Raw genomic sequence first — 57,671 nt, forward strand, 5'->3', positions numbered from 1 at the left:
GATTGGGATATACTGATGCATCGATTCTATTACTAAAGTTTAGAGTAGCAATCTCAGAATAAACAAAACTGCCATTTAAATCAATAGTTTTGATCCTGTAATAATTAATTCCGGTGTAAGGACTTTTATCGATATAACTGTATGATTGTTTGCTGGAATTGTTTGCTGTATTGACATTGCCAATTGGTCTATAAGAACCATTTTCAAGTTTTTCGATTTGAAACATACGAACTTCATCCTCATTTGTAGTAGTCCATTTAAGCAAGGAATTTTCTCCTGACTTTTCTGCAGTAAATGAAAGCAAAGTCAAAGGAAGAACTGTTTTTTGGCTCACACAGATTTCCAAAGACCACGAATTTAATGTGCCGCCATTCCCTGAATACCAATCATTTAATGAAAGCGTCCACTGACCATTGGCAGGCAAACCTTTGTGTATATTTAGGAATTCTTGAGGTTTAATACTTCCGCCTCCAGTAGGTGGACAAGGCACAGTAGATGAACTTGCTTCATCATCAAATCCAATATTCATGTCATCACTGCTGCTACATTTATCATATACAAGAATATTACTTGCGCCTAATGCAGAAGTAAGATTTATTTGAAGGTCGCCAATTGCAGTATGGGTAGCATTTATGTTTGTAATATTGACATCTGTTACAATTTCATTTGGTCCGAATCCTGAAGTAAAGATAGATGATGAATATATCCCTGGTAAGTTGGCAGGAATAGAAACAGGAGAATTATTGGTGTACGTAAAACACTTTTGATCTGGATTTCCAATGGTAAAAGGAACATTGTTTACATCATAGAATACATTATTTGAACATACTATTCTTATTCTAACTTGATTGGAATTTATACCTGATGGGATATTCCATGAGAAAGTACCATCATTTGGTGTATTATTCGCTATGGTAAAAAATGATAATCCATTGTCAAAAGAAACTTGTATATCTACATTCGGGCAACTGATAGGTGCTGATGTTGTTCCGTTTACATTCCATGTTATATCATGCATACTTGGACTGGCCCATGTCACTGCTGTATTAGGTGCAGTAACAGCGAAACCTGTATTGGCTACTACAGTGATGGATGTGGTTTGTCTGCAGATACCCCCGCCGGTAGCATGGTTATCTCTAGCTGTTACAATAAAACTTAATGTTCTTGCAACACTAGGCAATACTTCACCATAGGTAACTAAATTATTTAATACATCCTGAGTTCTTGGAAAGTATCTTCTGCCTGAAGTAGTAGGATTGAAAGTCCTGAAGATTGGTTTAGTCGTAGAGGCAGCATCAATATCCCCTGCTGCTCCAAGGTCATTTTCTTCCCAGCAATATGTGATGACATCACCATTAGGGTCAGTTGCAGTTGCATCCATGAAAAAAGGTGTGTTGGCAGGGATTGATTTACCTGAAGTATAAGAAGTGATCTGCGGAGTGGTATTGTTGGTTCCAGACACGTTAGTTCTGCAACTTGTGGTGGTATTGACGTGAGTCAGCATCTCAAGCAAGCTAATATTGGTAAAATATGCATCTGAATGAGGTTGTATATCCTGTGGGCTGCAAATACCCGCATATGCCTGAATAGTAGATCCACTTCCAGGCTCATAAGCTGTAGATCCATTTCTATTGCCGCCGCTGCAACTTCCTGTACTGCCATTAAAAGTGTGGTTACCTCCAAATTGATGGCCCATCTCATGTGCTACATAATCTATATCGAATACATCGCCAATGGGAGTTCCTGAACCTGTCACACCCTGTGCTTTATTTGTTGTACATACGCATGAAAGAGAAGCTACACCTCCTCCTCCTGTGCTTACTACATGTCCGATATCATAATTGGCCGTTAGTATTACTGCATTTAGATTTGTTTTATTTTGGCTCAACATAGCGGAGCCATTCCCATTTGTATAGGGGTCATTGCTGGAAGTATAACCATTACCAGCCGTATAAAGAATAAGAGAATTGTTTCCGATTAAAATAAGTCTAACGCCAAGGTCTTTTTCATAAACCCCGGAAACTCTGTTGACAGTAGTTACAATAGCCGACAATGCCAAAGCCACAGTTCCACCATGAAATGCTCCATATTCAAAAGTACACGCTACTGCTGTTCTATAAGACACTAGATTCATGCTACTATTGCATGACAGAGGAGTTCTTTCTTCAAGAACTTCCTCATTTATTCCTAAACTTTGAGTTCCACAACTAAAATCACCCTTTTCCTTATTATCCCTTTTATAATAAGAGATCAAGGTTTTTTGATTATTCAATGAAGCAGGTTCTATAAAATAAGTATCTCCATCAGTAAAAATCATTGCATGAAATCCTTGCTCTGTAACATCAATTCTACCATGTTCGACTTTATTTTTTGAATTAACTGCTATGTAGGTTCTGATATTTGGAAAACTACTATAATCAGGTTCGTCCATAATTTTAGATTCATAGATGTCAAATTCTATCATCCTTCCGTCAGGAGAAGGGAGATTTAGCTTAGCCCCCGGCATGCCATCATTATATCTGGATTCTTGTGGAGCACCTCTTAGAAGATTTCTTAAAGCATCGATGTTATAGTTAACAAACTGTTGTTTCTCAGGTTTGATAAAGACTTTAGTGTCATCTATAAAAGCCGATCCTTCCTTGGAGGTAAACTGAAAATATGACTGAGCAGAGGAGAAAATGGGAAAAGCAAGAAGTATCCAAATACAAAATAAGCGAATGTCGATACCTTTCATGGTGAACAACTATTTTAATTAATGAACAAAGTGTAGGGGAATGAGGCGCAAATATAAATTAAAAACTTGTTTTTGGCTCTGATAAATAGGTTTTTTTGAAATAACTAGAATATTATTTGTTATACAGGACAACAAATATGTTAATTTACATGAAAAAGAAGGTATTTGGAATATAAAATTTAATCTAACCAGGCGGTCCAAGGAATTCTTGATAAGATGAATATAAGTCCGATCACATAAAAAGCAAGCATCGTTCTATATTTTTTGTCACTGTCAATCAATCGTTTCGCTTTTGAATAACCAATAGTTACCAGTACTACAGCAAGGATCATCATCAAAGGGTGTTCCATAAAATATAGCCTCGATATTCCATCTTTCATTCCGGCTTTTGAAATATTGCTCATGCCGAGAGGTGACACAAAGTACAAAATCAACCCTATAAATACTTGCAAGTGTGTGGCGATCAAGCCATAAAGGGACATTTTTTTATTCATTTCTGAATATTTTTTTCCCTGAACAAAGGAGAAGCCGTTATATGCAATCGCAATGACAAGGACAGCAAGCAAAACGTATGCCAGGTAGGAGTGGAGAGGTTGTAATACTGAATACATATCGATTTATTGTTTTGAGTTGGGAAGGTAAGAATAATATTTGATAGCTGGAAAAAACATAACACCTAATTGTAATATGTATTTTGAGAATTTAGTGATGTAAACATCTTCCTGTCTTCGTATTTCTAATTATAATTATTGTTTAGCAGGAGTATGGGGTGATTTATTCGATTGTAAACGTTTGTAAACGTTCTCAACGGTTCCTAGACGGTTAACTCATGTATAGCATTGATTTTCAAAAGATTGAGTATGATTGTCTAGTCTCAATTTTTTCAAATTACTTTATCCACTTGCAGTTGGTTCGCCTTCCATTGTTCAATTAACTTATTAATCTGCACCATCATATAGTGCGATTCTATGATAAATTCAAACCGCTCCTTATGTCCCTTTTTTTCGATCTCCATGAAACTTGTCGGAATATTTCCTTTGGCTATATTAATTAGATCAGTTGCTCCTTCTCCAATATCTACAACACTTTTAATAGTGATCTTGTCCAATTCAGAAATTGAAAAACTGACTATTTCATCGCCCTTCTCTTTAATAGTGAAATTACTTATGTCAGCCTCAATCGTTTTATCTAATGTCAAATTTTCAAAAATATACCTTTTTTTTCGAACGGCAATTAATGCAACTACTAATATCACACATGAAAAAATGAATAGAATTAAGGGCATTTGTGCCACATTTGTGAAAAAGGATAGTACCCCCAATGGTATGAGAGCCCAGAATATCTGTTTTCTTAGCTTTTGGTAAAGCGAAATATCTTCAATGATCTTAGCTTTAAACATCATGTTTATTTTTGAAGTTTAAAAAAAAATAAATCAAATTAAATTTTCAAATGCTCTGGAGTAAAACCTAAGCTGATTTCCTCCCTCAATTCACTCGTCGTCTTACTACTTCCATCATGACTCCATCCCGGAGGATAAAAAATGTATTTAAGTTTGTCAGACCATTTGTCAGACCTTTTCAGATCCTTCCAAATAGCTATCCATTCATGATTCCAAACGGTAATTGGAGTGATCTTTTCTACATTTTTTGTAAGACCATACTTTACTTTTTCCCATTCTACCTCATCCTGAAATGTGTTAAATATTCTATCCCAAATAATTAGAAACATGCCCATATTCCTATCTAAATACAAGATATTCGACGCATGATGTACTCGATGATGAGAAGGTGTCACGAATATCATCTCAACCCATGCAGGCATTCTTTTTATATATTTGGTATGTACTAAGACTCCCCAGGTTTGACAGATAGAATGCATAAATAATATATCGATTGCACTAAATCCCAGCATCGCAAGTGGAATAAAGTAAATAAATCTGTACAATGGCTGAAAGACCGAAGATCTGAAACCTGTAGTCAAATTAAATAACTCCGAATTGTGATGCGTGACATGAATAGCCCAAAAGAACCTACTCTGATGATCTACCACATGCAGCACGTAATAAGCAAAGTCAAGCAATATCAATAATGCAAACCAGTACCAAAAGCCTGTAAGATGATTATTAATACTATGAGCATAAAATAGATCCAAAACCCAGATTGTGATGCCTATCATTCCAAAGGCAAGTGCAGTATTGAGGATCATTAAATAGAAATTGTACAACGTATCCTTAACTGTATAAAACGACTTCCTTTCATAGATTGAAAAGCCCACCTCGAGCGCTACCAATACGCAGGTGATTACCAGAAGGCTATTAAGTACAAAGGCTGATGACATGGATAAGTTAGTCGTACTGGGATACTAATAATCCCTTTTTTTCTTTAATGAAATTTTCCCACTGATCCCAAAGTTTGTTTTTCATCACTCTGGGAAATTTTGTCTGGCCGGTGAGTTTGCCTTGTTTCTCCATGTAGTCGTAAAACCATTGAGTCGGAATAAGTTCGATCTTTGGCTCTATCAGTACATTTGCTTTTCGCTCTGTGGCATAATCATCATTGATCTCGCAGAGTGAGTGGTCAAGAATCTTTCCTACTTCGGTAGCAGATGCCTGTTGATCTACAGCTACGTACCATTTATGACAGAATGATTCGCCACATTTAACTGATGACACAGTAAATTCATGAATTGGTAAATCCATTGATTTTTGCACATCCAGGATTCCTTTGGTCATGTTGTCTACTGAAAGATGTTCGCCACAAACACTTAAGAAATGCTTCGTCCTGCCAACAATCTCCACTTCTTGTTTTGCCACGTCGGTAAATCGAACAAGGTCACCTATTAGATACCTCCAAGCACCACTGTTAGTAGATAGAAGCAGTGCATAATCAGTTCTATCATCCACTTCATCTATTAATAGAGCATTTGCATGCGGATAGATATTACCATCCTCGTCGAAATTTTCTTCATTAAAAGGGACGAATTCCATAAAAATCCCATTGTCTAGTACTAAACGCATGGCCGAGGTTCCTAATCTGGCTTGATAACCAAGAAAACCTTCAGAGGCCAAATAGCTGTCAAGCATAAGGACTTCTTTACCGAAGATCTCCTTAAGACTTGCTTCATAGGGTTTGTAACTAATCCCACCAGTGACGAATACGGAAAGATTAGGCCACATATCGTGGATCGTCTCGAGTTTGTAATGATCTACAATAGCTTTAAGGGTCATCTGTACCCATGAAGGAATTCCTGATACATATCCTACATCCCATTTTGGAGCATTTTCTACAATGATTCTGGTGCGCTCATTCCAGTCTTTTGTCTTAGCTATTTCTGTACCCGGCTTATAATAACCCTTGATCCAGAATGGAGGAGAAGCGCCATTGATGCCGCTGAGATCCCCCATTTTATAATCGTGTACTTCAGTCAGAGAAGCAGAACCGCCGATCATGAGCATGGCTTTGTTAAACATAGGTGCAGGAATGCCGAGATTGGGCAAAGACATAAACATTCTTAGGCCAACCTTCCGCATCGAGCGTTGCATATCTTTTGAGATTGGTATATATTTTGATGAAGCGCCAGATGTTCCGGAGCTAAGTGCAAAATTTTTAATTCTTCCCGGCCAACACACATCTCCCTTACATTCTAAAAGAAGATGCCACCATTCATTATAAATCTTATCATAGTCAAAGATTGGAACATTCTTCCTGAATTCAGCGACTGCGTCTGGCCTATAAATAATGGATGAGAAATTGTAATGTATTCCAAATGAGGTGTTCTGAGCTTTAAGCATCAGTTGTGTTAGTATCTGCGATTGAACTAGAGATGGATTTTTTAAGGGCCGTCGTAAAATATTGGCAACCCTGAAAGCTTTTTCTACAAAATGACCTAACACTGCGTACCTTTTATTCGATAGTTAAAATGTTGAAATTCAATAATTTTCGTAGATAATCCTAACTTAAAGCATGTTTTTACAATTAATATTTCAAAACCAACTCCAATACAAGAATTAACGAAAAGATAATACTATTTTTTAGTATAATATTAGATACGAATGTACATCAAATGGTTCAAATCGATACCATTTTTTAAATACTTTATCAATATTTTAAGATCTCAGGGCATCTAACTTGGCCAAAATAGTACATTAGACCGACACTGAATGTCATATATCCATCTTTTGAATCTTTATCGCCTCTCTGACGACCTTCAGTACCGATTTTAGCGTCATTATATCCCGGGATTATTATGGAAGGGTCAGCAAGATCCGCGGCTAGCTGGCCCCGGTCGTATATTAGCTGTAGATTATCAACATATTTATTGCTGGTATCGTCAAGATAATCTGTGAATGTCTGACGTGAGGATATTTCAATATTTAGACTCCACTCATAAGAAAAGTCCATTTTAAATCCTATACCATACAACCAAGAAAGTGCTGTAATGGAATATTCATTCCCGTTTTGCTGCCCCTCAGTGCCCAATGCCCGAAGGTTTTGCCATTTTCCATCATATTTTGCCCTGGGAGCATGTGCGAAAATAGATCCTCCGGTAAACATATAAGGAGTATACCAATCGTCCCGACTTCCATGGCGATAGGTAAGGAAGTTTACTTCAATTTGACCTGAAGCTTCTCCAAGGTGATTGTTGAAACTAATATTTCTCGCTTGTTGATATAAATTGTCGGATTTGCTGTCGAAACCTCTGAGCATAATATAATTAATACCCAGCTTGAAGCATATCCTTTCATCAAAATTAAATCTTGATGCTACGCCGATCGTTGCTCCCGGACTGTTAAGTTTCAACTCATTATTTATGTCACCGAAATACCATGCTGAGCCGATACTTCCTCCGACCTCATAACCTCTTTGAGCAGATAATTGAAGACAAATAATAATGAAAGTGAAAAAGAAAAATAATCTTACCACGCTATATTTTATAAATAAACGTCAAAGGTACTATAATTCTTATTGTTATGTGAAATATCCTGGATAGACTATTCAACTATGAAGGACTTTACATTCAGTAATATTGATAATAATAGTCATATGTAGGTGAATAGCAAATACTTATGAATTGTAAGAGATCAAAGAAGATCAATGCTAGTTTGTAACAGGAACTTTAAGTTTTATTTTGATCTGATCCTTTACTTTGCCTTCCTTTCCAATTTTAAAATCCATACGGTTTACAGTAAATCCTCCTTCAAATATGCCATTTCCAGCATTTGGGGTGAAAGTGAATGGAATCTTTATAATTTTAGATATTTCCCTGATGGTCAGTGTACCCTCTGTGAAATAACCAGAGGCAGTCTTAAATACTTTCGAGGATTTGAAGGTGATAGTTGGAAATTTTTCTGCATCGAACCACTCATCATTTTTTGCATGCCTATCTTGAAGCCAATTTCCTGTATTGATAGAGGCCACATCAATTACTACATCGAAATTGCTGCTTTTCAAATTCTTTGGATCAAATGAAATCTTGCCTGAGAATTTTTCAAAATCACCGCTTGCATCATCACTATCAAAACTAATACTGTATCCTGAATCGATCTTCCAATCTGACAATAAAGTAAAAGCAGAAATGGAAACCAGGCTGAATATGGCAAATCCAATGAATATTAATTTTTTCATTTTATAGAGATCTATTAATTTAAAAGAGGGAGAAGCCGTTATTATTAACAGCTTCTCACCAAGATTTATTATTTAATTACCCCTTTGAAAATTCTCCGGTGGCATATAGGCTAATTGTATCAGAAAGCACCGCCTCTGGCATTTCTGCAGCAATACCAAAATCACTCCTTTTAAAATCTCCTGTAATTGTCACACCAGCGATTTCTTTTTTATTCCTTTCGTTAACAGTCGTTCCATTTACTTTAATATTAAGCATGATCTTCTTAGTTATACCTTTCATAGTCATATCCCCTTCCGCACTGTACATCTTGTCACTTAATTTTTTGATTGAAGAACTTTTAAAAGTTATAGTCGGATATTTATCTGCATCAAAAAAGTCTGCACTTCTCAAATGATTATCTCGTGATTCATTATCTGTATTGATAGATCTTGTATCTATTTTTACTTCGATCATTCCACCTTCAAAACCAGATTTGCCTTCAATAATTTTTGCTTCATAAGATTTAAAGTTGCCCTGGAATTCAGAGATTGTCATTCGAGTCACTTTAAACCCTAATCTTGAATGGACTCCATCTACATTCCATGTCTGTGCAAATGTTACTATTGAAAATAACATCATCATTGCTAAAAAAGAAAATTTCTTCATAAAATATTGTTTTTTGTAAATTAATTCAAATTAAACTGGGCGATTTTTCAAAAAGAGGTAACATAACATCAATAATATTGTTTCAAAAATTATTCTTTCTTAATGTACATTAAGTTTATTGCTCAAGACGGTTTAGATTAAAGTTAAATGTTTACTTTTGAAAAATAGTAATAGCTAAATATAACGTTTTGTCCAAGAAAATTAAGTTGATAGAATGCCCAAGGGACGCCATGCAAGGTCTTCATGACTTCATTCCAACTGAAGACAAGATCGCATTTATTAATCAACTGTTGAAAGTCGGTTATGATACAATTGACTGTGGAAGTTTTGTTTCGCCCAAAGCAATTCCGCAGATGGCTGATACTGCTGAAGTCTTAGAAAAGATCGATATCGGTTCATCCATGACTGAATTATTAGTCATTATAGCTAACGTTCGAGGTGCACTGCAAGCATCAGAACAGGACAAAGTGACCTATTTGGGCTATCCTTTTAGCATATCAGAAACATTTCAAAGAAGGAATACGAATGCTACCATTATGGAATCTCTTATCCGAGTTGAAGACATCCATGAGATCTGTGAAAAAAGAGGTAAAAAACTAGTCTTGTACCTTAGTATGGGATTTGGCAACCCTTATGGTGATCCATGGAATCTGGAGATAGTTGAAAACTGGGTTGACAGACTATATAAAATGGGTATTAGTATAATGTCTCTATCTGATACCATTGGTGTATCGAATCCTGAGAGTATCGATTATTTGTTCTCAGGGCTGATCTCCAAATATCCAAGAGTAGAGTTTGGAGCACACCTTCATACAAGTCCTAATAAATGGTTTGAGAAGGTAGATGCTGCTTTCTCAAGTGGATGCTTACGAATGGACTCAGCTATAAAAGGCTTTGGTGGCTGTCCTATGGCCAAAGATGACCTTGTTGGAAATATGGCCACAGAGAATGTGATTGCTTATCTTTCTGAGAAAGATAGACTGGAAGGCATTGATCTGGAGGAGTTTGGCATTGCAATGCAGATGGCTGAAAGAATATTTCCTACATTATGATCAGCTTATATTCTTAACATAGTTCAAGATTTTCATGAATTCCATAGAATTAAGGAATTTAAATTGACGGAGATCTGATAATTTGTTTAGCTTTGTAATATATTTTAGGACTTTAGGAATATTATCATCTATCTTAACTTATATTTTTTGAGTCCGACATTCTTTCAATTTATTTTAGTTCACACACTTTTAGTATTTCATCTTTTTTGTCTGGTTTTAGGGCTAGTCAACTAGATTATATTTATTAAGTCTCTTTTCAATTGAATTAAGATTTATTCATTTTAAGAATGATTTATGAACACAATTGTATTATTCAAAATTTTCGTCTTGCTCTTTGTAGCATTCTGCATTTGCAATTTCGTTTTGGTAGATATCTACAATTCATTAAAGCTAATAGTATTCAGTAAGTTTACATTAATTACTTTTATTGCATTTACGTTATGTTCTATAACGGTTATTTCTTTTGCTTAAAAAAACTGTCAACTTGATTGGAAATATCAAATTAATATGATTCTTTTAATATTTAAGTAATATTAAAAGATTAAATTTTACTTATCTATCACGGATTATCCATCACTTATCACCCTATCACCTTATCACCTTATCACCTTATCACCTTATCACCTTATCACCTTATCACCTTATCACCTTATCACCTTATCACCCTATCACCCTATCACCCCATTACCCATTACCCATCACCCATCACCCGCCATCTTGTGCCAAATATCCATTTTTATACTTTTTTACACTTTTTTACATTTGAAGTATATTTTGCCATTCACCTCTGCGATAACTTTGCATTGAAATTAAGGAGATAATTAATTATCGATCTACATTCCACTTTAATACATCATTTTTTTGTCATCCTTTATGCTGCACTAGCTGGCAGATACTTGTGAATTATTTTTTATAACACTATTAAATTTATTATTTAATAACACTTTAATTTTTTTAAAATGAACACAGTAACTTACTTAAAAATTTTAAATTTCAAAGCAATTTTTCAAAGCAAATACTTACTTATTTGTTATTTAATTCTTTCTGTTTCAATAACAGAAAATTATGCCCAACAAAAGAATTCAAAATCTACAGTTTACTCTGCAGAACAAGCTTCTAAAATGATTGCAGAAGCAGATCAAATCACTATGAAGGAAGGAAATAATATGCCATCCAATGTAAGATTAAAAAAAGATATTAAAATCACAAAGGGTCAATTTATACCATGGCTTAAGAAAAGTTTAAAGACCAAGCCTGGTGTTGATTTTGCAATAACAAAATCACAGATTGATAAGCAAGGTATCGAACATGTAACCTTACAGCAAAGCATTGACGGTATTCCAGTCAAGAATGCCATCTATTTAGTCCACATAAAAAATAATAGAGTGACTTCTTTTAACGGTTTTGCAGTGGTTGCAGATAATGTACCAGCAAGGTCAGATATCATCACTGCAACCGAGGCATTAAAATTAGGACTTGAAACTCAAGATGTATCTAAATTGAAATCAGAAGTTCCATATTGGGAAAAGGAGATCAAAGAACATAAAAATGATCCTAAGGCCACTTACGCTCCTAAGGGTGAATTAATGTGGTGGATCAATAATGATGGAAAGCGTATAAAAATATACCAGTTTGATATTTATTCTGCGAGCCCGGATAGAGCATTCAGAATGTTGGTCAACGCGTCATCTGGAGTTGTTGAAAATGTCGTTCCTCTGGAATCAAATTGTACCCCAGCGACTACTAATACAATATTTAACGGAGTTAAAAATATCTCGACAGACAAATATACAGCCAATGATTACAGAATGCGCGATGATTGTGACGCTGCTGTCATCTATGTTAGGGATTGGGGTAGTGCTGATTGTACTAGTGCTCCTTTTGAAATCACAAACACTGATAATGTTTGGGATACTCAAAGCGAAATATTTGCCGGCTCAGTAATGTGGTATACAAAGCAAGCCTATAAGCTCTGGAAAAATGTCTACCTGCGTGATAGCTACGATGATGCTGACGGTGCTGTAAATGGATATATAAATGCTATTTTTGATGGAAATAGTTCGATGGCAGGGTGTCAGCCTTCTTCTAACAATGCCTCTATGTCATTCACCGGTGGAACTATGAAGGTAGGTTCTGGTGGAGGAGGTCCTCTTACTAATTCTTATGCCACGCTTGACATAATAGGGCATGAATATGCCCATGCAGTAACTGGTTCAACAGCTGAATTGGAATATCAAAATGAATCCGGTGCATTGAATGAATCCTTTAGTGATATCTTTGGCGAGGCACTGGAGCTATATTCAAATGGCACGAATGATTGGTTGATGGGAGCTGAAAGAGACGGTGGCTATATCAGAAACTTATCAAACCCCAAAGATAAGGGCCAACCCGATACATATTTGGGAACTAACTGGTACAATGGTGCAAACGATTTTGGAGGTGTTCACACCAACAGCGGAGTGCAGAATTTTTGGTTTTACTTAATGGCAGTAGGGGGAACAGGCACCAACGATAATGGAGATGATTACGATGTACCTGCTATAGGATTTAATCAAGCAGCTGTAATTGCATACAATTGTTTGTTAAGTTATTTAGGTCCGACAAGTGATTATGCTGATGCAAGAGATGCGTCCATTGCTGCAGTTACGGATATCTGGGGAGTTTGTTCTCCTGAGATGAAAGCTGTCATGAATGCATGGCATGCGGTGGGAGTTGGAGATGCCTTTCCAAAGGCGGGTATTAGTGTAGGTGATCCGACAGTTTGTGTTGGAAAGCCAATCAACTTATTTGCTACAGGCGGAACATCATACGCATGGACAGGACCAGCTGCCTTTGTTTCAACTGATCAGAATCCTGTACGAAATAATGCGCAGGCAGGTTATAGTGGTTATTATCAAGTGACAGTAACATTCTCTAATGGATGTGAAGAAACGGTTGGTATTGATGTTATTGTCAACCCTCTGCCGGTAGCACAAATATTTGCAAACCCTAATCCTATATGCACAGGCAGTGATCTTATCCTAAATGCGTTAGGAGGGATTAGCTATGAGTGGTCCGGTCCGGCAGGCTTTGCAAGTAATATCAAATCTCCAAGTGTTAATGACATTCAACTCAATCAAGCAGGTATTTATACAGTCACAGTGACTTCAGGAGATGGTTGTTTAAGTAACACTAATGTGAATGTAGTAGTAAACCAAACACCTGTGGCAACAGCATTGGCAAGTCCAAATCCAATTTGTTCAGGTAATGCACTTACTTTAAATTCTTCAGGTGGCGGAACATATGCATGGTCTGGCCCAGGAGGATTTGCGAGTAATCTTAAATCCCCTATTATTAATAATATTCAGGCTAGCCAGTCTGGTGTTTATACAGTCACAGTGACTTCAGCACAAGGATGTGCCGATAATGCTAACGTAAATGTGACAGTCAATCAAACACCTGTGCCAACAGCATTAGCTAATCCTAATCCTGTATGTGTAGGAAGTGTTCTAATTCTTTCATCCACAGGTGGAGCTACCTATCAATGGTCAGGACCTAATGGGTTCACATCAGGAAAACAAAATCCTGCATTCCTTGTGAATTCAGAGAATCAAGAAGGGTTATATACTGTTACAGTAACTAGTGCTGAAGGTTGTCCTGCAGCTACAAATGTGAATGTGACGGTCAATCCTTTGCCAGTGGGAGTAATTTCAGTCAGTACGTTGAAACCTTGTGTAGGTTCTGTAGTTCAATTCTTTGCTTCAGGGGGAGTATCTTATCAATGGAGCGGACCTATGGGCTTTAGTTCTACTCAACAAAATCCCAGTCTTTTGATCAATGCTTTTAATCAAGGTGGCAAATATTCTGTTATAATCACCAATCAATTTGGATGTTCTGTTACCAAAACGGTAGCAATACAAGTTTACTTTCCACCAGTTGCTACTGCTAGTCATGATTTGTCTACTGCTTGTATAGGTAATAACCTCTCTCTAACTTCCGGAGGAAATGGAAGTAAGGCATGGTCCGGGCCCAATGGATTTTTATCAAATCTAACTAATCCTGTGATTAATAATGTCACTGTATTGAATTCAGGAATATACACTGTCACTGTGACCAGTCCTAATGGCTGCACAGATGTTGCTTCTACCAACGTCAATATAGTTGCCCCTCCTGCTGTTACCGCCAATGCAAGCGATCTAACAGTTTGTGAAGGTAGTGCTGTTCAATTATTGTCCTCTGGCGGAAAAACCTATAAATGGACAGGTCCATATGGATACACAACCACATTGCAGAATCCATGGATAGAAAATATTCCTTCTTATATGTCTGGTATTTTCAATGTGACTGCTACCGGAGCCACGGGTTGTAAAGCTACGGCTGGTGTCAATATAGCAGTGTATAATCAGATACTTGGATCAGCAAATGCAAGTCCAAATCCAATTTCTACTGGTCAACAATTGCAACTATCCTCAACAGGCGGAAGTTCCTATCAATGGACTGGTCCTAATGGATTCTTTTCAACTGAACAAAACCCGGTTATTTACAATGCCGGGCCTAAAAATGTAGGCACATACGTTGTCCTAGTATACAATGAAGGAGGATGTGAATATGCTTATTTTGTAAATGTAAGTATTAAAAATTCTAGCATAGTGATTGATACTGATAGCAATATCAAGGCTACTTCTAAGAAGTCAAATCTCTATCCTAATCCTAGCAGGGAATTCATCATGTTGGATCATAAGTTGAATGCACAAGTTAGATACAGGATTATTGATGCTTCAGGACTCGTAGTTCAAAGTAGTACTATTGCTCCGGGCGAACAGATCAATGTTCAAGAATTGAGCAATGGATTTTTTACAATAATTTGGTCTGAGGATAAGGACCAAACGGAGCAATTTATAAATAAATTTATAAAAATAGATTAAAGAAATTTGTGGCCTGAACCACGAAAGAATTATTTTTTGCTCAAAATGAAAAGACGTTGCAGTTGCGGCGTCTTTTCTTTTTTAATTGAATTTTGCCCTATCTGGTGATTATCAATTTTCCGGAATTAAGTAATTTTTCTCAGGATGGAGATACTTTATACTGAAATAAGCCGATAGAAACAATTGTTTCCAAGTCTATTTTCTTCTCATCTTAAAATGTTTTTCTATATAATACCAGAATTCCTAATTGGTCAAAAATTTTAATCATACGACAATTAACTTTTTGGTCATGAAGGATGCTTAATTTTAACAAACCATCTCTGGAATTGAGGTAGACTCCTGTTTTTGTTTCCTATAGCGCAAATAATCAGCAACAATTTGGATATTATTTTTATTACCTTTGGGTATTAAAACATTGAGCTTATGTTAATCGAGCGAACAGATAGCAACCAAATAACAATTACAGTTTCTTCTAACATTGACAGCTTTGGGCTTCAAAGTATTATCGATTATGTAAAATATTTGGAAGCAACTTCAAAGAGCAAAGCAAAACAATCAGATGTAGACAAACTTGCTGACGAGGTTAATGATTCATGGTGGTCACAAAACCGGAATCGATTCATTAAGTGAAAGTAATTATAGATGCCAATATCGTCTTTAGTGGAATACTGAACTCCAATGGGAAAATTGGAGACCTTTTGATAAACTCATCAAAGCATTTTGAATTTATAGCTCCTAATTTTTTAAGAACTGAAATTCAAAATCATTTATCGAAGCTTTGCAAAATTTCTGGCATGGATTCTGACCAGGTTAGAGAAGCTGAATTTCACATTTGTAAGGGCGTAAAATTTATATCAGAGGAACAAATCAAAGAATCAACATGGATTGCTGCGGAAAAACTCGTCATAGATGTTGATCCTAAAGACACGCACTACATAGCTTATTCAAAACATTTCAAATGCAAAATTTGGAGTGGGGATAAACAACTTATTAAAGGACTTGCAAAAAAGGGCTTTAAGAACTTTTTGACAACAGACGAATTATTTAAGATACGTCTTGCAAAATTGGAAAAAAAATAAGTTTAGCATAGCAACTTAAAACATCTTCCTCACATCCAATCCACCAAAATTACCGCTAGTCATAATTAACAGGACAGTATCCTTCGTAGGAACATTCAATAAAAGCTGCTCTAATTCATCTTTTTCCTGAATTACTTTAATATCATCGCGCTCAAATGCATGAATCAAAAATTCCGGCTCTGCGATCTCCATTCTTTTGGACTTCGCTGTCTCGGGATTGTAAAAGATGTAAGCTTCATCAGCAGGATCAAGAGTGTGAGCGTATTGTGGAATAAAATTTTTATCAAGGCTGCTGAAAGTATGCAGTTCGAGGATGGCTATCAGCTTTTTTTCAGGATGTCTTTCCCTCACTGCTTTGACTGTGGCATTGACTTTAGATGGTGCGTGCGCAAAGTCGAAATATGTAGTGTGTGACTCCAAACTTCTGATCACCTCCAGTCTGCGTGCGGGCCCAGGCATTGTTTGCACTCCTGCTATAAACTCTTCATCGGACAAGCCTAATTCTTTCACTACATAATAGGCCGCCTTCACATTTTCAAAGTTGTGCTGACCAAAAAACTGAACAGGGTAGGAGTGCCCGCCGAAAATCAATTCACTACCTGATCCTGAGACTTTGTTGTCAAATGCTTCATATGCTTGCTTGATACCCTGATAATGATTGGCAAGGTGAGCAAGATCCTGATCGTGTTCGTAATAAATAAGTTTACCTCGTTCTAATGTATCCTGTATGAGGAGTTCGAATTGGTACATATATTTCTCATGGGTGTCAAATATATTGACGTGATCCCAGGCAATACCCGTGATGACTGAAATGTCAGGTTTGTAATGCATGAATTTTGGTTGAAGATCCAACGGTGAAGCTGTATATTCATCTCCTTCGAACACAGCTATTGGTGCATCGGACAGCTTGACCATATTTCCAAATCCCTCGAGTTGTGCCCCAACAAGGAAATCTACTTCTCTGCCGGCACTTTTCAGAAGGTGCAATACCATAGAAGTAGTAGTCGTTTTTCCGTGACTTCCGGCTATTACGACGCGTTTTTTATCTTTAGCATGATCGTACATAAATTCAGGAAAGGACATCAACTTAACACCAATCTCCTGTGCTTTTAACAGTTCAGGATTGTCTATCCTGGCGTGCATACCCAATATTACCAAGTCAAGTTCATTCGTGACACGTTCCGGATGCCAACCAAATTCTGTCGGCAAAATGCCCTTTTCGGCAAGTCTGGACAATGCCGGATCATATATGGCATCATCACTCCCTGTGACTATGTGTCCATTATCATGAAGTTCCATGGCCAGATTGTGCATGATGGCTCCGCCGATTGCTATGAGATGTATTTTCACTGTTAATTATAAATTGTAAATGATAAATTATAAATGAATACTCCGTATTGTAAATTGATAAGCTTATAGCTAATGGCTGATGGCCAATGGCTTTTATGAGCAAAAGAGATAATATTGATTTTTATAGGCAACAAATACTATCTGATTATGAACAAGATATCTCTTATTTGAGTTTTTACTGATTACTGATTACTGATTACTGATTACTAATACGATATCCAACTATGAAGCGTTAGATAACAAATAACAATTATCAATTAAATCCGTAGTTGATCCAACTCTTCCATTGAACCATTGAATACATTGAAGTCCAGATTTTTCTTAATCCCTTTCACACGCCCTTTGTCGTTATGTTGCCAGAAAGGCCACTTCGAACCTGATTCAAGTTCAAGTCCAGGAACATTGAAATGAGCTATCCACAGTGGATAATCAGAAAATTCTTCTCTTAGATATTTTTCATAAAATTTCTTAGAGGAATAGATCAATGGTTTTTTCCCGGTGGCTTTTTCAACTGCGTCGAGCCATTCGGCAAGGTTAAGGTTGAGTGTTTCCTGATCAGCGCCGCCTGTGATTTCGATATCGCATACAGCGGTGAGATCTCCGTCTTCGAGATTGGCAGTTTTAAAAACAATGCTGCTTGTTCTTTCCCACTTTTATTTGGTAGAAAGAAATGGTAAGCACCTCGGATGAATCCATATTTTTCGGCTTGTTCCCAATTATACTTAAAGAAGGGATCTACTCTGGTCCTACCTTCCGAAGCCTTTATAAAGGCGAAATCTATTTTTATATCATCAGAACTTACTTCTTTCAAAAGTTTCCAATTCATCTGGCCTTGATGTATTGAAACATCTATTCCATTGATTGGATAAAGCGTAGGCATATGGATGCCAAATTCTCTGCACTTTATGTATGACCGTGCTATTTTCTCAGCCTTAAGTTCATTGAGGCAGCCTGATAGATGGATCATAACCATAATTATCAAAACCAAAAAAGCTGTTCCAAAAATGATTTTTTTCTCGCTGATTGGGGTTTTCGTCTTTAACATTGACGGTTTGCGCGCTATTGGACTGCGCTTAACGGGAGGTTTTTTTGTAGGGATAATTTTTTTGCGCTCTGCCATGACTTAATATTGAGAGGCAAATGTATTAAGAAATTTTGTAATATGATAAATTATTGTAATATATTATATTTATAATCGTAACTAAAAGGAACATTTCTCGAAATACCAAACTTTGAAATAGTCATTTCTCCTACAAACTTCATTTTCAATTCATTGGAAAGTAAGCTTTGAAAAAGGTTAGCTCCAAATATTTTTTTAAAAACCTGTTCATTCAATTTAATATTATTATCCAGGGGAACCGAGAAGTGCGCGTTTGGGAGTACTTCAATCTTTTTATTATGAGTAATCTTGGTGACATTTTGGTCTTCAATGAAAACTTCGCAACTGACTTCTTCAATATTGAGCCCAAAAGAATTGGGATTATTAAATTCAAGTTCAGCTGCCAGGTCGAATGAAGGTGTGGGCAGCATTGTCACATTCCCGACTGATATCTTATCCACCGAAACGAACTCAGGGGCTAATTTAGGAGTCAATGCAAAGTAAGCTATTAGTGCTGCTGCAACCAGGATAATAACGATAGCTAAGATTCTGATGATTTTCATGTTTATTAATTTAAAATATGTGAAATTAGAATTGAGATTGAATAGAAAATTTAGACAGTTCGTTTTCAATTTACTTTTAAAGAACGTAAAACTAATATTAATTTTAAAGTGGGTATATTTTTTCACAATACTTCAACACTTAGCGTATATCAAGATTATTTCAATAGAATCGTGTCTATAACAAATTGCACAAAGGGAAAAAGAAATGACTTAGTAAATAATGATTCGTCGCTTCGATCGGAATGACGCTAAGTCGATGGGATACGGGTAAAAAATATTTTGTCATTCCGACTGAAGGGAGGAATCTGCCAAAATAATGAATAAGCCATCAAAGCTTTATCTTAATTAATTGTATAATTTATACGAAATGAAATTTTATAATTGGTCTTGATTAAATTTGCGTTTCGTGTTATATCCGAAGCATCATACGTGTAATTATCTACGATGCTGCTTACGCGGTTATGGTTAATTAATATTTTTCTCAATCAAACAAAACTTTTGTTGCTTATTGACAAACCTCAAACATCAAACCTCAAACTCCAAACAATATAATAAATCCTCGATCGAAGCAGAAATCTCAAATTTCAATTAGCATATATTATTAATCGAAGTTAAATAATTCAGCCTTTCACCCATTTCTTAATTAATTTCTGTCCATTTGTGAGGGTAAGTTCAAGGAAATAAATACCCGGACTTAATAGCGTAATATCAATAGAATTAAGTTGAGATGAATCGTATTTCCTCCCAATCACCTGTTTCCCCAGAATATCTCTGATTATCATCTGACCAGAATAGTTTTGTTGATTTGCTTCTATATTTAAAACAGAGCTTGCAGGATTGGGATAGATATTTAGATTGAAAGTAGGATTATATTCATTAATTGCAGAGACTTCCGAAAAAGTCGAAACTTCGACATCGTCGATAAAAAAACCGTCTCTTGCTTCAAGTTCATCAGACACAAATCTTACCCCGATTTTAATAGTTTGGCCGGCAAAATCTTTCAAGGACATTTGTTCTTTAAGCCATTGCGTATTGTTTCCATCATATACTGGCTGGCTATCATCTTGTAATGAATTTCCGGATTTGGTATATTTGCCGCACAGTGGTATTTTACCTTCTTCTGTGACAGCATACACTTGTGCAAAGTCATAGTTCGCTTCAATATCCCATCTTGTCCAAAAAGTTAGAAATGATTGACCGTCTGTTGGTATAAAATATTCTTTATTAAAGATCATTGATGAATTACTTTCATTCTCATAATCATTGCCTGGAGAATCTGAAAATGAGCTTGGCGCCGAATAATAAAACTCTGTATCTAATCCCCATTTTCCTTGTGGTTCAATTGTCGATAATTCATCACAGTAATCAACTTCTGAGATTTTACTTCCCTGAACAATATAGGTGACGGTATCAAATTCATTGATAAGACCCATTTCTTTTTTTAATTCAACTTTGATCTCTGACCCAATTTGCGCAGAAGCATCCGGATTTAGGGTAAATGAGTCTATTTTCTTCTGATTAGTATTGAGTGAATAATTAAAAATGCTTTTACTTATCTGTGCATTGCCACTCAGTACTTTCACTTTTAATGTTACTTGGCCAGGCTCTACCCCAATTCTGTTTATGAGTATATCAATTTGATTGTCAGTTGATTTGATAAGGTATAGCGGATCTAATATGGATAATTCAAAATATCGGTGCGCCATTTTTGACCACAATTGATTTCCCTTAAGTGTTGTTTTCGCCAGATCTCTTATTCTCGATTTTGCCGGCCAAAAACCATCCTCCTGCAGTCCCAATTCAGGCGTCATAGAATAGACTTTCTGTCCTGCATCATGTGCATATATCCAGTCATCCGAACCGCCATTTGTTTTATAACCAACAGTTTCCTGAGCGGTTCCAATTGCAAATTTATTTTGTTGTGCATAAGTTCTTCCAATATTTTTAAAAGACTCATCATCCGGACAAGGATCGTCTATATGGTTCCATGGATGGATCAGATAATTGCCATAAGTGTGGTAATTTAAAGCCAATGAAAATGGATATTGATCTATAAGAAAGGCAATAGCCTGTGTCTCTGGTTCTGAAAAAGCTGCTGTTCCTCTATAAACATCAGAATTTCCTGTTGGACTGGATCCGGTATCATCATAGCCCCATGTAAGCCCGTAATTTCTATTAAGATCTACACCCTGCGAGTCATTTGGGTTGTCAATGTGTCTGTTTTTTCTCCACATTCCACCACCATTTGGTTTTAAAGCATAATTATATTCGTATCCATCAGGGTTGATGCATGGAACAAAATATAATTCAGAATTATCTAATAACTCTTTTAGTTCTGGATCTTTCGAATAATTCTCCAACAGATCCCACATGAAATAGATCAGTTGTGTAAGGCCCATCGGTTCACGGGCGTGATGCAAGGCAGTGTATAGAATCTTCGGTTTGTTCTGAACAGTATTTGGTTGATTTGACATGCGAAGATATTGGATAGGACGGCCTTCAAATGTTTTAAAATTAGAAATATCAATTCGGGAAGAAATTAGATTTGGATAGAGCAAATGCATGGAGTCAAGGATAGAATTCATTTCTGCCAAAGTATAATAGCCACCCATCTTACCCAATCTAAAATTATTAGGATCCGGATGCTCTAGCTGCTCAGGTTTTGGGCAAACATCCTCTCTTGGCCTTACTGCAGCCAGTTCTTCAGGATCCGGGATGGTAAATTTTATATGCTTTGAAGACAAAAGATTCCGCTCATTTTCTCCCAGATAATTCATCCAATATCTGCCCTGAGCATGAATTCCATGATCGACTTCCAATCCTAGCGCGGCTAATTCTGACATATTTATATCTCTTAAATCGACTTTGATCAGTTTGTAATCGTTTTGTATCTCTTGCGCAGAGAGCGATATGATGGACAACATCAGGATAAATGCGATGCCGAACAGACTTTTATTGGAAAACATGGATATGGTTTTATAACATCAAAGATAGTGCGAAATATGATATGTAATAATATTTACATATATTAATGATTGAATTAGTGAAAGTAGATGATGATATTTGTCTGATACCAGTTCCAATTGGATTGTTTATCTTTGCGTCATGAATAAAAAGGAAAGTATCAGCTTGAACAAATTTATCAGTGATAATGGTATTTGTTCAAGAAGGCAGGCAGATAAATATATAGAGAAAGGAGGTGTTTTCGTTAATGGCAAATTAGCTATGAAAGCCGACAAGATCAATATAGGTGATAAAGTTAGAATTAATGGCATAGAACTGGATAACTTTCAAGGAGAAGAGCGCGTATATATTGCTTTGAATAAACCGATCGGAGTCACGAGTACTACTGAAAGTGGTGTGAAGGGCAACATTGTAGATTATGTAAATCATACTTCCAGAGTTTTTCCAATAGGTAGACTGGACAAAGATTCGCAAGGTCTGATCCTCCTCACCAATGATGGTAACATCGTCAATAAAATCCTTAGGGCTGAGCACAATCATGAAAAGGAATATCTAGTACATGTCGCTCATACGATAAAGCCAGAATTTATTACCGAAATGTCTCAGGGTGTGCCAATATTGGGGAAGGTCACAAAAAGATGTAAGGTCACCCAGGTTAGCCCAACTTCCTTTAGAATCGTTATGATTCAGGGTCTGAACAGGCAAATCCGAAGAATGTGTGAATATCTCGGCCATGAAGTAGTAAGACTTGAACGCACCAGGATCATGCATATCACGCTTCGAGGAATAGGTAATGGTGAATGGCGTGTACTCGATAATGATGAAGTAGATAAATTATTGGAGATCTGCGATAAAGCTGATATTAAAAAAGAAAACAGCCGTGTGAAGCCTATTAGAAAGGTAAAAGATAAGGACGCAAGACCTGATTTTAGTATGTTCGAAGACGGAGGAAAGGAAGTGAAGAAGGCAGGGCTCAAAAAAGATGGGTCAAAGAAGGAAAGTACTCGTAAAGAGCCATTAAAAAAGGCGCCTTTCAAAAAGAATGTTGCGCCGAAGAAGCCGGCTCCTTCTGCTGAAGTAAAGGAAAAGCCAAAAGGTAGAGCTCCGGTCACAGCCGCCATGATCAGAGGATTTAAGCCATCAGATCGTGCCGCCTATCTTGAAAAGATGGAAACTATGGGGCCCGTGGAGCCAAGAGAAAAAGTAAACTTCACCAAAGAAAATCCTAAACGTAGAGTTACACCCGATGCAAATTCCAATCCAAGAAAAGCTAAAGACAAAGACGGCAAAACCCTTCCTTCCAAATATTCAAAATATGCCGGTAAAAAAGATGAAAAAGACAGTAAAGATGTTACTGGTGCCAGGGTAGGGAAGTCAAGACCGAAGGCCCCGAAAAAGACCAACTTTAATAGGTTTAATAGGAAGAAGAGTTAGGGAAAGTATAATAGTATAGGATGATTGCAGGGACAAGGCTTGCCCTTGTCCGTTGAATAGGATGATTGTAGGGACAAGGCTTGCCCTTGTCCGTTGAATAGTATTATAGTAATTTACAAATGGAATCTGTAAGGACAGGTCGCGACCTGTCCTTGCAGATTCCTTTTGTAAATTTTACGATCCATTTCGCATTTAATTATAGAGAATAATTCATATTTCTACATCTCAATAATCGCCTTAAATATAAATCATGAAGTTCATTACCCGATCACCTATTATCAATTTGTCTGGACCATTGATTTGGATGATTATGGTGATTGTACTGATTTGTTTTATTTGTAATATTTTTCATTATTTCGCGAACAGCTGTTGTAATTCGCTGAGGGGAGGCGACCTTTCAGGCCTTTATGTTATTTTGTTATTGGATTTTTTCACCTGACTAAAGTCAAGGGCTATTGAACGCGAAGAATGAAAAGTCATTTTAATTTTAAGCTTTTCTGTAATAATTACTGATTATTTAAATGCTAATACGTTCCCTGGTTACTGATTACCTATTTTTTCTGAATCACGCTTGCCTGCCAAATAAGGCAGGGATTTTAGAGGGATTAAGCGGATTACACGGATTTTTTTAAATCACAAACGTTTCGTTTATACGCGAACAGCTTTCGCAATTCGCTGGAGGGAAACGACCTTTCAGGCCTTACGATGGCTGTAAGCTTTAGGCGGGATTTAATTTATTACATTTTTCTGAAGTCCAATAATCACCTTATATTTATATCATGAAGTTCTTCCAGCTCTAACATTCAACATTTAACATCCAATATCTCAATAATCGCCTGAAGTATAAATCAAGAAGTTCAGCTTGCTCTTATTACTCATTACTCATTACTCATCACCCATCACCCATTTAATCCTCCGACAATCTCACCATCACGTCCTCTACCTGATACACCAGATCGATAAACTTGGGGTCCCGTTTCAGGTCGCGGCTGCGGTGATCCGGTAAATTAATGATGATCTCCTCTTCGATTAGAGAAGGGGCTTTTTTCATCATGTAGATGACATCCGAAAGATAGACTGCTTCAGATATGTCGTGGGTAACGAAGATCACGTACATCTTGAATTTTTCCTGTAGACTTAAAAGTAAATCCTGCATTTGCAGTCTGGTGTTGATGTCAAGAGCTCCGAATGGCTCGTCCATCAAAAGAATATTGCTATTGGCAAGTAAACTCCTGGCGATGGCCACACGTTGGAGTTGGCCTCCGGATAGACCAGGGATTTGTGCATATTTGTTTTCATGACCGGATAAACCAACCAATTCAATCATCTCCATGGCGCGTTCATTGCGTTCTTTCTTTGACATACCTTTGTAAGTAAGCGCTAGAGCTACATTTTCGAGTACAGTATACCAAGGCATGGAACTGTATTCCTGAAAAACAACACTCACTCTATTATCCGCAGAAGGAGTGGCGCCATTAATGAGGACATTTCCAGCAGTTGGTATCTGAAGTCCGGCAATATATCTAAGTAAAGTGGACTTACCACTACCAGAAGCTCCCAACAGGCCAATAAACTTACCTTTATCAGTTTGTTCCTGAACTGCAAAATTCAGGTCTTTGATGATATAGCTCTGCCCATTATTGTAAGACTGAGCAATGCCTGTCAGATCAACGATCTTTTTCGGTTCTTTGTGCGTAGGATATATATATGTTGCCATGTAATTTTAGTCTTTTCCAAATAAATCATCTTCTATACCATCCCAAAACAGGATCTCGAGATCGACTGCACGTTCAGCACCTTCTCTGAATAATTCCTTGTTTTCTTCAGTATTCAGCCAAGGAATGATAGATGTGAGCATATCAGCATAATGGTGGTCATCCAAAGTGATGTGAATAGACCAAAATTCAAGGTCTGATTCTGTCAATCCTTCGACTTTCTGAAGACCTTTATAAATTAATTCATACTCCTGAGAGGTAAAAAATTCTGTACCTGGTCCAAGTGCACCTAGACTCTTTATAAAACTCCCGTCCTGACACATATTAAGAACATATTCTACGTATATCTGAGTGGAGGGTAGTGGTTTAGCATGCTTTAATTCTTCAGAAGTAATACCAAGGGACAAACAAAATTTTTCAAATAAAACTCTGTGGGAACCTGAGAGAAGGCCTGACCCATGCTCCTCCCAAAGATTTTCAATCAGTGACATTCTGGTTTGATCATCAGGAATATTAGCAGCGCATGCACACAAAAATCTTGGAAAATAGCCACAATAGATAGAATATTGAATAGCGAATTTACGAAGTTGATCCCTTGTTAGTTCACCTTTTTGGATGCTGTTAATGACAGGATGGTTCAGAATTTCGTTTATTTTTGGACTCAATTCAATTTCAAGCTTGTTTAATAACTCCTGCGGCATTTCTTAAGCTTTTTTTGGTTTTCTAATCACATTCGTTTTTGTGATAAAATCGTAAAGGATCCAAGTAGAAATAGCTCCTAACAAAAAAGCCATCAAGGGATATGTATCCCCGAAAGCATTACTCAATATATTATCCTTGCCCAAAAAGCCTGTGTATTCATTAATAAGCAGTATACAGATCGTAGCTGCAATGATTATACCTATGTAGGGAGTAATGTGATTAACTGCATTCTTAATTGGGGAATCATTCTTAAGCATCCCGGCAGTCTTTGTCGCCTCTTTTAAATACTTAAATGGAAATAGTCTTCTATCAAGCATGACGAATAATTTGTCCTGCAGAAAGCCAATAACAATAATGATAAATAGCATTGCAAATAATTTATCAATGTTGCCTTGACGAATTCCTGTCCTCCACATTAAAGCTCCTAATCCACCCTGATTCCCAATACTTTCGATGATAATAATATAAGTCCATGAAATCGCAGTCAACACACGTATATCATCTGAAAACTTTGATAATACATGCGGAAAATATACGGTTTTAATAGTTTGCCATTTCGATGCTCCCAACGTATAGGCTGTTTTGAGGTAAACTTCTTCTACGTCATTGATTCTTGTCACAATAACTGGCAGCATATAGATCAAGATCCCAAATGCTAGAAAATGCACTTTCATCTCCGTTCCAAGTCCAAACCAAACGATAAATAATCCAATCACACCAGTAAGCGGTATAAATCTGAAAGCCTCTATCTGACGATTAAATAATCCTCTGAATAATGGAAACAATCCAACTAGGAAACCAAATATGATGGAGATCACTACCGCCTCGATATATCCTGATAGATTGAGTCCTATAGATCTGAATAAATTGGTAATTAAATCATTTTCATAAAAAACAGCTACCATGGCTTGAATGACTCTGCCCGGTGAAGGCAGAATACCTGAAGGAACGATGGGTTCTGATCCTGCTGTTATAACATACCAGAGTAAAAGCAACATACATATACCTATGATCTCTAATATGAGTTTGGTCCTTACTGGAAGATTCCCTCTTAATTCGAATAAATTCATTAAGTGTGTATGTTATTTAAATGAAAATGGCGATTCATTCTTCCGAATAAATCGCCATTAAGTTTTATTATTCTCCGATTAACTGAAATTCAGTTCTTCTATTTTTAGCTTTGCAATCAGCCGTTGAATTGCTTTCGCATCCTTCTACGGGTTTGTCCTGTCCATTTCCTATGATTATGAATCGATTGTAATCCATACTGTATGTACTTTGAAGGTATTGAGCTACTGATTCTGCTCTTTTTCTTGACAGTTCAATATTCTTAAGCTTATCGCCTACATTATCGGTATTACCTTCTATCCTGACTCTTGCGTTAGCGAATCCTCTTGCTACATCAGCAAACTGAAGATCGATCAAAGATTTTGAATTTTCATCAAGTTTATAGCTTCCTGTAGGGAATGTAATACTTACAGTTTTAATAGCCACAGCAGGTGCTTTCTTTTGGTCAGATGTAGCCGGAGTGAATTTTGAGTTTCCTTCTCCTTCTGATGTGCCGGTGGCAGTCAGTTCAGAATTTGCAACTGCATAACTGTTTGATAGAGCTCTCCAATTAGGTCTGTTGGCAGGTGCAAATCCAAGAGACTCATATTTGTTACCCATTTTAGTATAAAGAGCTTCTCCTGTAATTCCTCTATAGCTATTATTTAGACCAAAGAAATTTACATTATCACCGTGGTTGGTTAATCTAAGTGCCCCCATCATACCTAATGCATCTTCTTTGCTCATTTGCAGATTGGCAGCCATAATTGATGCAGCTTTATCTCTATTTGCTTCGTTAGAATTAATCTCGGCTACAGCCTTCATCCAGCCATTGTAAAATTTGGTCACTTTATCCTTATTTGCATCAATCCAGGCTTTTTTGCCCATCAATACATCTGCAATGATATTTGAAGCAGTCACAGTAGATTGTAACACTTTTGAACCAGGGACATCACGCAATGAAGCTTGTGGATCCCAAACTACTGCTGCATCTACTTTTCCACTTTTGAAGGCAGTTTCTGCTTCAGCTGTCGTAGGTACTTCCACCATCGTTACATCAGAAGGCTTTAGGTTGGCTGCTTCAAGCATGAACAGCAGTAAGGTTTGAGAAGGTGTATAATAAGTAACGGCTATTTTCTTGCCTTTCAGATCATTGATCTTATTGATACCTCTTTTAGCCACTACCGCATCTGCACCTCTTGACCAGTCAAGTTGCATGACTACCTGAGGATTAAATGGCGCTAGACCTTCCATTTCAGTAGCCATAGCACTAGTTTCATTGTTGAAAAGTTGCACTACATCGCCCTTAAAGGCTTGTCTGGATGCATCAAAATCGTCAATAATGTGAAATTTAACTTTTAGGCCGTAATCTTTAAAGAAACGCGAGTTTTCATTTGGCTCAGTACCGTTGTTAAAGTATAAACCGGGAGCAGCATTACCGAATGTAAAAAATTGTACGTTCAGGACATCACCATTGTCTGGTAAAGCTTTGCCTTCAGTAATTTTAGTATCTGTGCCATCAGTAGCTTCTTTTTTATCAGAATTCATAATGTCACCGAAGGTACCTTTATTGATGAGATATCTTCCACCGAAGATGATTGCTGCCAAGATTAATACTACGATCAATAGTCGAGAAAAAGGGGTCAGACGTGTAGCCATGTTATTTTAATTAAGTTGTATGTTTTGTAATATAATTATTATTCAAAAAATGTATCGTATTGATTTTTGTGATTATCTGCTTTTTCCGGCCGAGCCACAGGTGCATCTAGGTCCAGTATATCACTATCATTATTAGCTTTATTAATCAATACGGATTTTTCATTGCCTAACAATAAAGATACGCCCTCAGTCTCCCATTTCTCCAGCATCTTCATACCTTCTTCTTCGAAGACGCCGTTCTGAAGATCTACACTGTCCATAAAGTTGGAAGATACTTCCATGAATCTTTCCATTTCTCCAACTTTAGCACTGACGTCATCTGCTATGGCTTCCAATGCCTGATCGAACATAGCTCTCTGATCTTTGTCTCCTGAGATGATGCTCATAGCAGATTTCATCGCAGAATGGCTCGCTCTGATGGCGGATCTTTCTTGTTCTTTAACTGCTACCTGATCCGTAATGTCTTCCATCATGATCTCAGAATTTTCGTACATCTTGGTCAATACTCGATAGAGTACTTCCATCTTTTTGTAAAGATCTTCAAGCTTTAGGTTAGAATCAGTCAAACGACCAGCCTGTCTGGACTTTAAGATCATCATTGATTCTTTGTTTCTTTCTTTAGCCTCGCTGGCCATGCTTAAATTGCTCTGGATCTGTTTTTTATTGTTTAGGATTACTTCCTGAAGTTTGTGCATCTGACCTCTTAGTTTTGAGATCTGCTGATCCATTTTACCTAGATTACCTTTAAGACTCTCTACATATGATTTCAGGATGCCTATGGGATCTATCTGTACAAAAATTCCGGTGATCCATCTCATCACACTTTTGTACATATACCAGATCAGATTTCTCATCTTAGGGTCAAGAACCATGTATATTAACGCACCTAAAACCAGCAGAATACCGGCAAGATAAAGTGTGTTTGAAGCAAGAGTAATAAGAAAAGGAAGAATTTTATATAAGAGTACAGCTCCTCCTGCCAATATGCCAAGGCCAATAATAGTGCCCGTCTTACCCTCTGGTCTTTGCCAGAATGTCTTAGGAGAGATAGTTTGTTGATCCATTAATAAATAAGTTATTTAGTTGACAAATAAGTGTTGATTCGATCCACATCGTCGCGGATCTTTTTGACCAAACCGTCATATGTGACAGAAAAGTCTGCCTTAGTAGTTTCGATTTTGGACTGGGCACTTTTAATTTCATTATCCAGAGAAGAAAGCATTTTCTTATGTTCTTCGATCTCTGCATTTAATTTTTTGATTTGCTCTTCCTTACCAGTGATTAGATTAGTAAGTTGTTTGACTTCATTTTCTCTATTACTGATTTGTTTAGTTCGCTGCATTTCGACAGCATTTCTGAAATTGGTAGCTTCAGTGTCGAGAATTTCCAGATATATAGCAGCGCTGTCTGTCAATAACTTGACACTAGCTCCTGATGCCTGAGCTCCGGCGAATGCGCTTAGGAATTTAGTTTTTTCATCCAGACCTATTGTTTCTAATGATTGCAGTGCTTTTTTAAACTCTAAATAGTCGAATCCAGCCTGATTATTTCTCTCAAGGGCGTCGAAGAGTACTTTATAAAACTGATCAGATTGCTGTCCGCTTACGTCAGAATATTTGGTGGCCTGTTCTGAAGGTGTTTTAGATGTTGGGAGCTGTCCACTATCTTTTTTTTCACCATTTTCTGGATTGTCTTGCGAAATATCTTCGGCAAGCTCAGTTTCGGACCCCGTAGGTTCCAGAAAAACAGATTTCATTTTTTTGAAAAAATCACTCATTTCAATATTTAATCTTTCGAAGAAACATTAGGTTATAATTTTTCTCCTGTTCAGATAATTTATGTAAAAATATTTAAGCTAAGGTAATAAAAATTGCTTTACTCCAAAACTCTTTATTGAATTCAGACTTCGGTCTGTGCTCAATTTTCATTGTATTAAAAGCGCCGGACAAATTGAAAAGTTCCTATACACAAGCATCATACTAATTATATCGACGATTATGCTTGCTGCAACGACCAATCGTATTGTGATTAAATTAATATTAAAATTTTATATACTTTAAAGAATTTGTTTTACATTTGTATTCTAACTCCCTGATATTAAATGCTACAATGGCCTTTAGTAAAAGTATTTATTAAGTTAGCTTATGACCGAAAACAGTTTAATGAATAGCGAAAAGCTCTACTTCTCCATAAGCGAGATAGCAGACTCTTTTGGTGTTTCCACATCACTCATACGTTACTGGGAAACTGAATTTAGTTTTCTAAAACCACATAAAAATAGTAAAGGCGACCGCAGATTTACCAAGCAAAACATTGAGCAGCTGCAGCTAATCTATCATCTTGTGAAGGAGCGTGGTTTTACACTTGAAGGAGCAAAGAATGAACTCAAAGAAAACAAGAAGAGAGTTCAGTCTTTAAATTCACTATCGACCAAATTGAATACTATTAAATCAGGGCTGGAGGAGCTAAGCAAGAAGCTATAGATAGAATAATTTATTTAAAGGTGTTTTCTAATCAATTTAGAAGTTCATTCTTCACGTTAATTTAAAATTCACCATAAATAATTTGTAATCATTTTATAGTCTAGCAGCGAGCTGTCATTTTAGCGTTATACTAGAAAAAGTATAATCTTTGCACACATTTTCGCCGTTCGCCATTGTTCGTTCGGATTTTCAATCAAGTTAGAAAGTACCTTTTCGCACCCATTGAACATTCGCCATTTATAATTTATTTTCAACAGCGTTTTTATTTCTATCATTAGGCTGATTCTATAACTTTTTATTCCATTTCCGACCACCCTTAGTGGAATAATTGGTAACTCCCGATGTTCGTGTTATTTTGTATGATAGGAGTTCATACATACTTTCACATAAAGGAGGAAAGTTGCAGCTAGCACTTACTTCCTCTGTATAATAACCGTCTGGCTCCTTTCCCAACCATGCACGATAATCAAAAAATGGCGAACCTCCGGTAGATAATGGAAGATGCTTAAGTAAATCGTATTTCATTGGTATACCTGATGTTGCATTAACTGATAATTCATGACCCATTATCTTCAGCACTAATTTTAAGCGATCGTTACTTCCTGAAATTAACTCCACGGTTTCTACATCACATTTTGCTGAACATGGAACAGCGGAATATTGTGTATTCCATGTACATGTTTCTACAGATGTAGTCCTAGTGATCCACATCGTATCAATTACACCATTATTATCTTCAAATAACTCGAAGGTTTTCGAGTTGAATGGAGCCATCCACTGATGGCTTAGTTGCATTATTTTTAGTTCCAGACATGGATCTACTGGTTCAGGATTTATATAAACTATTGTATCTGGTCGATCAGTCTTAATACAATAATAAGATGCACTATTGCCGGTCAGGCCAGGGCTAATCCGCATGTATAAATCGTCACCATTTAATTCAAGAATGGCATGAGGGTCATTTTTAAATTCACCGTTATGATACTTGAATTCTTTATATAGATTAGAAAACGAAGGTTTGCTTGTCACGGTAATTATGGAATCTTTTGACGATTTAGAAAGAATGACAACTGCCTTAAAAGTATCCTGTAATAACTGGAATGACCAAGTAGTGAAATGGGTGCTCTAAATCCTACATATGTGCCTGTAACATCATCCCGCTCATCAGGGAGTACAATTAATTCATCTTTTTGGCAGGCATTGCAAGCAATAGCAATTACGATAAATAATAAATAATGAGTTTTCATGTGCTACAAAATTTAATGTGATTAAATATAATTGTTTTTTCTTTGACTAAATTTAATTTATAGGCACATATAGTAATTCGTTTTGTAAATATAATTTAAAATAGACGGAAATTAATTTTTATTTCATAAATGTAAATATTCATCGATTCCGCAATGTATTGTGTTAAATGCTTATCATGAGGTTGATACTTCCTTTTTTTATTACTCAAGTTTCGGTAGTAAAATTGGCCTTTTTTTATAGGAATATTAAATTAAAATCAGTCATCTACCTTGGTATATTAACTACAGAAACTTGAGTTAATTACTTGTAATCAGCAATATTGATTTGACTTTGGGCTAATTTTAAGTCTTCCGCTTCATTGGAAGCGATAATCGTAATCTTACCGCTCATTTGTGACTTTAAAAGGTCCTCAAACCATCCCTTACCTTGTTCATCCAGATTGGATCCCGGTTCGTCTAGTAAAATGACTGAAGTATCCGTCATAATGGCGAGCAATAATTTGATCCTCTGCCTCATTCCTGAAGAAAGTTCTCCGATCCGTTTTTGAACAAGACCTTTAAAAGGAAGATCTTTAAGTGCCTTGATCGTGAGATCATAATCTTTGAAAGGTCGAAGGACATGATGAAAATCCATTAATTCCTGAACCGTCATTTCTTCAATCAATTCAATGTACGGGGCCGCAAAAGTCACCGAGTTGAAAACCTCTCCAATACTTATTTTGATCCGGCTAATTTAAATTCGATTTGACCTTTGCTGGGAGTAGAAAAACCACTCAGCATTTTCATTAAAGTAGACTTGCCGCTACCGTTTGGACCTGTGATTCCATAGCAATTTCCCTTAATAAAAGTATATGTAAATTCTTTTAAAACCCATTCAAACATATAACGTTTACCAACACCTTCAAAGGTGATTTCGTCAATGAGGTGGCGGTGTTCAGGCATCTTAGATTCCTTTGATCAGACCGCGTTTTGAGTCCTTTAAGAAGGTAAGTATGTAGTCTTTATCATCAGAAGCAATGATATTATTTTCTATATTTTCTATAGATCTTTTAACGTTTGAACCGTGGACAAAAAGTATCCGGTAAATATCTTGAATATGGTGAACTCTATTTTGATCAAAACCTCTGCGCTTCAGACCGGTAGCATTGATACCGACATAAGCAAGCGGGTCCCTGGCGGCCTTTACGAAAGGAGGTACATCCGTTCTTACCTTGGAATATCCTCCTACCATGACATGGTCTCCAATCTTTACAAATTGATGCACAGCTGCCATTCCACCCAATACTACGAAGTTGCCTACTTCTATGTGGCCTGCCAAAGATACATTATTGGCCAATACGCAATTATCTCCAACTATACAATCATGAGCCACGTGACAATAAGCCATGACCAAACAGTTTTTACCGATTCTTGTAGTGCCTGAAGCAGAAGTGCCTCTATTGATCGTGACATATTCTCTGATCGTGGTATTATCACCTATTTCTACATTGGATGCTTCTCCGTCGAATTTCAAATCTTGAGGAACAGCGGAGATCACAGCGCCGGGAAATACTCTTACATTATTTCCAATTCTTGCTCCATTCATAATAACAGCTCCTGAACCGATCCAGCAATTGTCACCAATTACGACATCTTCCTCAATTGTTACAAAATTACATATAATGGTCCCTTCGCCAATATTGGAATTAGGATGTACGTCGACAAATTTTTGGATCATTATTTTAGAGTTGTCCTATTTACAATTTGAGCTGTCATGTCAGCTTCTGAGACTATTTTATTTCCTACGTAAGCTGTTCCTTGCATGCGGCATATACCTCTGCGAATAGGCTCAAGGAGTTCCATCTTTAAGATAAGTGTATCGCCCGGTGTTACTTTTTGTTTAAATTTAGCATAGCCGATCTTAATGAAGTAAGTGTCCCAATTTTCAGGATCCGGCATTTTTGAAAGGCAAAGTATACCGCCGGTTTGAGCCAGTGCTTCGATCTGTAGAACAGCCGGGAAAACAGGATTGCCAGGAAAGTGACCTTGAAAACAAGGCTCAGTGAATGAAATATTTTTGATGCCTACTACATGATTTTCTTCCATTTCTATGATCTTATCAACCAATAAAAAAGGAAATCTGTGCGGAAGCATACCCATTATCTGATTAGTATCAAGAATAGGTTCTTTATCAACATCATAGATCGGCTTACCTTTTAACTTCTTTTGCTCTAGAGCTACTTTTCGTAGGACTTTTGTAAATTCGATATTAATCGAGTGTCCGGGTTTTGTCGCTACGATTTTCCCTTTGATAGGTTTTCCAAGCAAAGAAAGGTCACCTATGACATCAAGTAATTTATGTCTTGCCGGTTCGTTTTTGAAATGTAGATTGATCGTATTCAGAACGCCTTCTTTTTCAACTTTAATACTTGGTTTACCAAGTTTTTTAGAGAGTACGTCCAGTTCAGTCTGACTCATCACCCTATCTGCTATTACAATAGCATTATCAAGGTCACCGCCCTTGATCAGGTCTTGTTCAAGGAGCTTCTCTAGTTCATGCAGGAAGACAAAAGTTCTGCATGGGGCGATCTCTTCTTTATATTTATCAAGGGTTTCCAGCTTTGCAAATTGTTGACCCAAAACAGGTGAGCCAAAATCGATTAAAGCTGTTACTTCAAACTCGTCGGCTGGAAGCGCAAGCATTTCACTACCAGTCACTTCGTCCTTAAAGGAGATTGGTTCTGTAACAATGAAATAATCTTTCTCTTCAGTTTGCTCTACGACACCTGCCGTTTCGATCGCATTAACGAAAGGAATAGCACTTCCATCCAGGATAGGCACTTCTGGTCCGTCGATCTCAATCAGGACATTGTCTATACCCAATCCGGCAAGTGCTGAAAGCGCATGCTCGACAGTATTGATTACTATGGCGCCTGAACTTATAGCTGTTCCGCGATTAGTTGAAACAACTCTGGTGATGTCTGCAGGTATTATAACTCCCTCAGGAGTATCGATACGTTGGAATTTTATTCCATGGTTTTCAGGGGCAGGAAGAAAAGTCATAGTGACATTCTTTCCGGTATGAAGACCAATCCCATTTAAGGAAACTTTGTTTTTAATCGTTTTTTGCAACATAAATACCCTACGCCAACTAGTTTTTTTCAAAAATTAACGCAAAAGTAATCAATCAAAACGATTTGCCAAATAATATTACGAATCGTGTTCGTTAGAAAGGCCTAAGGTTGCCTTCCCAAGTTTGTCCATTTTCTCTGCTAACGAGGGAAGATTCTTGAATATAGCGTAAGATCTTAGGTAATTGCTGTAATCCAAGGCCGGAGAGCCAAATAATCTACTGTTTTTAATTTTCACGGAAGATTGGATGCCTGATTGAGCTTGTATCTGTGTACCGTCTGCTATTTGTATGTGCCCAACTATACCTACTTGGCCACCGATTTTACATCCTTCACCGATCTTCGCGCTACCTGCTATTCCTGTCTGGGCGGCTATGACGGTATGACTTCCAATCTCTACATTGTGAGCAATCTGTATAAGATTATCAAGTTTTGCGCCTGAATGAATTAATGTACTGCCAAAAGTGGCACGATCTATGGAGCAATTAGAGCCGATCTCTACATCATCTTCAATAATAACATTTCCAAGTTGGCGGATCTTGACATAATTACCCTCACCAGTAGGTGCGAAGCCAAATCCATCGCTCCCAATCACGGTATTCGAGTGAATGATGACATTGGCGCCAATTACGCTGTCATCCATTATCTTAACACCTGGCTTAAGAATAGTATTGTCTCCAATGACGCATCTTTTGCCAATATATACCTGATTATCTATTTCAACATTATTACCGATATGTGTATCCTCATCAATGATTGAATAGGTACCGACACCAACATTGTTGCCTAATATTGCTTTAGGATGGATGGAGCTATTGGGAGAAATATTTCTGACTACTTCATCATTTACATTGAATTTGTCGAGGAGCTTTGCCAGTGATTCGTACACATTGTCTACTCTGATTAGAGCTGCTTTGACGGGATATGAAGGTTCGAATGATTTATCAACGAGAATTGCTGATGCATCTGAAGAATATACATACTCTTCATATTTTAGGTTAGATAGAAAACTTATTGTTCCTGTCTTACCACCTTCAATAGTACTGGCACCTTTTATTTTAGAATTTCGATCTCCAATAATTGTACCACCTAGAAAATCGGTTATTTCGCCTAGTGTGATCTCCATCTTAAGCCAATGTTAGTTTAATAATATGCAAAGAAACAAAGTTTTTAATAATTATTGATAAACAATCTCTTAGAAATGTGTTTTAAACTATTTAGAAGCAATTTATTTAAAATTAATTCATTCGTTTTTTATAATCATTATATGTAAAATTCCTCATGCAATCAAGGGTTCCATCTTTTTTTAGAAGATAGATGTCAGGGTGATTTACCCCATTAAACATGGTTGTCTTTACAACGGTATAGTGTATCATATCTCTAAATATGATCTGATCTCCAATACGCGGTTCAAAATCAAAATTATATTCATACATGAAATCACCACTCAAACAACTGGTACCTCCGATTCTGTATCGATGATCATTGATTTCATCAGTTGTTCCTGCAATATCAGGGCGGTAAGGCATCTCAAGTGTATCCGGCATATGAGCTGTGAAGGATACATCGGTCATAATTGTTTTGATTCCATGATTTTCAACAATATCAATGATGTTAGAAACAAGATCACCTGTCTGCCAGGCTATTGCACTTCCTGGTTCGAGGATAATATTGACATTATATTTTTCTTTGAAATTCTTTAGAACCTTGATTAAATGGTCCGTATCGTATCCTTTGCGCGTCATAAGATGTCCACCACCCATGTTGACCCATTTGACATGAGGAAGTAAATGACCAAATTTTTGCTCAAAGACTGCCAGAGTTTCTTCAAGATCATAAGAAGAGGATTCGCATAAAGCGTGAAAATGAATACCTTCAATACCTTCGGGAAGTCCATCGATTAGGTGGCTTGCATCTATGCCAAGTCTTGACCCTGGCGCTGTAGGGTTGTACATATCGACCTCCACTTTGGAAAAGCCGGGATTAACTCTTAAGCCGCATGAGACATTTGGATATTCACTTTTTAATTTTTTCTTGAAATGTAAATATTGACCAACAGAATTGAAGACCATATGTTCGCTGATGGATGCCAATTCATCAAAGTCATAATCTGTATAAGCTGCGCAATAAGTATGCGCCTTACAACCCATTTCTTCATGAATTAATTTTGCTTCATATAGTGAGCTGGCTGTCGCGCCATCAAGATAATCATAAACCTGCGGAAACATCTTCCACATTGAAAATCCCTTCAAAGCAAGAATGATTGAAATGCCGGCTTCATCCTTAACTCTTTTTATAAGTTCAAGATTTTTGATCAATTTATCCTCATGTAAAACATATGCGGCCTTTGGCAATGAAGCGTATATTTCTGCCTCAGTTTTATTCATTGATTCTTGATGTTTGTATGGTCTGGAACTTTAATATTTATATTCTATGTGAAGGACAAGGGCAAGCCTTATCCCTGAAATCATTCAATAATACTAAAATACTATTTTACTCTAATACTCTAATACTATTATACTGTCTTCTCTAATACTATGTTAAGGACAAGGGCAAGCCTTATCCCTGCATTCATTCTATAATACTCTAATACTATTTTACTCTAATACTCTAGTCCATTTCCAAATCAACATCCACTTTCTCGTGCCAAGGAAGGCCATTTAATGACAATTGTTCCATGAATGGGTCAGGGTTGAACTCTTCCACATTATTTACACCAGGGGTATTCCATTCGCCTTTCAGATACATCATAGCTCCGATCATTGCAGGTACTCCTGTAGTGTAGCTGACACCTTGAGTTCCGGTTTCTTTATATGCTGCTTCGTGACTGCAATTATTCCAAATGTAATAGGTACGATCCTTACCGTCCTTAATTCCTTTTATCCTGCAGCCAATAGAGGTTTGACCTGTATAGTTTTCTCCAAGGTCACCAGGATTGGGTAAAACGGCTTTTAAGAATTGAAGAGGTACGATCTCCATTCCTTGATAATTAATAGGTTCAATACCTGCCATTCCAATATTTTGGATCACCCTTAGATGTGTAAGGTATTCTTCACCGAAAGTCATCCAGAATCTCGCTCTTGTCAAAGTTGGAAAGTTTTTGACTAAAGATTCTAGCTCTTCATGATAGATCAGATACGACCTTTTTGGTCCTATGTCCGGGTAGTTAATGTCTTTAAATATCTCGTGCGGTTCAGTTTCTATCCATTCTCCATTCTGCCAATATCTACCTTTTTGTGTGACTTCACGGATGTTGATCTCCGGATTAAAATTTGTGGCAAATGCTTTTCCATGGCTTCCCGCATTGGCATCAATGATATCCAATTCATGAATCTCGTCGAAGTAATGTTTAGCCGCATATGCAGTGAAAACACTTGTCACTCCCGGGTCGAATCCACAACCAAGAATAGCTGTTAGTCCTTGTTCCTTAAATCTATCATGATAAGCCCATTGCCAGCTGTACTCAAATTTTGCCTCTTCCTTAGGTTCATAATTTGCTGTGTCTAGATACGCTACATTGGTTTCGAGACAAGCATCCATTATCGTGAGGTCCTGGTAGGGAAGGGCTACATTAATGACAAGAACAGGTTCGAATTTGCGAATCAGGGCGACTAACTCAGGGACATTATCAGCGTCGACCTGAGCAGTTGTAATTCTGTCAGAACCTATATTGGCGGCTATGACATCACATTTAGACTTTGTTCTGCTTGCCAATAAAATTTCAGAGAAAATATCAGGATGTTGTGCGCATTTATACGTTACAACGGTTCCTACACCTCCTGCACCTATGATTAATACCTTAGACATATATTGATTTTTTGTTGTTTTAAAAAATGGGTAATGGCTAATAGGTAATGAGTAATGGGTAATTTTTTTAAATTATCACTCTCACCTTCTCACCTTCTCACCTTCTCACCTTCTCACCTTCTCATCTTCTCACCTTCTCATATCTTCCCCTCTACCACAAAGATAGTTAGCATTAGTTCTTATCAAATAATTCCAAACTTTTTTTTCTATATTGCAGCCACAAATAAAGTCATGATTGAGAAGATACTCATTATAGGCGCCGGAGGTCAGATCGGAACAGAACTTACTGAAGCACTGCGAGAGATACATGGAGAAGCCAATGTGATAGCTAGTGATATCCGACAAAGCATAGATGTACCCAATTATGTAAAAATAGACGTTACCAATAAAGAAGAATTATTCAATTGTGTTCGAGAAAGAGGAATAACCCAAATTTATCACCTAGCAGCAATTCTCTCAGCAAGAGGTGAACAAAATCCACTTTGGGCTTGGGATATCAATATGACTGGTTTAATCAATGTTTTGGAGGCCGGACGCGAATTGCAATTAAATAAGATATTTGTTCCTTCTACGATTGCTGTTTTTGGAATAGAATATGATCGCGAGAATACCGGACAATTTTCAGTTTTAATACCTGAGACGGTCTATGGAATAAGCAAGGTTACCGGAGAAAATTGGTGCAATTACTACTTTAAGAAGTATGGTCTGGATGTAAGAAGTGTCAGATATCCGGGCATTATTGGATATAAAAGTATGCCGGGTGGTGGCACCACTGATTACGCTGTAGACATCTACCATCAAGCAGTACAAGGTTTTAACTATGTTTCATTTTTAGATAAAGGGACTTTTCTGCCGATGATGTATATGGAAGATGCTTTGAGAGCAACGATTGAACTCATGGAAGCCCCGAAAGAAAAAGTTAAGATTCGAACCAGTTATAATATTGCTGGTTGTTCCTTTGCACCTGAAGAAGTAGCCGCTGCAATAAAGGAGTATTTTCCTCATTTTGAAACATCCTATGAGCCTGATTTTCGACAGGCAATAGCAGACCTTTGGCCCAAGCGAATAGACGATACTCAGGCAAGAGAAGATTGGGGATGGAAACCTAAATATGACTTAGCTACCATGACAAGAGACATGATTGAGCATTTGTCTGAAAAATATCAACATTAAAAATAAATTCTAAAAATTAATAATACCATTATATGTTTAGTAGTGTAAGAACTGGACTTTCAGAAGAATTGAAGGAGCTTGATTCCAAAGGATTGTACAAAAGAGAAAGAATTATTATTACACCTCAATCTGCCTTAATAAAAACGGATAAAGGAGGTGAAGTGCTCAACTTTTGTGCCAATAATTATCTAGGATTGTCTTCACATCCTGATGTCATCCAAGCTGCTAAAGATACCATCGACTCCCATGGTTATGGCATGTCCTCTGTTCGTTTTATCTGCGGAACACAAGATATCCACAAAGAACTTGAAGAAAAGACCGCAAAGTTCTTGGGACAGGAGGATTGCATTCTCTATGCTGCCGCCTTCGATGCAAATGGTGGAGTCTTTGAACCACTACTTGGTGAAAACGATGCTATTATTTCTGATGAATTAAACCATGCCTCTATAATAGATGGAATCAGACTTTGCAAGGCTAAGAGGTTCAGATATAAGAACAATAACATGGACGATCTCGAAGACCAATTGAAGGCAGCTTCAGGTTCCAGAAGAAAATTAATAGTGACAGATGGTGTATTTTCAATGGATGGATACATAGCTCAACTCAATCATATAGCTGACCTTGCAGACAAGTATGACGCTATGGTAATGATCGATGAATGTCACGCTTCAGGATTCATGGGTAAGACAGGACGTGGAACTCACGAATATCATGATGTCATGGATAGGATTGATATTATCACGGGTACTTATGGAAAAGCACTAGGTGGTGCCTCTGGTGGTTTTACAGCAGCCAGAAAAGAGATTGTCGATATATTAAGACAAAAATCCAGGCCTTATTTATTTTCAAATAGCCTCGCACCTTCCATTGTAGGAGCTTCAATTAAAGTGCTGGACTTGCTTTCTTCGTCAACGCACCTCAGAGATAAACTTGAAACAAATACTCAATATTTCAGAAAGGAAATGGGTGCAGCTGGCTTTGATATTCTTCCGGGCGAACATCCAATTACACCTGTCATGCTATATGATGCTCCCTTGGCTCAGGAATTCGCAAATAAATTACTTGTAGAAGGAGTGTACGTGATTGGATTCTTTTTTCCTGTCGTTCCTCAAGGTAAGGCCAGAATAAGAGTTCAGGTGTCTGCAGGACATGAGATAGAACATCTTGACAAAGCCGTGGCAGCATTTACAAAAGTAGGCAAGGAATTAAACGTGATCTGAAAACTATTTTAATAGACCCTTGTTCCTGTTACTTATCATAACAAAACTATGGACTTCCAGAAAATAGCATTTGACAAAGTCAATCAGTTAAGTCACTTCGACCAATTATACGCTGCTGATCAGCAACTTTTCTCCTCACTATTGCCATATCCTGCCACTATGGAAGGTATAGCTGCTTCTATTGAAGGAAGAAAAAATAAGGATGTTAACCGTGAGCTTTTGGTTGAAATACTCACAGATCAGTATAAGACGAATGTTATTGATGGGCGGGATGAGTTGATCAAAAGCTTATCAGATAAAAATACATTCACAATAGTAACAGCCCATCAGCCATATCTATTCGGCGGGCCATTGTATTTTATTCTCAAGATTCTTAGTACTGTTAAGCTTGCTGAACAAGTAAAGCAGCATTTCCGGATTATAATTTTGTTCCTGTTTTTTACATAGGAGGTGAAGATCATGACATTGATGAATCTAATAATGTAACAGTTTTTAATAAAAAAGTTGTTTGGAATACTGATCAGACTGGTCCTATAGGAAGAATGACTACTCAAGATATAACTGCCTCATTGGAAGAGATAATAACTATTTTGGGTAATAGTGAAAATGCTCTAAAGCTGGCTGAGGATCTGAGAGCATGTTATGTAGCGGGAAACGATATTAATCATGCCATCACCTGCTTTATTCACAATGTACTAGCTGATTTTCAGCTGCTTGTTCTCAATGCTGACGATCTAAAAGCAAAGCAATCATTTAAATCTATAATTAGAGATGAGGTTTTAAATGGAGTTGCTGAAGCCTTAGTGACATCCCAACAGGAAGAGTTAAAGAAAATGGGTCTTAAGCCTCAGGCTTTTGTCCGGCCGATTAACTTTTTTTATCTATCCGCCGAAGGAAGAAATAGGATCATAAATAAGGACGGAAATTTTCTAATTAATAATACAGAAATTAAATTCACAGTTTCTGAAATGGAACGGGAGCTGGACGATCATCCTGAAAGGTTTAGCCCAAATGTCATTATGAGACCTATCTATCAAGAGTTTCTCTTGCCATCAGTAGCATTCGTTGGCGGTGGGGGAGAATTAGCTTATTGGATAGATAGAAAACCATTATTTGAGTATTTTAAGGTGCATATGCCCGTGTTGGTAAGGCGAGATAGTATGATGATCGTAGATCAGGGATCAATGAAGAAACTGGGGAAATTACAATTGAAGATTCAGGATTTGTTTAAGGATGCACATGATTTAAAAACATATTTTTTAAATATGCATGCTGAGTCAGCTATTTCTTTTAATGAAGAAAATCAGGAATTGGCAGAATTAATTAAAAAGATGCAAGAGAAAGTTGCTAGTATTGATCCTACACTTTCAGGTTTTGTTGGCTCTGAGACTAGTTCATTCTTCAAAACAATCGAACATATAGAAGCGAGAGTCAAAAAATCACTTTCCTCCAAACATGATATTGAACTCCAACAGTTACACACTTTGCAACAAAAGTTTTTTCCTGCCAATAGCCTCCAGGAGCGCAATGAAAGTTTTATGAGCTTTTATATTAAAATGGGCAATTCATTGTTTGAGAAAATTTACAATGCCTCGAATCCATTAGATATTTCATTCAAGGTTATTGAGGAGTAGGGGAGAAGTGGTCGGTAGCAAGAATTCACTGGTCAGAGGTCAGTGGTCATTCATTAGTAATTAGTGGTCAGTATTTAGTAGTCAGTCATCAGGTAAGTAATTAGTAGTCAGTAAACAGTCATAAGTAAGGCTATAATTATGGTCGTATGTAAAGAGATAGTTGATAGGAAGTTAGGCTGATAGGGCGAAAGGGTGATAAAGTGATAAGGTGAAAGTCGCAGTCCAATATAAAGTCAAGTTAACGACCTAAATCTTAATAAGTATAGCATCCTGCCTTAAAAAATCTGCGTAATCAATATAATCCATTAAATACGTGACTTATAAAAGACATCAAGTGCTACTCCATACACTCTACATTGCGCCAAGGGAACCTATGGCTGCACTTGCATCTCACTACTAATATACTGATATACTGATATACTGATGACTACTGATATACTGACTACTGACCTCTATTTCGTCATCAACATGCTCAACATATTTTCCAATGTTGACCTAAGATCTTTTCTATTGACTATAGTATCCAGGAAACCATTTTCCAAAGTTGATTCTGACGTTTGGAAATCTTCAGGAAGATCACGTTTTATTGTTTCACGGATGACTCTTGGGCCGGCAAATCCTATCAACGCCTTTGGTTCAGCAATATTGAGATCTCCAAGCATGGCAAAAGATGCAGTGACACCACCGGTGGTAGGATCAGTCATTAATGATATATAAGGTAGTCCTTCGTCAGCCAGCAATGTGAGCATACTGGAAGTTTTGGCAAGTTGCATCAATGAAAATGCGGATTCCATCATTCTGGCACCGCCACTTTTGGATATAATTAATAAGGCTGACTTTTTCTCTATGCAATATTCGATGGCAAGCGCTATTTTTTCCCCAACAACTGAACCCATACTTCCACCTATAAAACTAAAATCCATGCATGCTACTGTCAACGGGATCTTAAAATCACCTAATTGTCCATATGCTACGCTTAAAGCATCATCCAGTTTGGTTTTTTTCTTAGCATCAACCAACCTGTCTTTATAGGGCTTTAGATCAACGAAATTCAGGAAATCCTCTGACTCAATATTATTAAATAAGGCAGTATGGCCTTGAGGAAAAATAATTTCAAAATATTCTTTAGAACCTATCCTGGCGTGGTAGTCACACTTAGGGCATTTATAATAATTTTCTTTGAATTCCTTCATCGTGCTGGCTTCCTTGCATTCTTTGCACTTGTACCAAAGCCCATCAGGAGCCTCCTTCTTGTTCTTGGTAGTGGTTTGAATTCCTTCTTTTAATCTTTTAAACCAACTCATTCAATCTTATTTATTTAAGAATAATAATTAAGTACAAATAATTAAAACTTTGATTGCCAGTTATTATGCAAGTAAAACACGGTCAATGATGCTGCAAAAGTACAATATTTTTTCAGATTCTACCTATCTTGCAGGTATATCGACAATGTCAAGGTATAATTATGTGGAGTCTTCAAACACCATTAGTTTAAGATTAATAAACCTTTAATACAAAAAATTGAAAGTAGCAATCATTGGTTATGGTAAGATGGGAAAGATTATAGAAGGTTTTCTTATCGAACGAGGACATTCTATTTCTTTCAAAATAGATAAAGAGAATTTTCATCAATTGAAGGATATCAATAGGGAAAATACGGATGTCTGCATAGAGTTTACAGGCCCAAATTCAGCGAAGGCCAACCTTGAAATTCTGGTTGGAAATGGTATGCCTGTGGTATGTGGTTCTACCGGGTGGTACTCCGAACTTACATTTATACAAGAGCTTGCGGTAAAGAATGATACTTCTTTTGTGGCAGCCAGCAATTTCAGCATTGGGGTAAATTTGTTTTTCGAGGCAGCCAAAGATTTAAGTAAAATCATGAAAAATCAAGATGGATATGGTGTTTCAATCCGTGAAACGCACCATACGCAAAAGTTGGATGCACCAAGTGGCACCGCTATTACATTGAGCGAGGAAGTAAGTTCTGTACTAGAGCAATTTGAGGGCTTTTCTTTGAATGAAGAAGCAGTCGATGCTAAAATGCCCATCTACGCTTTAAGAGAAGAAGATGTACCAGGCACGCATGAACTTGTTTTTAGAAATGAGATAGATGAAATATCTCTCAAACACATTGCATTCAATCGCAATGGATTTGCATTAGGTGCAGTGGTGGCAGCAGAATATATTTTTGATAAAAAAGGAGTCTTTACCATTCGTGAAATATTGAAATTAATCGGTTAAATAGTACTAGAGTTTTTCAGTTAACCAGTTAACCAGTTAACCAGTATTTTTAACCAGTATGGAAGTATATCAGGATGAACGTATTTTCTAACCTCCTCCCACTTAATAAATCTAGCAAATCACGAGGAAGGTTCCCATCTTCGCAACTGTTCGCTGTTCACCTCTCGCTGTTCGCTTTTCTCACCTCTCACCTCCTAACTTTCTCACCTTCTCACATCTTTGAAACTTTATGCAAAATAATCATGTTTACACCTTCATGCATTGAACCTCGTCGCGCTCCGCAATGGCGGTGTGAGGAAAGTCCGGGCAACATAGAGCAGCGTACCACCTAACGGATGGGTTCCGATGAAGATCGGAAACAGATAGTGTCACAGAAACTAAACCGCTCCGAGCAATCGGGGTAAGGGTGAAAATGTGTGGTAAGAGCGCACACTTCTTTGTAGTAATATGAAGATGGGATAAACCTTACGTGTTGAAATGCCAAGTATATCCGGTTCATTTCATTTTTCGGAATGAATGTAAGTGCGGCTCGCATAACGCCGGAGGGGTAGGCAGTAAAGAGGTGTCTGGCGACAGACATCCAAGATAAATGACGGGGCTTCCTTCGGGAATGACAGAATCCGGCTTATATCAATGCATTTTTAAAAACAAAAAGACCATCGCGCGAGCGGTGGTCTTTTTTGTTTTTATTATGAGGGTATGGGCAAGATGTAACCTAAATTATTACTATCTGACTTCTTAGTTTAGATTCGGATCTTCATCCACTTCAAATGCACCAAAGTCAAAATTCAATGTGAATCTCAACGTATTATCCAATGCACTTCTGGTATTTCCTGTAGGGACAAGATATGAAAGGTTCAATCCAAAGGTGGTATATTTTAGTCCTAGACCTAAAGTGAAATATTTCAGATTCCCTTTTCTTGGGTTTTCGTATTGATACCCTGCACGAATGGCAAACTGATCATTATACCAATATTCTCCACCGATACCCAATTGAATCTCAGCCAATTCTTCACTGAATCCACCTTTTGCATCGCTAAATGAACCAAAGATAGATGGCAGTAATGCCTTTTCTCTATAGTCCGGCACGCCATTCTGGTCAGCGTCTGTATACCCTGGATCAGGACTGGGTACCAATAATTTATTAACATCAAGGCCTAACGTAATTCTATTGTATTGATCAAAATCTACATCCCATGCAGCACCAATTCCTAGGTTCGCAGGAAGTAAATCTCTAACTGTAGAGGCTTTTGTATAAGAGATCTTACCCCCAAGGTTACTCACTGCAACGCCGATTGCTAGATTACTTTTGGTATTTGTCTTAAGTGGAGTTCTATAGAATACTGAAATATCTGCGGCTCCAGTTCGGGCTGTTTCAATATCTACACCATTTAATTGTTGTCCGGAAGCAAGATTTGAATTAATGAATTTACCTGTCAAGGCACCATATAATTTGTCTCCAAGGCTTCTGCTGTAAGCTACTGCTATCTCAAACTCATTTGGTTTACCTGAGCCAATGACATCTCCCTGAGTATTAGTGAATGTAAATTCGCCTAAGGAAAAGTATCGTATTGATGCAGAGATTGCTTCTTTTTTACTGAACTTATAATAGCCGGAAAGGTATGCCATATATATATCGTTCAATCCAAGGCCTTTCAACCAAGGAACATATGATACAGAAATACCGCCGTCTCCTTTGGAAGATGCGATTTTAGCAGCGTTGAAGTGCATAGCGTTTGCGTCTGCTGATGTGGCCAAACCTACACTACCCATGCCGGAAGTTCTAGCATCTGGTACGATTCGCAGAAAGGATACGACTGTGGATATAGAATTTCTGCAAGGTGAACCATCCGGTTCTAACCAATTACCTGATCCTAAAGGACTTTCAACACATTGGGCGTTTGAATAATTAGAATAAGAAATGAAAAAAAGGAATGATAATAAATGGATATAATTCTTCATATATAATAAGAAATGATTGCATTTTGATTTAATCGACCGCAAATATAAACTGAAATATCTTTAATTTATTGCCTTTGCTTAAACATAGGCTTTTATTTTAATAAAACTAGCTTTTGAAATTCGCTTTGAACTACCTTTTTATTTGTATCCAAAGTATTAATTACCTTAACTTTATATATATAAACCCCTTTTGCTAATTGATCACCATAATCATCCAACCCATTCCAAATTGACGTCTTAAATCGCTTGCCAATTGGACTCAATGGTTCTGAAATGGTTTTGATCAATCTGCCTGAGACAGAATATATAGCTATTTGTGCTACTATAGAACTGTTCTGAGAATCAAACTCAAACATAAATGAAGTAGCTGTAGTAAACGGATTCGGATAATTCAATAAGTTAGAAATGGTATTTTGCTCCGAATTGGAAACGATAAATTCGATCTCTGATTCACTCTTATTATTTGACAGGTCCCAAGCCCTTACCTTTAGTGTATAGTTACCCGGTTCCAACTGATCAAACTGATATTGTAAATCACCTGCTTTGTAATTATCTTTTTCAGCGGTATAAAAGTCATTCATGATCTTATCTTTGGAAGGATCATTATTTAATGTAGATACAATCTCATGACCGATACTACTGGAAGATATATTGATGCCTGTGTCATCTGAGAGTTTTGCAAGCAAGATCGGAGAAGTGCCCACAGTAGCTCCATTCTTAAAGTTAAGATCATTCATAAAAAGCTCAATCACTGGTGGCGTATTGTCCACAATAGGATTTCTACTTTCGCCACCAATTTTAACCTTAGTTGAATATCCGCCTGCATCATATACACCATTATCTGCGTAGAAAGTAAGCTTGCCAGTATCGATGGCATAATTAATGTCTTTAGGTGAAATGAAATCAATGCTCCATTGACCTAATGCTACTGTAGCTTTCCCTTTGAAAATAATATTGTTCTGGAACCTGACTGGAATGTTGGCACCATTTCCATCATTACCTTTTGAGTACAAATTATATGCCTTATCATATACAGTTAAGGTCATAGTGCCATTAAAGTCTGTTATGACTGCATTTTGCGCATTTCGCACTGAGCCCTTAAGGTTAACTTTCTCCAATGCTTTAATCGTATCATTTCCTTCAAGCATGTATGGCTTTTGGTTCATCGACTCCAGCACTACATTTTCTTTTGGGAAAGCCAAGGTCATTGAAGGATCGCCTAGCAATACAAAAGCCAATCGATCAGCTCCGGTAGTGCTGTTCTTGGCTTTGGCAAGGATCTCCCCATTTGTAAGGTATTTGCCATCAACTTTTGAATATAGTACTTGAAACAACTTATTTACAAAAGTCTCATTAGGAGCTATATATACTGAGCGGGTAGTGGTCATCAAAGCGATCATACCACCATTAGGTTTAGTAATACAAACCTTACCTACGGATGTAATCTCAGGATCATCATAGGTAGAAAATGAGCAAGTCCCCGTGATCAACATTGGCATTCTGTTCCGATTCTTCATGCCATTCAACGTTGATCGATCAATGATCTTTTCCTGAGCAAGGCCATCTACACCTCCGTGTCCAATATAATTAGATACAAGAACACCATTGTTGAACTGGTCATTCATGTCAGTGACTGCAGTCGGGTAGCTTTCGCCTCCCACAGTTGCTTCCTGTTTGTAAATATCAAGATAAACCTTGGATATGTTAAGTTCAGGATTTAATTTTCTGACTCTTGTGAAAAGTGATTCTGATTGATTGATGAAATTATCGCTTCCTATATCATCCCAATCATCACTTATTATCTGCAAGTTGTATCTCCAATCTCCAAATGAGGCCTTGTCAGTTTCATATATTTTTACTTTATTAATGATCGTCTGTGCCTGACTCTTGTCCTGTATAGGGAATCTTCCCACAAATACGTCAATAAGGCCTTTTTCTATTTCGCCTTCATCTTCATCCATGAAGCCATAATAATCATCAGAAGGAATAGCTCTGATAGGTTCGAATATTGCTTTCGGGTATTCATAAACTGGCACATAATTTGAATTTTCCTTATTGGATCCCTGAGCTATCGTTAGATCTCTATAGTCATAGGATCCATCGCCAAACATCAATAAGAATTTGAATTTCTGAGGGTCACGTGTATAGAACATTCTCGCCATATCTCTAATGCCAGTAGGGTCCTGTGCTCCACCTGAAAATTCATTTTTTATTTGTTCCACATCAATGGCATGAACGATGATCGATGATTGTTTACTTCTGTAGGCAGCATATTGTTTTGCCTCATCCGCGAATTTAGCATGATACACTATGACCATATCCGGTGTGATTAATCCATGGATATCCTGGGGATTCACTAGTCCTACTTTACCTGGACTTTTGATATCGGTGTTATTAAAACAAATGAATTGACGAGCATTTGAATAAGCTGCTGTAAAGGAACCCTTACCGCCTGATATGGACATATTGATCTTATTGGCCTTAAACATATCTGTGATATCCCAGATTTGTTCGTCTCCTTGGAGTGAAGAAAGATTATATTTAATATTGCCCGGTACCGAGGGTCTAAGCAATCTGAAATCCATTGGTTTTCCACCTTTAATGAGATTTCTTTTTGCATTTACTTCCAAATAATCGAGCCATCCCATGCTCTCAACACTCACCTGCGGAAAATCGAATGAAATGTTCCAATTCCCTCCTATTTGTTTGAACTTGAACTTTTTAATGTTGTATGAAGCAACTCTGGATTCAGAGCTTTCTATCATAGTACCGCCAAACGATATATCTGTTGATTGGCCATCAGTTGTTAAAATGACCTTCGTTGGAATTTTACATCTTGTGGCGAAAGCCATATTAACTTGACCGGAGTCATTTGGGACAAGGTTGTTAAGGTCGAAGGCGCTCGTTAAGTTTTTTGTTCGATTGCCATTTTGGATTATCTCATCCAACCATATCTGTCCGGCTCCAATCTTGGAAAATTCATGAAGTAAATTTGTTTTATCTACCTCATATCGGTTTACATAGTCGTATTTGTCTGTTTCTATATCAAAGGTGCTTAGACTTTCCTTGACCGGTATTCTTTTGCCGCCCTGATCATTGAATTGAACAAAGAAATATTTCTTATCATCATAAATATTTGATTTTCTGGTCATGCTGCTGTCAGCAAGTTTATTCCAATTGTGCGCACCTGGCGAATAAAAAAGGAAATAGTCATCTTTATCCCAAGTGCCATCATCTGTTCCCACCATTTGAATGGCTATTTCCTGGGCATCATCCGTTCGGATACCACTATTAAGTTCAGGCAAAGGACCAGGTAAAGTACCAAATAACCGAATTTTAGATGGATCAATATTGGAAGTATTTACTCCAAGCGAATTCAATAGATTGTTGTCCACCTTGTAAATCCCTGCTTCAGTAGTGGATAGTTTGTAAGTTGGGACATCTTTAAAGATGGACTTATCAGCATACTTTGGAGGATTATTTCTTGCTTCCAACTGATCAAATACATTGTAAGTGATCTTTATACTATCCAATAATTGGAAATTTGTCAGAGAGGTCCATTGTCCCGGTAAAAAAGTGACTGTGACAGATTGTTCCCTCCTGCCTTTATTCACAGTAACTATTGGATCAGGATTTCTGATGCCGGCACCACTATATGCTATTGTGATATTTGATTTACTATAAAAGGTTTTGAAATCACGAATTTCTACATTCTTTCCTAAAGGCAATTCAAATCCTCCGGTCACTAAGGGGATAGATGAACTTTCAGGATTTGATACGTTACTAGGATAATAGAGGATATTTTTTGTTTTAAAAGTTTCAACAGCCTTGGCATTAAATTCAGTAAGCACTATAGTCCTTTCAATTGTTTGAGCTTTCAAAGACTGACTTGTCAAAAGATTTATAAATATAAATGCAAGAAATAAATTTAAAGCAAAACTAATTTTGAAGAATTTATAAAAAGGAGGCTTCAGCATAAATAAATATTAATAATGTATTTTAAGGGTGTTTCCATGCAAAAATGCGACCGGAATTACATTTTACAAACGATTAACAAAAGATTTTATTTTTAGTTAGTGAAGTAAAGTTAAAACTTTAACATATTCTGGTGACAAAAGGGAAAGAGCATAAAGGGTTTTTGTTTTCATAAGGATTAGATTTTCATTCAAAGGATTTGCTTTTGTCATTTTAAATTAGCAGTTTTGGATTTTAAAATAATATTCAATAAAATAATATCCTGAGTGCATAAGTTATAGTAAATCTTTTGTCTCAGATTTGACTAGGTGGACCTGCAAGCATTATTTTTTTGCGTCAGCATAATTTAATAGTCAACAATTAACATTTTTACTTTGCCCATGACTATAAAATTATATTACATTTGAATTTTAATGTACTATTTATGACTTATCCTTTCTACAAATATTTCTGCTTCATCCTTACACTGCTTACAAGTGTGGCTGCATATGGACAAGATCCGGTGTTTTCTCAATTCTATGCACATCCACTTGAACTTAATCCAGCTCTGGCAGGCAATAGTGGAGGGACCAGGATAGGATTGAATTACAGGAATCAATGGAATGGATTAAGCTCAGATTATAAAACTTATGCAGTAAGTGCTGACCAATACTTGTTTGGTTACAATAGTGGAATAGGTATTTCTTTGATGGCAGATGAAGCAGGTCAGGGTATATATAGAACTATTAACGGTGAATTTTCTTATTCCTACCAAATCGAAATGAAGAATGATACTAAGATCAAAATGGGAGTACAGCTAGGCTTCATTAGTGTTGCATTGGATTATGATAAACTTTTATTTATTGATCAGATTGATCCTATCAATGGGGCGACAAGTCCTGGTGGATTGCCCTACCCAACCAATGAAGCTCCGCCTGAATTTACCAATAGAACACTTTTAGACCTTGGTTTCGGAGCAGTTATCAATAACGAAAATTTTTACGCAGGACTTGCAATGAAACATCTGAATCGTCCTGATCTTAATTTTTATACGACCGAAAGTAATACTAAAAGAGGTCTTCCAATAAGGCTCACTGCCATGGCAGGATACAGAATACCTATAGGCATACAATCCTATGGAAGGAAATCCAATTATGCCATACTTCCAAACATCCTCTTTGTGAAACAATCTTCTTTAGGTCAGGTCAATTTGGGTGCAATCCTGGAAATGAAATCCTTTAATGCAGGCTTGTACTATCGGAATGGATTCAAAAATCCTGATGCAATAATCGTTTCAGCGGGTTTTGACACAGGACAATTCAAGTTTGGGTACAGCTATGATGCAACAGTTTCGGGACTCGGATTTAATACTGGTGGTACTCATGAATTGAGTTTAAGTGTAGTATTTTATCAGGACAATGGTTCCAAATACAGCGACTGCACAAAGATATTTAGATAAATATGCATTTATACAAAACTTAATATCATAAAAGGTCAGAAAATACGTTTAAAAAAGTGTCAACAAAATTTTGCACAGAATTATTAAGTTGTATCTTTGACCTTCTTAACCGAAAAATATTAGAATTATCAGCAGATAGAACTAAAATTGAATCGTTGAAAGCTAATAATAGCAAAGACTTTTTAAAATTGGAAATGTGCTTCTGACCTTTTAAACAGATAAATTAACAAATGAATCAGGCATTCAAAATTTTTGTACTTTTAGTATCTACCATGTTTATGTTCGCTTCTTGTAAAAAGAAACAAGAACGATCAGGCTCTACAGGATGGGTTTACAACGACCAGAAATGGGGTGGTTTTTCAAAATCAGATGCTAAAGATCAGGAAACTGGTCCCAATCTGGTACTTGTAGAAGGTGGAACTTTTACAATGGGAACGACTCAGGAAGACGTCACTTATGAATGGAACAATGTTCCGAGAAGGGTAACTGTTTCTTCGTTTTATATGGATGAAACTGAAGTAGCTAATATCGATTACAGAGAATATGTTTTCTGGACTAAGAGAGTATTCGGTGCCAACTATCCGCAAGTTTGGAGAAATTCACTTCCTGATACATTATGCTGGAGAGAGGAATTGGCTGCTAATGAGCCTTACGTAGAGACTTATTTTAGATTCCCTTCTTATGATGATTATCCAGTAGTGGGTGTGTCTTGGATTCAGGCAAATGAATATTGCAAGTGGAGATCTGATCGTGTGAATGAAATGTTGTTGATAGAGAAAGGAATTTTAAATCCCAATCCTGAACAAAAGGATGGCGATAACTTCAATACTCAGGCTTATCTATATGGTCAGTATGAAGGAAGCGTAAAGAAAAATCTTAAGGATGCTTCTACAGGAGGAGAGAAAAAAGTAACTTATGAAGATGGCATTTTACTACCTGCTTACAGACTGCCTACAGAAGCTGAATGGGAGTATGCAGCACTTGCACTTCAAGGTAATATGTTGTCTGCCAAAGATGAGATCGTAACTGATAGGAAAATCCTTCCTTGGAATGGTGATTCACCAAGATATCAGAAAAGAAATAAATACATGGGTAACATGCTTGCCAACTTTAAGCTTGCTGGTGGTGACTACATGGGTGTCGCGGGTAACTTGAATGACAATGCCCCTATTCCTTCACCTGTAAGGGCTTATTATCCTAACGATTTCGGTTTATATAATATGGCTGGAAATGTTAGTGAGTGGGTAGCTGACGTATATCGTCCAACCAACTCAACTACATTGAGAGATGTTGACAATCAGGATCTTAACCCATTCAGGGGTAATGAATTCAAAGAAATGGTGGTAGGTGATGACGGTCTTCCAGTTGAAAAAGACAGTATGGGTCGTTTAAAATTTGCTTTGATGAAAGATTCTTTGATCGCCGGAAGAGAGAATTTTAAAAAGGCAGATGTAAGAAACTACCTGGATGGTGATAGTGCTGTAGACGGATTTTATGACTATGGTGTTACATCTCTGATCTCAGACAAAGCAAGAGTGGTGAAAGGTGGTTCTTGGGCAGACAGATTATTTTGGTTGTCTCCTGGAGCAAGAAAGTTCAAAGATGAAGATAAAGCTGACAGAATGATCGGGTTTAGATGCGCTATGACTAGAATGGGTAGTTCAGCTGGAAATGATTCAGATGGCGGAAATTACTTTGGTAAGCAAAAGAAAAGCAAAAGAAAATATTAATTATAATATTTCAAAATATAAAATCCTCACAATTAACTTTGTGGGGATTTTTTTTAATATGACTAGCAGGTGAATTCATTACTCGATTTATTTATAAAGCATCCTTCTGTCACTATCGACAGCAGAAATATTAATGAAGGGCAGATATTTTTTGCAATTAAAGGCGATAATTTTGATGGCCATGATTTCATTTCAAATGCATTTGAACTGGGAGCATCATACTGTGTTGCATCAGATCTAAAATATAAAGACTTTCCTTCTGTAATAATAGTTGAGGATACCCTGAAGGCTCTTCAAGATTTGGCGCGAGCGTATAGAAAAACTTTTGATATTCCTTTTTTCGGAATCACTGGGTCCAATGGAAAGACCACAACCAAAGAGTTATTGGCAAGGGTAATGGCTACGCGTTTCAAAACGCATATGACCAAGGGTAATTTTAATAATCATTTAGGTGTTCCATTGACGATCTTAGCTATGCCTAACGATACTGAATTTGCAATCATTGAGATGGGGGCAAATCATATCGGTGAGATCAGGGAATTGTGTGAAATTTGCTTGCCTACTCATGGTTTGATTACAAATATTGGTTTGGCCCACCTCGAAGGTTTCGGAAGTGCTGAAGGTGTTAAAATAGGCAAGTCTGAGCTGATGGATCATCTTTCGAATCAGGGTGGGGTCCAGTTCATTAACTTAAGGGAAGAAAGTTTAAGGTTCTTATCTAAATCCACTGAGAATCAAATTTTATTTGGCAATGAAAATAATGAGTCTTTAATTCTTCATGATGATCAGGATAATTTAAATCTTGGATTTATTTATAAAGATAAGTTGTATGAAACCCAATTATTCGGAGCGCATAATTTTAATAACATTTTGTCTGCCTTTGAAGTTGGAAAGTATTTCGGGTGTGATATTTCTGAAATGATTGAAGCTATTGTTCAATATCAACCTACCAATAACAGGTCTCAGAGATATCAATTAGGGGATCTCACCATTCTTCTTGACGCATACAACGCCAATCCTACTTCTGTGCATCATGCCATTCAAAACTTTGGTACACTTGTTGCTGAAAGAAAGTCTGTCATATTAGGTGACATGCTGGAGCTGGGTGAAGCATCTTCAGATTTCCACAGGAAGGTTTTGGCTGATTTGGCTTCATTATCCGGGTTGAACAAAGTAATTTTAGTAGGGGCTGCTTTTTACCAACTTAGATATGAATTTCCTAAATTTAATTTTTATGAGACAACCATCGATGCTTCACGTCATTTAGATTGGAAAGATTTTAATGGAGATACTTTGCTAATAAAAGGTTCAAGAGGGTTAAAACTAGAGAGTTTGCTCCCGTAGTTCATCAAGCCATGAGAATATGTCCTCCAACCTGGGAGACAATTCACCTTTGCCGCTATATATATAATCATTGTAAGTACAAGGTACTTTGCTAAGATGTTTGAGTTCTTCAGGAAGTGGGTAAGGATAATTTGCAAACCATTCCATTGAAATTTCATCTTTTGTAAAATTTACGTTGTGATAAGGTAGGCATTCATCAATGATAAAGGTAGTCTCCTGAACTGTGCCATGTGTGTTGCCGGATTTATTGACACCCGATATGTAATAATAGATGAACTGGGCGATGGTATCTACGGACACCTCATCTATTCCTTCATTTTGCTTTGAAAAACCTGTCAGAATAGTCATCTTGGTGTTTTCACTACTACCAATCGATCGAGCTATTTGATTGAAACTTTCTGATGTAAAGCCGCTCACACCTGGTTCTAGCTTAGAGGGAAGATCAGATTGTTTAACTATAGACAGATCTACTACTACACAATTTGAATACTGTATTGGTTTTTGAATTACTTCTATCTGTTGGAGCAGATTTCCAAGACGATAGTTATCAAAGGAGGACTTGGGAATCTTTGCATTTTCACTAAGATGCTGTTGGTGACCACTCACTCCTAGATTAAGAATAGTTCGGAATGACTTCTCAATAAAATTTGAAAATTCTCTTTGTAATTCGGATAAAGAGTTGTGAAATATTTGGATATTGGCATAAAAATTAGATAAATCAGCGGCCTGGAAGAAATATTTTAAGTCAGAAATATGATTTTGTAAAATAAATACTTTACATTTGCTTTCAGATAATATTTCATTGAGCAGCTGAAATGTGTTGGCATCATCCTCAAGTGTGCCTGGTTGTATTAAGTGAATATTAAATTCCTCGAAATTAAATTTATTTAATCTTTTCGCAAACTTTTCGATATTTTTTACTTCAAAAGAAACGATAAGGACGTTTTTGGGGTTAGTAATTAAGTCTGAGATCGATTTAGCATTTATTTTATTTGCCTTTTCTATCAAAATGGAAGGCTTAAAATTAAATTTTTCAAACATTTTTAATTAATTTATATACTGCAAACATATTAAAATTCGTAAAACTTTTTTTCTTTGAAAATTAATAATACTTTTGCCTTTCAAATTCGTATTTTCTAATTCGTATAAATATATATATATAATATAAAATAAATCCCTATGACTAAAAGAATTTATTTATTCCTGTTCACAGTTGTGTTGATGTCCACTTTCAATAAAGTGAATGCACAAAGTGAATCATTCAAGTCGCCGGTAATAACTGACGAAATGACCGTTAATCCAGATCAGAACAAAGAATGGAGAGCAGGTCAAAGTAAATATTCAGCTAAGCCAAAAAATATGTGGGAAATCGGCCTTCACGCAGGTAGATTTGGCATTAGTGGTGATGTACCAACTAAAGCACTTCCAGGATGGGGCGCAGGTATCCATATCCGCAAAGCAATTACTTATGCTTTGTCAGTAAGAGTTGATGGTTTTTATTCAACTTCGAAAGGATTTGATGACAGATATACACCGGGAGATATTATTGCTCAGGAACAACTACCAAATACTGGTTCAGTAACCAATGGTATGTACAGAAACTACAAGAATACTACCATTGGTGGCTCTCTTGAAGGTATTGTCAATATCGGTAATTTGTTATTTCATAAAGAACGTAACAAATGGAATCTATACGCAGGCCTTGGTATAGGTGTACTTTCTATTGACACTA

At 36.9% G+C, this 57,671-nt stretch carries 45 protein-coding genes, 1 other RNA gene and 1 pseudogene (2 of these 47 only partly in view); 15 read left to right on the forward strand and 32 right to left on the reverse strand.

What is annotated here, in order from left to right; genetic code table 11:
- The 8 genes from IPI15_RS00905 to IPI15_RS00940 all read right to left on the reverse strand — a co-directional run.
- On the reverse strand, positions 1 to 2,734 hold the 5' portion of the coding sequence (locus tag IPI15_RS00905; protein WP_287418835.1) for a zinc-dependent metalloprotease. Its footprint begins 218 nt before the window's first position; the window shows 2,734 of its 2,952 coding nt (coding positions 1-2,734); its start codon is at positions 2,732 to 2,734; the stop codon falls past the left edge of the window.
- Positions 2,735 to 2,913: 179 nt separating this feature from the next.
- Positions 2,914 to 3,345, reverse strand: coding sequence for a cytochrome B (locus IPI15_RS00910; RefSeq protein ID WP_287402565.1), 432 nt, complete (start codon positions 3,343 to 3,345; stop codon positions 2,914 to 2,916).
- A gap of 272 nt (positions 3,346 to 3,617) precedes the next feature.
- Positions 3,618 to 4,136, reverse strand: coding sequence for a hypothetical protein (locus IPI15_RS00915; RefSeq protein WP_287418836.1), 519 nt, complete (start codon positions 4,134 to 4,136; stop codon positions 3,618 to 3,620).
- Between the two features lie 35 nt (positions 4,137 to 4,171).
- The gene (locus tag IPI15_RS00920; RefSeq protein ID WP_287402569.1) at positions 4,172 to 5,071 is read right to left on the reverse strand and encodes a sterol desaturase family protein; all 900 of its coding nucleotides are present in this window, start codon (positions 5,069 to 5,071) and stop codon (positions 4,172 to 4,174) included.
- 7 nt (positions 5,072 to 5,078) lie between these two features.
- On the reverse strand, positions 5,079 to 6,626 hold the full coding sequence (locus tag IPI15_RS00925; protein ID WP_287402570.1) for a GH3 family acyl-acid amido synthetase: 1,548 nt from the start codon (positions 6,624 to 6,626) through the stop codon (positions 5,079 to 5,081).
- Positions 6,627 to 6,831: 205 nt separating this feature from the next.
- Entirely contained in the window at positions 6,832 to 7,656 is an 825-nt protein-coding gene (gene porG, locus IPI15_RS00930; RefSeq protein ID WP_287402572.1) for a type IX secretion system protein PorG, read from the reverse strand.
- Positions 7,657 to 7,830: 174 nt separating this feature from the next.
- A complete protein-coding gene (locus IPI15_RS00935; protein ID WP_287402574.1) occupies positions 7,831 to 8,358 on the reverse strand; it encodes a YceI family protein in 528 nt (175 codons plus the stop codon).
- 76 nt (positions 8,359 to 8,434) lie between these two features.
- The gene (locus IPI15_RS00940) at positions 8,435 to 9,004 is read right to left on the reverse strand and encodes a YceI family protein (protein ID WP_287418838.1); all 570 of its coding nucleotides are present in this window, start codon (positions 9,002 to 9,004) and stop codon (positions 8,435 to 8,437) included.
- Between the two features lie 188 nt (positions 9,005 to 9,192).
- Here IPI15_RS00940 and IPI15_RS00945 point away from each other — a divergent pair, with 188 nt between their 5' ends.
- From IPI15_RS00945 to IPI15_RS00960, 4 genes are all read left to right on the forward strand, one after another.
- Entirely contained in the window at positions 9,193 to 10,056 is an 864-nt protein-coding gene (locus IPI15_RS00945; RefSeq protein WP_287402579.1) for a hydroxymethylglutaryl-CoA lyase, read from the forward strand.
- A gap of 959 nt (positions 10,057 to 11,015) precedes the next feature.
- Positions 11,016 to 14,960: a M4 family metallopeptidase gene (locus IPI15_RS00950; RefSeq protein ID WP_287418840.1), complete on the forward strand. Its 3,945-nt coding sequence runs from the start codon at positions 11,016 to 11,018 to the stop codon at positions 14,958 to 14,960.
- 423 nt (positions 14,961 to 15,383) lie between these two features.
- Positions 15,384 to 15,590, forward strand: a complete 207-nt coding sequence (locus IPI15_RS00955; protein ID WP_287402584.1) for a hypothetical protein — start codon at positions 15,384 to 15,386, stop codon at positions 15,588 to 15,590.
- Positions 15,587 to 16,039 carry a PIN domain-containing protein gene (locus IPI15_RS00960; protein WP_287402585.1) on the forward strand — a complete coding sequence of 151 codons (453 nt, stop codon included), beginning with the start codon at positions 15,587 to 15,589 and terminating at the stop codon, positions 16,037 to 16,039. The genes IPI15_RS00955 and IPI15_RS00960 overlap by 4 nt, the downstream gene beginning before the upstream one ends.
- 15 nt (positions 16,040 to 16,054) lie before the next feature.
- Here the strand turns inward: IPI15_RS00960 and IPI15_RS00965 are convergent, their stop codons facing one another.
- The 5 genes from IPI15_RS00965 to IPI15_RS00985 all read right to left on the reverse strand — a co-directional run bounded on the left by IPI15_RS00965 (position 16,055) and on the right by IPI15_RS00985 (position 22,017).
- The gene (locus IPI15_RS00965) at positions 16,055 to 17,389 is read right to left on the reverse strand and encodes a UDP-N-acetylmuramate--L-alanine ligase (protein WP_287418842.1); all 1,335 of its coding nucleotides are present in this window, start codon (positions 17,387 to 17,389) and stop codon (positions 16,055 to 16,057) included.
- A 257-nt stretch (positions 17,390 to 17,646) separates the two neighbouring features.
- Positions 17,647 to 17,967, reverse strand: coding sequence for a glycoside hydrolase family 25 protein (locus IPI15_RS00970; protein ID WP_353845286.1), 321 nt, complete (start codon positions 17,965 to 17,967; stop codon positions 17,647 to 17,649).
- Positions 17,871 to 18,509, reverse strand: coding sequence for a glycoside hydrolase family 25 protein (locus IPI15_RS00975; RefSeq protein ID WP_287418844.1), 639 nt, complete (start codon positions 18,507 to 18,509; stop codon positions 17,871 to 17,873). Before IPI15_RS00975 ends, IPI15_RS00970 begins: the two co-directional genes overlap by 97 nt.
- Positions 18,510 to 18,559: 50 nt before the next feature.
- Positions 18,560 to 19,051 (reverse strand): hypothetical protein, encoded by a 492-nt coding sequence (locus tag IPI15_RS00980; protein WP_287402589.1) that lies wholly within the window; start codon positions 19,049 to 19,051, stop codon positions 18,560 to 18,562.
- Between the two features lie 620 nt (positions 19,052 to 19,671).
- Positions 19,672 to 22,017, reverse strand: coding sequence for a M14 family metallopeptidase (locus tag IPI15_RS00985; protein ID WP_287418846.1), 2,346 nt, complete (start codon positions 22,015 to 22,017; stop codon positions 19,672 to 19,674).
- A gap of 139 nt (positions 22,018 to 22,156) precedes the next feature.
- Here IPI15_RS00985 and rluF point away from each other — a divergent pair, with 139 nt between their 5' ends.
- A complete protein-coding gene (gene rluF / locus IPI15_RS00990) occupies positions 22,157 to 23,449 on the forward strand; it encodes a 23S rRNA pseudouridine(2604) synthase RluF (protein ID WP_287402592.1) in 1,293 nt (430 codons plus the stop codon).
- Between the two features lie 907 nt (positions 23,450 to 24,356).
- On the opposite strand, the gene IPI15_RS00995 is transcribed toward rluF, so the two are convergent.
- From IPI15_RS00995 to IPI15_RS01020, 6 genes are all read right to left on the reverse strand, one after another.
- Positions 24,357 to 25,166, reverse strand: a complete 810-nt coding sequence (locus tag IPI15_RS00995) for an ABC transporter ATP-binding protein (protein WP_287418847.1) — start codon at positions 25,164 to 25,166, stop codon at positions 24,357 to 24,359.
- A gap of 6 nt (positions 25,167 to 25,172) precedes the next feature.
- Positions 25,173 to 25,865, reverse strand: coding sequence for an iron-containing redox enzyme family protein (locus IPI15_RS01000; protein ID WP_287402595.1), 693 nt, complete (start codon positions 25,863 to 25,865; stop codon positions 25,173 to 25,175).
- 3 nt (positions 25,866 to 25,868) lie between these two features.
- The gene (locus tag IPI15_RS01005; RefSeq protein ID WP_287418848.1) at positions 25,869 to 26,936 is read right to left on the reverse strand and encodes an ABC transporter permease; all 1,068 of its coding nucleotides are present in this window, start codon (positions 26,934 to 26,936) and stop codon (positions 25,869 to 25,871) included.
- A gap of 67 nt (positions 26,937 to 27,003) precedes the next feature.
- Positions 27,004 to 28,572, reverse strand: a complete 1,569-nt coding sequence (locus tag IPI15_RS01010; protein WP_287402599.1) for a phosphate ABC transporter substrate-binding/OmpA family protein — start codon at positions 28,570 to 28,572, stop codon at positions 27,004 to 27,006.
- A gap of 38 nt (positions 28,573 to 28,610) precedes the next feature.
- Positions 28,611 to 29,636 carry a hypothetical protein gene (locus IPI15_RS01015; RefSeq protein ID WP_287418850.1) on the reverse strand — a complete coding sequence of 342 codons (1,026 nt, stop codon included), beginning with the start codon at positions 29,634 to 29,636 and terminating at the stop codon, positions 28,611 to 28,613.
- Positions 29,637 to 29,647: 11 nt separating this feature from the next.
- On the reverse strand, positions 29,648 to 30,349 hold the full coding sequence (locus IPI15_RS01020) for a hypothetical protein (protein ID WP_287418852.1): 702 nt from the start codon (positions 30,347 to 30,349) through the stop codon (positions 29,648 to 29,650).
- A gap of 385 nt (positions 30,350 to 30,734) precedes the next feature.
- On the opposite strand from IPI15_RS01020, the gene IPI15_RS01025 reads away from it, so the two are divergent.
- Positions 30,735 to 31,055, forward strand: coding sequence for a MerR family transcriptional regulator (locus tag IPI15_RS01025; protein ID WP_287418853.1), 321 nt, complete (start codon positions 30,735 to 30,737; stop codon positions 31,053 to 31,055).
- A gap of 285 nt (positions 31,056 to 31,340) precedes the next feature.
- On the opposite strand, the gene IPI15_RS01030 is transcribed toward IPI15_RS01025, so the two are convergent.
- The 9 genes from IPI15_RS01030 to IPI15_RS01070 all read right to left on the reverse strand — a co-directional run bounded on the left by IPI15_RS01030 (position 31,341) and on the right by IPI15_RS01070 (position 39,219).
- Positions 31,341 to 32,084 (reverse strand): hypothetical protein, encoded by a 744-nt coding sequence (locus tag IPI15_RS01030; protein WP_287418854.1) that lies wholly within the window; start codon positions 32,082 to 32,084, stop codon positions 31,341 to 31,343.
- A gap of 5 nt (positions 32,085 to 32,089) precedes the next feature.
- Positions 32,090 to 32,302 carry a hypothetical protein gene (locus IPI15_RS01035; protein ID WP_287418856.1) on the reverse strand — a complete coding sequence of 71 codons (213 nt, stop codon included), beginning with the start codon at positions 32,300 to 32,302 and terminating at the stop codon, positions 32,090 to 32,092.
- A 301-nt stretch (positions 32,303 to 32,603) separates the two neighbouring features.
- Positions 32,604 to 32,993 carry an ABC transporter ATP-binding protein gene (locus IPI15_RS01040; RefSeq protein WP_287418857.1) on the reverse strand — a complete coding sequence of 130 codons (390 nt, stop codon included), beginning with the start codon at positions 32,991 to 32,993 and terminating at the stop codon, positions 32,604 to 32,606.
- Positions 32,994 to 33,016: 23 nt separating this feature from the next.
- Positions 33,017 to 33,244 carry an ATP-binding cassette domain-containing protein gene (locus IPI15_RS01045; RefSeq protein ID WP_287418859.1) on the reverse strand — a complete coding sequence of 76 codons (228 nt, stop codon included), beginning with the start codon at positions 33,242 to 33,244 and terminating at the stop codon, positions 33,017 to 33,019.
- A gap of 1 nt (position 33,245) precedes the next feature.
- Positions 33,246 to 34,019, reverse strand: coding sequence for an acyl-ACP--UDP-N-acetylglucosamine O-acyltransferase (lpxA, locus tag IPI15_RS01050; protein WP_287418861.1), 774 nt, complete (start codon positions 34,017 to 34,019; stop codon positions 33,246 to 33,248).
- Positions 34,019 to 35,416 carry a bifunctional UDP-3-O-[3-hydroxymyristoyl] N-acetylglucosamine deacetylase/3-hydroxyacyl-ACP dehydratase gene (locus tag IPI15_RS01055; RefSeq protein ID WP_353845287.1) on the reverse strand — a complete coding sequence of 466 codons (1,398 nt, stop codon included), beginning with the start codon at positions 35,414 to 35,416 and terminating at the stop codon, positions 34,019 to 34,021. Before IPI15_RS01055 ends, lpxA begins: the two co-directional genes overlap by 1 nt.
- Before the next feature lie 75 nt (positions 35,417 to 35,491).
- Entirely contained in the window at positions 35,492 to 36,538 is a 1,047-nt protein-coding gene (gene lpxD / locus IPI15_RS01060; protein WP_287418865.1) for a UDP-3-O-(3-hydroxymyristoyl)glucosamine N-acyltransferase, read from the reverse strand.
- 112 nt (positions 36,539 to 36,650) lie between these two features.
- Positions 36,651 to 37,799 carry a carboxynorspermidine decarboxylase gene (gene nspC / locus IPI15_RS01065; RefSeq protein ID WP_287418868.1) on the reverse strand — a complete coding sequence of 383 codons (1,149 nt, stop codon included), beginning with the start codon at positions 37,797 to 37,799 and terminating at the stop codon, positions 36,651 to 36,653.
- A 223-nt stretch (positions 37,800 to 38,022) separates the two neighbouring features.
- Positions 38,023 to 39,219 (reverse strand): saccharopine dehydrogenase family protein, encoded by a 1,197-nt coding sequence (locus IPI15_RS01070; protein WP_287418870.1) that lies wholly within the window; start codon positions 39,217 to 39,219, stop codon positions 38,023 to 38,025.
- A 231-nt stretch (positions 39,220 to 39,450) separates the two neighbouring features.
- Between IPI15_RS01070 and IPI15_RS01075 the strand changes: the two genes are divergently transcribed.
- The 3 genes and pseudogenes from IPI15_RS01075 (at position 39,451) to bshC (ending at position 43,246) form a co-directional block, all read left to right on the forward strand.
- Entirely contained in the window at positions 39,451 to 40,392 is a 942-nt protein-coding gene (locus IPI15_RS01075) for an NAD-dependent epimerase/dehydratase family protein (protein ID WP_287402619.1), read from the forward strand.
- A 32-nt stretch (positions 40,393 to 40,424) separates the two neighbouring features.
- Positions 40,425 to 41,612 carry a glycine C-acetyltransferase gene (kbl, locus tag IPI15_RS01080; protein WP_287418872.1) on the forward strand — a complete coding sequence of 396 codons (1,188 nt, stop codon included), beginning with the start codon at positions 40,425 to 40,427 and terminating at the stop codon, positions 41,610 to 41,612.
- A gap of 48 nt (positions 41,613 to 41,660) precedes the next feature.
- A pseudogene (gene bshC, locus IPI15_RS01085) lies at positions 41,661 to 43,246 on the forward strand (bacillithiol biosynthesis cysteine-adding enzyme BshC).
- Between the two features lie 452 nt (positions 43,247 to 43,698).
- Here bshC and accD read toward each other — a convergent pair.
- Positions 43,699 to 44,550 (reverse strand): acetyl-CoA carboxylase, carboxyltransferase subunit beta, encoded by an 852-nt coding sequence (gene accD, locus IPI15_RS01090; RefSeq protein WP_287418873.1) that lies wholly within the window; start codon positions 44,548 to 44,550, stop codon positions 43,699 to 43,701.
- A gap of 217 nt (positions 44,551 to 44,767) precedes the next feature.
- Here accD and dapB point away from each other — a divergent pair, with 217 nt between their 5' ends.
- The gene (gene dapB / locus IPI15_RS01095; protein WP_287418875.1) at positions 44,768 to 45,490 is read left to right on the forward strand and encodes a 4-hydroxy-tetrahydrodipicolinate reductase; all 723 of its coding nucleotides are present in this window, start codon (positions 44,768 to 44,770) and stop codon (positions 45,488 to 45,490) included.
- A 255-nt stretch (positions 45,491 to 45,745) separates the two neighbouring features.
- Positions 45,746 to 46,134, forward strand: an RNA gene (gene rnpB / locus IPI15_RS01100) — RNase P RNA component class A.
- 94 nt (positions 46,135 to 46,228) lie between these two features.
- Here rnpB and porV read toward each other — a convergent pair.
- Together porV and porU are read right to left on the reverse strand one after the other, a co-directional pair.
- Positions 46,229 to 47,452 (reverse strand): type IX secretion system outer membrane channel protein PorV, encoded by a 1,224-nt coding sequence (porV, locus tag IPI15_RS01105; protein ID WP_287402626.1) that lies wholly within the window; start codon positions 47,450 to 47,452, stop codon positions 46,229 to 46,231.
- Between the two features lie 92 nt (positions 47,453 to 47,544).
- Positions 47,545 to 51,429, reverse strand: coding sequence for a type IX secretion system sortase PorU (porU, locus tag IPI15_RS01110; protein WP_287418877.1), 3,885 nt, complete (start codon positions 51,427 to 51,429; stop codon positions 47,545 to 47,547).
- A gap of 422 nt (positions 51,430 to 51,851) precedes the next feature.
- On the opposite strand from porU, the gene IPI15_RS01115 reads away from it, so the two are divergent.
- The 3 genes from IPI15_RS01115 to IPI15_RS01125 all read left to right on the forward strand — a co-directional run bounded on the left by IPI15_RS01115 (position 51,852) and on the right by IPI15_RS01125 (position 55,939).
- Positions 51,852 to 52,865 carry a PorP/SprF family type IX secretion system membrane protein gene (locus tag IPI15_RS01115; RefSeq protein WP_287418880.1) on the forward strand — a complete coding sequence of 338 codons (1,014 nt, stop codon included), beginning with the start codon at positions 51,852 to 51,854 and terminating at the stop codon, positions 52,863 to 52,865.
- Positions 52,866 to 53,095: 230 nt separating this feature from the next.
- Positions 53,096 to 54,595 (forward strand): SUMF1/EgtB/PvdO family nonheme iron enzyme, encoded by a 1,500-nt coding sequence (locus IPI15_RS01120; protein WP_287402632.1) that lies wholly within the window; start codon positions 53,096 to 53,098, stop codon positions 54,593 to 54,595.
- Between the two features lie 69 nt (positions 54,596 to 54,664).
- Positions 54,665 to 55,939, forward strand: a complete 1,275-nt coding sequence (locus tag IPI15_RS01125; protein WP_287418881.1) for a UDP-N-acetylmuramoyl-tripeptide--D-alanyl-D-alanine ligase — start codon at positions 54,665 to 54,667, stop codon at positions 55,937 to 55,939.
- On the opposite strand, the gene IPI15_RS01130 is transcribed toward IPI15_RS01125, so the two are convergent.
- On the reverse strand, positions 55,919 to 56,980 hold the full coding sequence (locus tag IPI15_RS01130) for a hypothetical protein (RefSeq protein WP_287418882.1): 1,062 nt from the start codon (positions 56,978 to 56,980) through the stop codon (positions 55,919 to 55,921). The two genes, IPI15_RS01125 and IPI15_RS01130, sit on opposite strands and share 21 nt — an antisense overlap.
- A gap of 138 nt (positions 56,981 to 57,118) precedes the next feature.
- Between IPI15_RS01130 and IPI15_RS01135 the strand changes: the two genes are divergently transcribed.
- Positions 57,119 to 57,671: the 5' end (the start) of an OmpA family protein gene (locus tag IPI15_RS01135; RefSeq protein WP_287402637.1), read on the forward strand. The gene runs 1,181 nt beyond the window's last position; 553 of the gene's 1,734 nt are visible here — the first part of the coding sequence; it begins with the start codon at positions 57,119 to 57,121; the stop codon falls past the right edge of the window.

It is taken from the genome of Candidatus Brachybacter algidus (assembly GCF_016707225.1).
Classification (GTDB): domain Bacteria; phylum Bacteroidota; class Bacteroidia; order Chitinophagales; family Saprospiraceae; genus Parvibacillus; species Parvibacillus algidus.

Excerpts from the sequence above, each read along its gene's own strand:
- IPI15_RS00995 (WP_287418847.1), bottom strand. The coding sequence starts at position 25,166 with ATGGCAACATATATATATCCTACGCACAAAGAACCGAAAAAGATCGTT.
- IPI15_RS01130 (WP_287418882.1), bottom strand. The coding sequence starts at position 56,980 with ATGTTTGAAAAATTTAATTTTAAGCCTTCCATTTTGATAGAAAAGGCA.
- IPI15_RS01070 (WP_287418870.1), bottom strand. The coding sequence starts at position 39,219 with ATGTCTAAGGTATTAATCATAGGTGCAGGAGGTGTAGGAACCGTTGTA.
- accD (WP_287418873.1), bottom strand. The coding sequence starts at position 44,550 with ATGAGTTGGTTTAAAAGATTAAAAGAAGGAATTCAAACCACTACCAAG.
- IPI15_RS00920 (WP_287402569.1), bottom strand. The coding sequence starts at position 5,071 with ATGTCATCAGCCTTTGTACTTAATAGCCTTCTGGTAATCACCTGCGTA.
- IPI15_RS00915 (WP_287418836.1), bottom strand. The coding sequence starts at position 4,136 with ATGATGTTTAAAGCTAAGATCATTGAAGATATTTCGCTTTACCAAAAG.
- IPI15_RS00985 (WP_287418846.1), bottom strand. The coding sequence starts at position 22,017 with ATGTTTTCCAATAAAAGTCTGTTCGGCATCGCATTTATCCTGATGTTG.
- IPI15_RS01045 (WP_287418859.1), bottom strand. The coding sequence starts at position 33,244 with ATGCCTGAACACCGCCACCTCATTGACGAAATCACCTTTGAAGGTGTT.
- porV (WP_287402626.1), bottom strand. The coding sequence starts at position 47,452 with ATGAAGAATTATATCCATTTATTATCATTCCTTTTTTTCATTTCTTAT.
- lpxD (WP_287418865.1), bottom strand. The coding sequence starts at position 36,538 with ATGGAGATCACACTAGGCGAAATAACCGATTTTCTAGGTGGTACAATT.
- IPI15_RS00950 (WP_287418840.1), top strand. The coding sequence starts at position 11,016 with ATGAACACAGTAACTTACTTAAAAATTTTAAATTTCAAAGCAATTTTT.
- IPI15_RS00935 (WP_287402574.1), bottom strand. The coding sequence starts at position 8,358 with ATGAAAAAATTAATATTCATTGGATTTGCCATATTCAGCCTGGTTTCC.
- IPI15_RS00940 (WP_287418838.1), bottom strand. The coding sequence starts at position 9,004 with ATGAAGAAATTTTCTTTTTTAGCAATGATGATGTTATTTTCAATAGTA.
- IPI15_RS01015 (WP_287418850.1), bottom strand. The coding sequence starts at position 29,636 with ATGGATCAACAAACTATCTCTCCTAAGACATTCTGGCAAAGACCAGAG.
- IPI15_RS01075 (WP_287402619.1), top strand. The coding sequence starts at position 39,451 with ATGATTGAGAAGATACTCATTATAGGCGCCGGAGGTCAGATCGGAACA.
- IPI15_RS01005 (WP_287418848.1), bottom strand. The coding sequence starts at position 26,936 with ATGAATTTATTCGAATTAAGAGGGAATCTTCCAGTAAGGACCAAACTC.
- IPI15_RS01020 (WP_287418852.1), bottom strand. The coding sequence starts at position 30,349 with ATGAGTGATTTTTTCAAAAAAATGAAATCTGTTTTTCTGGAACCTACG.
- nspC (WP_287418868.1), bottom strand. The coding sequence starts at position 37,799 with ATGAATAAAACTGAGGCAGAAATATACGCTTCATTGCCAAAGGCCGCA.
- IPI15_RS01055 (WP_353845287.1), bottom strand. The coding sequence starts at position 35,416 with ATGTTGCAAAAAACGATTAAAAACAAAGTTTCCTTAAATGGGATTGGT.
- kbl (WP_287418872.1), top strand. The coding sequence starts at position 40,425 with ATGTTTAGTAGTGTAAGAACTGGACTTTCAGAAGAATTGAAGGAGCTT.
- IPI15_RS01025 (WP_287418853.1), top strand. The coding sequence starts at position 30,735 with ATGAATAGCGAAAAGCTCTACTTCTCCATAAGCGAGATAGCAGACTCT.
- IPI15_RS00975 (WP_287418844.1), bottom strand. The coding sequence starts at position 18,509 with ATGGCAGAGCGCAAAAAAATTATCCCTACAAAAAAACCTCCCGTTAAG.
- IPI15_RS01120 (WP_287402632.1), top strand. The coding sequence starts at position 53,096 with ATGAATCAGGCATTCAAAATTTTTGTACTTTTAGTATCTACCATGTTT.
- rluF (WP_287402592.1), top strand. The coding sequence starts at position 22,157 with ATGAATAAAAAGGAAAGTATCAGCTTGAACAAATTTATCAGTGATAAT.
- IPI15_RS01000 (WP_287402595.1), bottom strand. The coding sequence starts at position 25,865 with ATGCCGCAGGAGTTATTAAACAAGCTTGAAATTGAATTGAGTCCAAAA.
- porU (WP_287418877.1), bottom strand. The coding sequence starts at position 51,429 with ATGCTGAAGCCTCCTTTTTATAAATTCTTCAAAATTAGTTTTGCTTTA.
- IPI15_RS01010 (WP_287402599.1), bottom strand. The coding sequence starts at position 28,572 with ATGGCTACACGTCTGACCCCTTTTTCTCGACTATTGATCGTAGTATTA.
- IPI15_RS01115 (WP_287418880.1), top strand. The coding sequence starts at position 51,852 with ATGACTTATCCTTTCTACAAATATTTCTGCTTCATCCTTACACTGCTT.
- IPI15_RS00955 (WP_287402584.1), top strand. The coding sequence starts at position 15,384 with ATGTTAATCGAGCGAACAGATAGCAACCAAATAACAATTACAGTTTCT.
- IPI15_RS00910 (WP_287402565.1), bottom strand. The coding sequence starts at position 3,345 with ATGTATTCAGTATTACAACCTCTCCACTCCTACCTGGCATACGTTTTG.
- lpxA (WP_287418861.1), bottom strand. The coding sequence starts at position 34,019 with ATGATCCAAAAATTTGTCGACGTACATCCTAATTCCAATATTGGCGAA.
- IPI15_RS01035 (WP_287418856.1), bottom strand. The coding sequence starts at position 32,302 with ATGAAAACTCATTATTTATTATTTATCGTAATTGCTATTGCTTGCAAT.
- IPI15_RS00980 (WP_287402589.1), bottom strand. The coding sequence starts at position 19,051 with ATGAAAATCATCAGAATCTTAGCTATCGTTATTATCCTGGTTGCAGCA.